The organism is Pseudomonas sp. NFIX10 (assembly GCF_900111955.1).
Classification (GTDB): domain Bacteria; phylum Pseudomonadota; class Gammaproteobacteria; order Pseudomonadales; family Pseudomonadaceae; genus Aquipseudomonas; species Aquipseudomonas fluorescens_AA.
On the sequence record NZ_FOKH01000027.1, the window covers coordinates 1 to 57214 of the forward strand.

A 57214-nucleotide genomic window follows, 5' to 3' on the forward strand; every position below is an offset into this window, starting at 1 on the left:
CGCCATGGATGTTGCGCTGGACGGTCAGGCGGTTGTCGTAGCGGTCGCTGAGGGCGATCAGGTGGCCGTCGCGAAAGTGCAGGAACGGGGCGTTTTCCCCAGACTGGGCGATGATCAGTTCGTCCGGCTCGGCCCCCAGGTAGATCGCCGCCCGGGCCAGGCTGTTGTGGATCGCCGGACGCTGGGTGGTAGGCAGTGGAAAGATCGTGCGGCGGTTTTCCTGGTCGACCCAGGTGACCTGCGCGTCCTTGAGCTCCAGGCGATGGGCCAGGGCATGGCTCCAGCCGCGCCCGAGGCCGACGTCCAGGGCGACGGCGCTGGTGCGGTACAAACGGGTGAAGACGAACGGCAAGCGCCCGTCGAGGGTGCCGTCGTCCAGGGTCAGCAGTTCTTCGCCGGTGACCATCGACACCGGGCAGCCGCTGGTCTGGGTCTGGGCCGCGGTGTCGGCGCTGTCGCCGTTGGGGTTTTTCGATTGGGCCGGGGCGTCGTCGTGGGGTTCGTGTTTGCTCAGGCGGGTAGAAGACTGGGACTTTTCCCGCGCCACGGCGGCCGGATTGCTCACAGACAATGGCGCAGAGTGTTCAGGGGTGATGTGCAAAGGTCCGACAGGCGTCGGCTTCAAGGGCGCGCGCTGGGCGCTGACCACCAACGGCTTCAGCACATCGGCATGCCGGTCGAGCCGGTCGGTGGAGCGTTGGGCCAGCCTGAGGCTTGATGCGGTTAACCACTCGCGAGCCCGCTCCGAGCGGAGCTGGCCAAGTACCTTGCCGCTCATCCGCATGCCCATGCCCAGGGCGCCGGTCAAGCGCATCAACAGGAAATTGATCAGCACCGAAGCGCGCATTTCACCTACGACTTCGGCCATGTACTGAGGCGGCAACATCCGCAGCCAACTGGTGAATGCGGCCACGTGAACGAAGAGCAACGGCTCGTCGCTCAACACCATCAGTCCTTTGGCGATGGCCTCGGATGACGTTTTCAGTAACTGCTCAAGTTCAACCTGGGTCAGATACTCCAGGAGCTTTTCGCTGTTGGCTTGCAGGTCGGCCAGCAGCTGGAAAACCTGTTTAACGTCATCCCATAGCTGCTGCAGGGCGTTTTCAAAACCGCGCCAATCGGCCTGCTGCAACAGGTCATAACGTTCGCGAAATCCGGCGTCGGAAAATTCCGCCCACAGGGGTTGAAACTCGTCCCACTCGGTCTTCAGCCAGCCCTCAAGTTCGTCCATCACCCCTTGGTAGGACACATACAGCGCCTTGACGTGATCGGCCGTCACATGGGGGAAAAAAGTGATGCGGTAGCGCCCGCCACGCCAGCACTCGGGGATTTCCAGGATGCCGCTGGGGCCAATGACGTGATGCACTGGCTCGCCAAACGTTTCCTTCCCGGGCTCGCCTCCGGTGACGGGCTCCAGCATCACCGGGGTATCGCCAATCGGCACGAAACGCGCCGCCTGGAACATGTGCACCAGCGTCAGCGGACCACTCGCCGGGCACGCGACCACCGTGGCACTGATGGGTTGATCGAGATTCTTCGGCGCCGCCAGGGACACCTCGTTGCCGACCTTGAATACCTGTTCAAGGTCCAGCGCCCAATCGGCCCAAAAGCTTTCAGCCCAGGCGTCGTAGTCGTTCAGGCAGTTTCGAAAGTCCTGGAAAACCGCCTCGACATCCGGCTGCTCGGGGTCCATGGCCGCCATCACCAAAGAACCGATGGTGTTGTTCAGGGCCAGGAGCTTGTCGGGGGCAAACATGCAGGAATCTCGCAGTGCGGGGACGAACGCGAGACTCTGCCGGGGATGACAGGGGAATTAAGTCAGTGGGAGGAGACAAGGGATGTAGGGCGATTCGCTAAATTTGAACGCTTGGCGTGCGAACCGCGCCGATGACCATAGATGCCACGATATGAGCATGCAGATGGCCAGCAGGCTGAAAGTCATTTGTTTGATGTGCCGCCATCGCGAGCAAGCTCGCTCCCACAGGGGACTTGTGGTGGGGTCGGGAATGCGTGGACTGCTGTTCTCACAGGCGCTGGTTAACTTAAGGCTGTATGAATCATTGTGGCGAGGGAGCTTGCTCCCGCTCGGCTGCGCAGCAGTCGTAAACCTGCCCGGCCACCGCGTTGAATGGCTTTGGGGCTGCTGCGCAGCCCAGCGGGAGCAAGCTCCCTCGCCACCGGTCTGTGTTTTTTCAATTTTCCGGAGTGTCTTGCGCAGATAAATGCGCGAATAGATGCCTACCCGCGCGCATTCTCGAGAAATACCCGCCAGCAACCCCTCAACCTATCGTAATCTCGCATCTGTATAAGCCCAGCCCCGCAACCGGCCGAGATCTTCCTCCGATGCCCTCCATCTACCAACTCAAGCCTGCCTTTCAAAACCTGCTGCGCCCCATGGTTCAACGCCTCTACAACAACGGTGTCACCGCCAACCAGGTCACCCTGCTCGCGGGTATCGTCTCGGTGTTGGTGGGGGCGGTGATTGCCTGGTTCGCCAGCCATCCGTGGATTTTCGTCCTGGTTCCGGTCTGGATGTTCCTGCGCATGGCGTTGAATGCGGTGGATGGCATGCTGGCGCGGGAGTTTGGCCAACAATCCCATCTGGGCGCCTACCTCAATGAGCTATGCGATATCATCGCCGACGTTGCCCTGATCCTGCCTTTTGCCTTGTTTGCCGATACCAGTCTTCTGCTCGTGTTGTTGGTCACGCTGTTGGCGTTGTTCAGCGAATACGCCGGCGTGCTGGGGCCGATGGTGGGGGCTTCGCGGCGGTATGACGGGCCGATGGGCAAGAGTGACCGGGCCTTTGTGTTTGGCGTGTTGGCGACCGGTATTGCCCTGGGTTGGCTCGGGGCGCTGTGGATAAATGGTGTGATGGCGGTGGTTGCCGCCCTGCTGGTTTATACCTTGGTCAATCGGGTGCGTCATGGCCTGGACCAGGTGAAGGAAAACGCTCCCTCAGCATAAAGGAACTTGCAATGCGCGAAGCCCAACACCGGACATTCACCACCCACGATGGCGTGGAACTGTTCTACCAACACTGGCCGGCTGTCGACGCGGCAGCGGGTGAACCCCGCCAGGCCGTGTTGTTGTTTCATCGTGGTCATGAACACTCCGGGCGCATCGCGCACCTGGTGGACGAGCTGGACCTGCCCGGGTTCGACTTCTTTGCCTGGGACGCCCGCGGCCATGGCCAGTCGCCGGGCGAACGGGGCGACAGCCCGAGCTTCGCCACCAGTGCGCGGGACGTGCAGACGTTCTGCGATCACATCGGCATGGCGCATCAGATCGATGAAGCGAACATCGCTGTGGTCGCACAAAGCGTCGGCGCGGTGATCGTGTCCACCTGGGTCCACGACTACGCGCCGCGCATTCGCTCGCTGGTGCTGGCGTCGCCGGCGTTCAAGGTCAAGCTCTACGTGCCGTTCGCCCGTCCGGGCCTGGCGCTGATGCGCAAGTTCCGCGGCAATTTCTTCGTCAACAGCTACGTCAAGGCGAAATTCCTCAGCCATGACCCGGAGCGGGTGGCGTCCTACGACAGCGATCCGTTGATCACCAAGGCCATTTCGGTGAACGTGCTGCTGGGCCTGTACGAAGCCGCCGACCGTGTGGTGGCCGATGCCCAGGCGATCCAGGTGCCGACGCAGTTGTTGATCTCCGGCTCGGATTTCGTGGTACACCGCAAACCCCAGGAGCAATTCTTCGAGCGCCTGGGCAGCCTGCACAAGGAAAAGCACATCCTGCCGGGCTTCTTCCACGACACCCTCGGCGAGAAGAACCGTGCGCCCGCCGTTGCCAGTGCGCGCCGCTTCATCCTGCAAAACTTCGCCCGACCGCTGGACCGCCCTTCCCTGCTGGACGCCGATCGCCTGGGCGCGACCTGCGCCGAAGCCGAAACCCTGGCCACGCCGCTGCCCCACAACTCGCTACGCGACCTCTACTGGCGTATGACCCGCGCCAGCATGCGCTTTGGCAGCAAATTGTCGGCCGGAGTGAAGCTGGGCTTCGACACCGGGTTCGACTCCGGCAGTACCCTGGATTACGTCTACCGCAACCGCCCCACCGGCACCTCGGCGCTGGGCAAGATGATCGACCAGAACTACCTGAACTCCATCGGCTGGCGCGGCATTCGCCAGCGCAAGTTGCATGTCGAGGAGCTGCTGCGCCTGGCGATGGCCGAGTTGCGCGCCCAGGACCGCGAGGTGCGCATCGTCGACATCGCCGCCGGCCACGGCCGCTACATTCTCGAAGCCCTGCAAGGCGTCAGCCCGTTACCTGAGTCGATCCTGCTGCGCGACTACAGCGACATCAACGTGCGCGATGGCAATGCGCTGATCGTTGAAAAAGGCTTGGGCGATATCGCTCGGTTCGTCAAAGGCGATGCCTTCGACCGCCAGGACCTGGCGGCGCTGGAACCCAAGCCGACCCTCGCCGTGGTATCGGGCCTGTACGAGCTGTTCGCCGACAACCAACTGGTCGGCGGCTCCCTCGCGGGCCTGGCCGAAGCCGTGGAGCCTGGCGGTTTCCTGGTGTACACCGGCCAGCCATGGCACCCGCAACTGGAACTGATCGCCCGTGCCCTCACCAGCCACCGTGCCGGTCAGGCCTGGGTAATGCGTCGACGCACCCAGGCGGAAATGGACCAATTGGTTGAGGCGGCGGGCTTCCGCAAGATCACCCTGCGGGTCGATGAATGGGGCATTTTCAGCGTTTCCCTGGCGCAGCGAGTGCAGTAATGAGCGCCGTCATCGCTCCGGCCCGCGAACCCGCACTGCTGAAACCGGCGGTGCTGTGGCTGCTGTTGCTGGCGCCGCTGTTCTTCACCACCTACGGCTTCGCCACCTGGGTCACCTCCCAGCGTGACGACGTTGGCACGCTGGTGTTCGCCTGGGAAAGCCACATGCCGTTCATGGCCTGGACCATCGTGCCTTACTGGTCGATCGATCTGTTGTACGGCCTGTCCTTGCTATTGCCCAGCAGCCGCGACGAACTCAAGCGTCATGCCTTGCGCCTGCTCACGGCCCAGGTGATTGCGGTCAGTTGCTTCCTGCTCTGGCCGTTGCGCTTCACCTTCCCCCGGCCAGAGATGGATGGCGTGTTCGGTTGGTTGTTCGAGGTGCTGGCGGGTTTCGACAAGCCGTTCAACCAGGCGCCATCGCTGCACATTGCCTTGCTGGTCATTCTTTGGGTCTGCTATCAGCGGCATTTGCAGGGTGTCTGGCGTTGGCTGATGCACGGTTGGTTCGCGTTGATCGGCGTGTCGGTGCTGACCACGTACCAACATCACTTCATTGACCTGCCCACGGGCGCGTTGGCCGGTTGGTTGTGCGTGTGGTTGTGGCCGCTGGATCGACCCAGCCCGCTGCTGAGTGCGCGTCTGGCGGCGGATCCTGCTCGCCGACGCTTGGCCTTGCGTTATGGCCTGGGCGCGGCGGCGCTGTTCGTTCCGGCGTTTGCCCTGGGCGGCGCGTGGCTCTGGCTGATCTGGCCGGCGGTCGCGGTGCTCCTGGTGGCGCTGAATTACCTGGTGTTCGGTGCCGACGGTTTCCAGAAGCGTGCCGATGGTCGCTTGAGTCCGGCAGCGCGCTGGTTGCTGGCGCCTTATCTGGTAGCGGCATGGATCAATTCTCGCTGTTGGACGCGCAAGCATCCGCAGCCGGACCAGGTTGCGGATAACGTCTGGCTCGGGCGAGTCCCCACGCCGATGGAATTGAAGGACAGTGCGTTTACCGGCGTGCTCGACCTCTGCGCGGAACTGTCCATGGACAGCACAGGCATCGCCTATCGCTCATTGCCGGTGCTCGACCTGACGGCACCGACCGCCGAACAATGCCTGAACGCGGCAGAAGCCATTGAAAGCCTGCGCCAGCACGGGCCGGTGCTGGTCTGCTGCGCCTTGGGTTATTCGCGCAGCGCCACGGCGGTGGTGGCCTGGCTGCTGCACAGCGGCCGCGCGGCGAACGTCGATGCGGCGATCGTGCAAATCCAGCGCGCCCGCCCGCGTATCGTTTTGCAGGCGGCGCACCGTCGGGCGCTGGAGCAATTATCCACAGCACAAGGGCACGTCCATGATCAGTGACATGGAGCTCCACACCGTGGCAAGCCTGTTGCGCCGGGGTCATTCGCTCGACCAGTTGTCCACCGGGCTGACGCTGCTGGGGGCGCTGCTGGGCTTGGGGCAGTGGCTGGTGGGCGTCATCGATCCGTGGTTGCTGCTGTTGAGTGCGGCGCTGCTGGTGCTCGGCGTGCTGGAAAAATACTGGGCGCTGCGCGTGGCGTTTGACGCCGATCTGTTCCAGCGCATGGCTGACAGCACCCAGTCCCTGGCCGAGCGCACCTACACGCTGGATCAAGCCCTCATCTCCCTGGGCCTGCAACCGGCCGCACGTGCCGGTCGCCTCTGGACCGAACGCCGGCATGGCGCATTGTTGCTGCTGCGTCGGCAGTCACGCTTATTGGCCGTACAAGTCGTCCTGGTGCTGGGCTTCATCCTGGCCAGTCCCTGGCTAGCCTTTTCAGGATAAGGAATCCTCATGTTCGAACCCGTGGTCGCCAACCTCATCACCTCCGCCGCCCGCATGGTCACGGGCGCGCGCAGCCTGTGGCTCGGCTGCGCGCCGACGCCGGTGCAACGGATCTACTTCGCCAACCACAGCAGCCACGGAGACTTCGTGTTGCTCTGGGCCTCGCTGCCCCCGGCGCTGCGCAAGCTCACCCGTCCCGTCGCAGGCGCCGATTACTGGCAAACCAGCCCAGTGCGCCGCTACATCATCAACCGCGTGTTCAACGGCGTGTTGGTGGACCGCGAGCGCAAGGATCCTTCGCACAGCCCGTTGCAACCGATGCTCGAAGCACTGGAGAACGGCGATTCGCTGATCATCTTCCCGGAAGGCACGCGCAATCCAGAGGAAGGCCTGTTGCCCTTCAAGAGCGGGATCTATCACTTGATGAAAAATCACCCCGAGGTCGAGGTGATCCCGGTGTGGATCGCCAACCTCAACCGCGTCATGCCCAAGGGCCGTGTCCTGCCGCTGCCGCTGTTGTGCACCACCAGTTTCGGCGCGCCGCTGTGCATCGAAGAAGGCGAAAGCAAAGAGCAATTCCTTGAACGCAGCCGCGCCGCGCTGCTGGCACTGGCCCCGGAGCACGTCTGACATGGATCGATATACCCTGATGTTGTTTGGCGGGATCGGCGCCATCCTGGTGCTGGCTTCGTTGATCGGTTTCATTCTCAGGCTGAAAACCCGCGGCGCGCCGAACTCGGTGATCGACAACCTCAACGCCCGGATCAATGCCTGGTGGATCATGGTGCTGGTGATCGGCGTGGCGTTCTGGCTCGGCAACGCGGCGGTCATCCTGCTGTTCTACGCCGTGTCGTTCTACGCCCTGCGGGAATTCCTGACCCTGACACCGACCCGGCGCAGTGACTACCCGGCCCTGGTGGCGGCGTTCTACCTGGCGCTGCCGCTGCAATACCTGTTGATCTACTACGACTGGTACGGGCTGTTTTCGATCTTCATCCCGGTGTATGTGTTCCTGCTGCTGCCGATCCTGGCGTCCCTGGGTGGCGATAGCACACACTTCCTCGAGCGTGCCTCGAAGGTCCAGTGGGGCTTGATGATCGCGGTGTTCTGCATCTCCTTCGTGCCCGCCCTGCTGACTCTGGACATCGCCGGTTTCGAAGGGCGCAACCTGTTGTTGATCGCCTACCTGGTGATCGTGGTGCAGCTGTCGGATGTGTTGCAGTACGTGTGCGGCAAGCTGTTCGGCAAACACAAGATCGCGCCCAACCTGTCGCCCTCGAAAACCGTCGAGGGCTTTGTCGGCGGTATTTTCCTGGCCTCGCTGATCGGTGGCGCGCTGTGGTGGATCACGCCGTTCAATCCGTGGCAGTCGTTCCTCATCGCCTTGCTGATCAACCTGCTGGGCTTTGCCGGCGGCATCGTCATGTCGGCGATCAAACGCGACCGCGGCGTCAAAGACTGGGGCCATATGATCGAAGGCCACGGCGGCATGCTCGACCGCCTGGACTCGGTCTGCTTCGCCGCGCCGATCTTCTTCCACCTGGTGCGGTACTGGTGGACGTGAAAAAGCCCGCGGCAAACACCTAAACCTGTGGGAGCGAGCTTGCTCGCGATGGCGTCAGGTCAGTCAACATCCATGTCGGCTGATCCACCGGTCATCGCGAGCAAGCTCGCTCCCACAGAGGGCGGTGCCTGATCCACTGGCACACAGCTCTGGACGACTTCACTCAAGGCAGACGATGGGATGCGTGGCTGAACACCTAAACCTGTGGGAGCGAGCTTGCTCGCGATAACGTCAGGTCAGTCAACATCCATGTCGGCTGATCCACCGTCATCGCGAGCAAGCTCGCTCCCACAGGGGGTTGGTGTGTAGGGCGGTCAGTCGAGGATCAGGTGCGGCAGGAACCGGCTGGAATCCTTGGTGATCAGGCTGTTGTCTTCCCGCACGCCAATGCCGGCCGCCTGGTCGCCGATGACCCAGGAGCCGATCAGGGTGTAGCTGTCGTCAAACTTCGGCAGCGGCGCGAATTCCTGGAGGATGAACGGCGCGTCGGTGTAGGGGCCGTCTTCTTTTACAATCAAGCCATCAGCGGTCTGCAGCTCGATGTTGGCGCCTTCCCGGGAAAAGAACGGCTTGCGCACCCAACCCTTGGGCACGGCTTTGCTGGTGTCGGTATCCAGGTGGGCCGCGAGCAGGTTCGGGTGGCCTTTGTTGAATTCCCACAGCAGCGGCAGAATGCCTTTGTTGGAGATAATCGACTTCCAGGCCGGCTCGAAAAACTGCGTATCGCATTGGGCAATCGCCGCACCAAAGGGCTCGTGAAAGATGAACTCCCAGGCATGCAGCTTGAACAGGTGCGGAATCCAGCGCTCTTCCAGGTCGACGAAACGCCCGTCACGGTTGAGGCCGATGTCTTCGATATCGATGTGCCGCGATTCAATGCCGACTTTTTCCGCGATCAGGCGCAGGTAGTCCGTGGTGCCCTTGTCTTCCACCGAGCCTTTCATCGAGGCGAAATAGAACGGCTGGGTGAGCTGCAACTGAGCGAAGGCCTGGTGCAGCTTGGTGTCGATGCTGTTGAACTGGTCGGCATGGGCCGGCAGCATGCCGCGCTCGATGCATTGCTCCAACCAACCCCACTGGAACGCCGCCGCTTCGTAGAGGCTGGTCGGCGTGTCGTAGTTGAGTTCCAACAGCTTGGCCGGGCCGCTGCCGTTGTAGGAGAAATCCATGCGCCCATACAGGTGCGGGTGGCCTTCAAGCCACGAAGTGCGCACCAGGTCGAAGAACGGCGCGGGAATGCTCAGGCGCTCCAGCAACTCTTCGCTCTGGACCACCCGGGCCACCAGGTCCATGCACATGTCATGGATCTCGGTGGTCGGGTCTTCCAGGTCGTCCTCGATCTGCTTGAGGGTGAACTGGTAGTACGCGCTTTCGTCCCAATAGGGTTCGTCGTCGATGGTGTGGAACAGAAAGCCGAGCCGCTCGGCGGTCTGCTTCCAGTCAGGACGCTCTGCGCAATGGATCTTCTTCATGGCGCTGGTTCCTCAACCGCCGGAGCTGCTCGAACCGCCCCAACCGCTGCGGGCACTGGACTTGCTGCCGAAGCCGCCACGGGAGGTGGTTGAGGCAACGGACATCGGCTTGCTGGTGGACTTGATAGAGTCGGTGTAGCTGCCGTATCGCGCCTGATTGGACTTGGTGAATGTCGAGCCTGTCGACACCCGCTGGCTGAGCGTGGAGGAGCCGAAGCTGCCACGGTCATCGCGGTAGCGGTAGACCGGCTCGGAGAAATAGCTGTTGCGGTTGCTGCTGAGCATGTTGCCGATCAGCAGTCCAGTCAGCAGGTTGCTGAAACCTCCACCGGTATTCATCGCTTCCGAGGCCGGCAATTGAGCCTTGGCAGCGTCCACTTCCGATTGCGTAACCTCACCCTCGGCACTCAGTTCGAAACCACCCAGCTTGGGGATGAACTTGCCGGCGGAATCCTGCTGACACCAATCGGGGACAAAGTCGGCATCGCAATCGGCCTGGTTGTCGTACACCGGCGCAATGCGGCGATGCTCCGTCATGGCGGTCATGTAGGCGTCAGCGCAAATGTCTACCGGCAGCTTTTCATCGACGCATTGCTGCACGGACTGGAAGTTGTACTTCTTTTTCAACTCGTAGGTTTTTTCCGTCGGACCGCAACCGGATATCGCCATGGCGACCGACGCGGCCAGCGAAAGCTGGACGTACTTGCTTCGTTTCATCGGGTTCTCCGTGGCGCAATCAGTTCGTGGAAGGCGTCATGCACGCGGCGTTCAACAGGCCGACGCTGATGGCCACGGCGGCGATGTAGATACCGGCGGCGATTTCACCCTGCTTGATGCGCGCGGAAGCGCCCTTGAGCACCAAGCTGGTCACCAGGAACGCCAGCAACTGAACGACAGCGGCGATCACCGTCCAGACGACGAAATCCAGCATGCTGATCGAGTAGGCAATCACGTTGCTGGCCGGGATGGCGAAACCGATGAGGGCACCGCTCAAGGCGATCGCCGCCGCCACGTTGCCCGAGCGGATCAGTTCGAACTCTTTATGCGGCGTGACATGGATGTAGATGAACTGAAACAGCGCGAACAGCACGGCGGCGCCAAGGATGTACAGGGCGAAGCCGAACACGGCGGCCTTGTTCAGGGAAATGGAGAGCGCTTCAAGCATGGACTTCTTCCTTATTCAAAGAGTGTTCAGGTCAGTGGTGTACAGCGAAATACCCAGCGAAGTGCTCAGGCTGACAGTGCCTTCGGCGTCCTCTTCGACGGAGAACAACAGAAACTCCCGGCGATCGGTCAGGCCGGTGTCGCGGGCGTACAGCATCGAACGGTGCTCGACGCTGTAGGACTCATCCGGATTGCTCACGCGCTCGCTCAACGTCACCAACTCTGTCTGGCCCGCCTCGGTGCCCCATTCGCGGCTGTACTCGACGCCGTCGTGGGTGTAGGTCGGCAGGCCGATCAGGCTTTCAGGGCCGGCCAGGCGACGCAACTCCGCTTCGCTGTTGATCGTGACGTAGCTGAGGTAGTTGAACAGGATCACCGACTCGACCTGCCCGGCGATGTCGCCGCTGGTGTGCACTTGCAGCCAGTAGTCTTCGTCGTTCATGTAGCAGCGCGACAACCAGTTCGATTGCCCGAGGTCGACGATGCCCAGGCTCCAGATCTGCTGGGAACCCGGGATGACCACGGTGCTGTTGCCGTCGAGCAACAACTTGAGCGTGGTATCGAACATGACCTGCTTGCCAGAGGCCAGGCCCAACGGCCCGGTGACGGGCGCGCCATGGCTGGCTGTCGTGTTCGCGTTCGGGGCCTCGAGCCCCATCAACTGTTTAAACCACCCCATGGGAAATTTCCTTGAGTCGCGTGGAGGCGATGTAGAAGAGTTCTCCGCCCACGACACGCGTGGTGCCGGGCGGGTTTATCGATGGGTGTCGGGCGCCCTGGGCGCGGTAGCCGATCAGCGTAGCGTTGTGCTGCTCTTTCATCCGGGTGTAGAGCTCGCCGAACGTCGCTTCAAACGCCTCGGGCAGTTTCATCAGGTACTGGGTGGCGCCTTCGCCCACACAGAGCAATTCATTGATGACCACTGACGAGCCCGGGTCCTGGGAGGCCCGCACCAGCATTTCGATGGCCATGCTGGAGGTACATTCCAGGCTCGGGGCATAGGCGCTGGCGAGGGCCGCGATTTCGCTGTCATTGAAATGGGCGACCACATGCCCGGCAGGCCCCAGTTGATTGACCGCCAGCACGGTGGCCAGGGTCAGGTCGTCGGAATGGGTGCGCACCAGCACGCGTTCGGCACCCGGCACGCCAGCGCGCTGCAGCAGTGCGACGGAGGACAGGCTGTCACCCTTGATGAATGACGTCTTGCCGGGCATGGGGTTTTCTTCGAGATCGCAATCGCAGATGACGATCAGGTTGTCATTGGAGGTTTCGTCCTGCAGCAGCAGTTCGATGACCCGTTCGCTGGACGCGCCCTCCCAGCCGATGAGAACCGTGTGGCCGACCTTGCCGGTGAAATCGCCTTTGCCCTTCATGCCTTTTCTCCAAACATCGATGACACTGCTGGTGGTTTTGCCGATGGCTGCCGTCAGCAGCGCGATGCCCCCGAGCATGATCCAGATAGCCACGAAAATTCGCCCGGCGGATGTCTGTGGCAACAGGTCGCCATAGCCGACGGTAAGCGTGGTGGTGAGATAGAAGTAGATAAACGTGGCGGCGGCGATGAGGTGTTGCTCGCCCAGCAGCACCAGGCCGATCCAGGCCGTGGACAGGTGCACGCCCAACGCAATGGCCAGGCCCGCCCAGCCGAACCGATGGAAGAAGGACGATGCGTACGAGCGCAACAAAAGGAAAATCGACATTTCGTCCCTGACTCCGTGGGGCTTCGTTCCTGGCGGGATCATCGCTCTGGCGTGTGAATGCCGAACTTAGTGACCGGACAGCATTAAACCTGTTGCCGGGCTTGGATAAAAGTACCTGCGTCACAATTAAATCCAGGAACGCCGGACAATATTGTGGCGAGGGCGCTTGCTCCCGCTGGGGCGCGAAGCGGTCCCAAGGAATGGGACTGCTGCGCAGTCCAGCGGGAGCAAGCTCCCTCGCCACAGGTTTGTGCTCGGCCTGCCTGAATTGATCAGCCCAAACGGATTATTCAGCCGATTTTTTCTTCAGGCGTTCCAGGATCGCATTGGCGCTGCCTTCGTTCGGCGTGATGCCGGCATCGCGCAGCTTGCGTTCCAGGTCGGAGCCGGTCGAAGCTTCGGCCAGTTCGTCCTGGGCTTGCAGTTCAGCGGCACGTTGCTGTTGCTTGGCCTGCAGGCGGTTGAGCGTACCGACGGCGGTTTCCAGCTTGCCATTGGCGCCACCGCTGGCGATGGAGGCACTGACCTGGGCCTTCTGCACGCTTTCGCGGGCCTTGGCCATGTCCACTTGCTGACGCAGGCTCTTGATGCGGCTTTCGGCCTTGGTGATGTCCTTGCGCATGTTGTCCGCGTAGCCGCCGAACTCGGTGGCGTGCTTTTGCTCGGCGTCCAGTTCGTTGGTCAGGGTCGAAATGGCTTCGGCCACTTCCAGCGCCAGGTCTTCGCGGTTGGCCTGGATCGCGGCCAGGGCCTTGGCTTCCAGGTCCTTGATCTTGGCGTTGTATTCGCCGACGCGATCGGTCGCCAGCTTGTGCTTGGCCATGATGGTGACCAGCTCACGCTTGGCATTGGCCAGCGCGCTGTCGGCATCGCGGATTTCCTGGTCGAGGATGCGCAGGGCCTGTTGGTCGACGATCGATTCGCCGACTTCGCTGGCACCGCCACGCAGTGCGGTGAACAACTTGCTCCAGATGGACTGAGTCATTGGATGGTTCCTATTCGGCGAATTAGATGAAGAAGCGTTCGAACGCTTCGCTGGCGCGCTGGACGTTGTCGACGAGGGTTTTGACCTCGGTGACGACGTTGGTCAGGCTGGAGTCGGAGCTCAGCGCGCCGAACATGTTGTAGACGACCTGTCCGTTGGGCATGGTCTCGATGCCGATGGACGACAGCGGGAACATTTCCCGGCTGCGCAACACGGCGTCGTTGAAGGCCGCCACGTCGCTGATCGACTCGACATCCACCAGGACGGTATCGACGATGATCTGGTCGCCCACGACTGCGATGTAGATCGGCAAGCCACCAAAGTCATTCATTTCCAGCTTGATGCTGGACTCGGAGCCTTGGACGAGGGAGAGAGTGATGTCGTTCGCGACCACTTCGTCCAGGGCCTGAAGGGCGCTGTAGAGGCGGTCGATGTTCCAGTTGTTACCTGCGCTCATGTAATTCTCCGACATGAATGAGCCAGCCAGAATCGGTTGGCGTAGCTGTTTCTCCATCTGCTTGAGCAGGCTTCGGTTTTCGGGAAGCACCCAAGTCTCGTGTTTCACATACCCGGCGGCACTCAGGCCCGCGCGCATCTGCTTCATGTAGAAGCTCGACGGTTTTTTCGCGGAGGGTTTGGCGCGCTCTCCCGTGTGGCTCACTGAATCGGTCACAGACCCGTCAGGCGGATCTGCTGGAGAGCTACTTTGCATGGTGCTGAACCCCACTGTGAAAAACTCACGCGTGAGAAACACTACAGGTAGTTTCGAAAGCCCACAATAGCTCACGCGTGAGATTTTTATTTGTCACAAATGGCTGATAAACCTGTGGGAGCGAGCTTGCTCGCGATAGCGGCATATCAGTTTGCAGAGAGGCTGGATTTACCGACGCCATCGCGAGCAAGCTCGCTCCCACCGTTTTTTTGAGCGTTCACAGATCAGGCGTCCACCATCGATCCTCTGTGGAAGCTGATGGCGGCTTACGGATAGCTGAAGCTCTTGACCAGCGTCAGCTCGCCCACCGCCCGCATCGGCACCACGAAAGTTTCCATCTTCTCGTTCGGTGTGCCTTCCTCCGTGATCACGGTGACCTGTGCGGTGGTCAGGGCTTGTTGCGCTTGCGCCCCACCGCCCTCACCCTCTTCGCCGTCCGCCTCACTGCGATAACCGCCGCCGTAGTAGTTCACATACACCAGGTACTGGCCTTTGATCGGCGCGGGCATGGCGAAGATTTCCGGGCCGTAGCCGGTGGTGACGTCGACGTCGAGGGCGGCGCCGTTGGCAGCGATGCGGTCGCCGTACCAGATGTGGGCACCGTCGGGGGTGACCAGGTGCAGGTCCAGGTCGGTGCCGTCGCTGTCCCAGGTCAGCAACACCCGCAGCTTGGCCGGCGTGGCACCGCCGCTGGTGTTGAGAAACTGCGTGCGGTGGCGCTGCTGGCCATCGGCGCTGCGCACTTCCACGCTGTTGCTGCCGTTGGGGAACGAGAACGGCCGGTCGAAGCGCCCCTCCTCATCCAGCTTCAGCGGCAGGCTGACGCCGTTGACGATCAACTGGCCCGGCGCATTGCTGTCCTTGGGCGCGCCTTTGATCTGCCCGGTAATGCGGGCGGTGTTGGCCTGGCCTGGAGGCGTGTTGACCGACGAGGCCGGGTAGTTGACCGTCTGGCTGAAGCTTTCGCCTTCACCGCCCGGCGCCCCGCTGCGCCAGCCGCCAACGGGGGTGTCGAGCTTGATGGCGTCAGCGGCCATGGCCGGTGGCAACGCGGTCAGGGCGCAGAGCAACAGCAAGACCTGTGGATAACGGAGTGTCATGGTCTATTCCAGCAAGAGGTGACGGGCGAGCCCTTCGATATAGGTTTCGTCCTGGCCGTTGGGGTGAGCTTCGAAGGCCAGGTGCAAATATTCATGGGTCAGGTCGAGACGGTCTTGCAGCGACAGCACGCCGCGCACATAGATGCGCTGGCGTTCGCGGTCGACATAAGGCCGGCCAAAGGCAACGCGGCAGACGGCGAAAGTGCTGATTTCGTTGTAGCCCACTTCACCTTCCAGCCGCTCACGCCAGCCCCGGCGCTGCTTGAGCAGCCAGTCCTGGGCGGCGGGCAGCGCCTCGCAGGACGCCACCGGATTGTCCCAGCGGCTGAGGCTGGCACGCGGGTAGGCGTGCAGCAGGATGGCGTCGTAGCGTTGGCCGGCGTTGGCTTGTTCCACGGCTTGCGCCCAGGACAGTTTGTCCGGGCCGGGCTGGTCGGAGTGGTAGGTGACGTCGGTACCGGCCAGGACCAGGTCGCTGGTCCAGGCGGCAATGGCACGGGTTTCAGGCGCCGCCGGGCGTGGCGCGACGCGCTGGCGATGGCTGCTGTCGTCGATGCTCAAGCAATCACCGCTGCGTTGGGCGTTCTGCAGCAGATAGGTACGGATCGCCACGGCCAGTGCCTTGGCGGCTTCGGCGGGCTCGGCCTTGGCTTCGCGCTGCAGGACCCGGGCGACGTATTCCTCCCGGTCCAGGCGCGCCACCAGCTTGCCGGGCATCAGGAACAGCTCGCCATCGCTGTGGATGTCCAATTGGTTGCCGTTGGTGAATTCGACGCGGTAATCACCGCGCAATTGACCCGGCGCGGCAGTCCGGTCACCGGCCATCACCCGCTGCCAGGGATAGCGGGCAAACAGGCCGACTTCCACGCAACGCCCGGTTTCCGCCGGCCAGCGGGACGGCAATGCCGCCGCCAAACCTTCGCCGTAGACTTTCAAGACTTGCTGGCTGGTGCCACGGCCCCCGGCCCACACCGGGGTGCCGTCGGCCAGCCAACCGGCGAAACCGCCTTGTCGGGAGGAAGGCCCCTGATCACCCAGCCAGCTCCAGGTCTTGACCCGCAGGCGACTGCCTAACTCGCCAACCAGCCTCCCGTCCGCCGCGCCGAGCACCACATCCAGCAGCACCCGACGGGCCTGGTCCTGGGCCGGCAACATGGCCAGGGCCTTGAGCAGTTCCGCGACCGGCACCTGCGTCTGGGGCTGCAAGGCCGGCAGGTCCAACAACCAGGCCGGCGCCTGGCGGGCCTGCCAGTAATCGCGCCAGTTCGAAGCCGACAACCCGAGCCGCTGCGGCTCGAAATACAAGCCACAGGATTTCACCAGCGCCTGATCTCGACCGATGCTCTGCCCGGCATTGCAGCAATAGACCTCCTCCTTCGACTCGCCGCGGCACTCATAGACCGGCTCGCGAGCGTCGGTGTCCACCAACCAGGCATAGACAAACAGTTTCCACAGACTGCCCAGTGGCGCCTGCAAGGAAGCGGGCAACGGCTGGCGATCCAGCACCTGGGCCTGGCTCACTCGCAGCAATTGACCGTCGAAGGCCAGGCGCAACGGCTCGTCCTGCGCCGTTGCCAGCGCAGGGATCAAGCACAACAACCACCCAACCCACCGCCTGCGCATGTCAGTTGACCGTGACCTGACCAAGCGCCGGTTTCTGTTCACGAGCCTGATTCTGCGGCGCGTAGACCTGGGTGAAGCGCACCGGTGGCAAGGTGAACTGGCCCTTCTGGGAGAAACGCACCAAATGCCGCAGGCGCAGCTCGCCACTGAGGGCGTCCAACGGTACCGCGTACGCCATCTGGCCAGGCTCGAAGCGGGCCTTTTCCAGGGACGTCGGTTCGCTGTCGGCCTTGCCCATCAACTGGATGCCCCACGTGGTGCGCTCCACATCGGCGCCCGGCGGCAGCGGCACTTCGAGCATGCCGTAGCGCAGTGGCGTCGAGGCCTTGCTGTTGATGATCACTTCATCCAGATAGAGGCTGTCGCTGGACAACGGTTTGTTGCCCACGGCTTCGAGCTTGAAGGTGAAGGCCTCGTCCCCCGGCACCAGGCGCGACAGGCGCCGGGTGATGGACACCGCCATTGGCGCTACCGGCGGTTGCTGGCTCTGGAAGCTCAGTGCCGCTTGCAATGGGCGCTCCTGGGCACCGGTCAGGGTCAGTGTCGTTGGAAGCTGCGCGCCCTGCCACTGCCAGTAGGTTTCACCGGTCGCGCCCTGCTTGGCGGCCCAGCCTTCGCCCGGTGCCAAGGCCACGGCCGGCGCTGCCTGTTCGATGCTGCGCTGCAACCAGGTCAGGGCCAGGGCCCGTTCCAGGGTGGACTGCTGCGGCAACACGCGCTCCAGCAGCGCGGTGGCGCGGGCCTGGTCGAAGCTCTGCAACGACAGCACCAGGGCCTCGACGAACGGCTGGGAGCTGAGTTCCAGTTGCTGTTGCGCCGCATCGGCTTGACGACTGAAGGCCGCCGGCAACGGCACCTTGGCCTGTTTCGCCAGGGACGCGGTCAGGACACGGGCACTGGCCAAGCCAAGGGCCGAGTCCGGCGCGTACATGACCAGGCTGTCTTCACCGCTGTCCAGCACGCTCTCGGTGCTGTCTTCACTGGCCTTCGCCAGATCGTCCATCAGGCCGCTGAGCAAGGTGTTCACCGGCAGTTGCATCTGCTTGGCGAACGACAGGATCAACGCCCGTTGCAGCAGCGGCGTATCACCGGCCTGCTTGGCATAGACCTCCAGCACCCGCTGCCAGTGTTCCGGCGGCAGGCTCAGGGCCAGGGCCTGGCTGGCGTGCCAGTCGGCGTAATAGGCATAGGCGGTGAGGAAGGCATCCGGCTCACCGTCCTGGCCCCACCAGGTGAAGCTCGCCGACGGTCCGGCCATCTGCACCAGGCGCAAGCGGCTGTTTTGCATGATCAACCGCAAGCGGTCACGGATCTGCGGGTTCGACGCCAGGGTCGGATAGGCGATGCTCAACGGCAACAGACGGCTGGCGGTCTGCTCGACGCCTCCGTACGGGTAGCTCAGCAGGTCGTCCAGGGCCGAACGGAACAACGCTTGCGGGCTGTCATCCAGGCGCAGGCGAATATCGCTGGCGTCGGCCGGCAGGGTCAGCGGGGTGTCGGCGCCCGCCACGTCAACGCGCTGGCTCTGGGTGACTTGCCAGCCGTTGCCACTGGCGTTCAGGTGCATGGCCAGGGCGTCCTGGGTTTCGCCGTTCAACTGCAACTGCACGCTCAAGTCGCCACTGCTCAGTTCCATGGCCGGCAGCGCCACGTAGTTGATGCCGTTTTTCAGCTCCGCCGCCACACGCTGTTCAGCGCCGGCGTAGCGGATCAGCAGTTCGGCCTTCAGCGGTTTTTCCGCTTGGCTGAACGCGAACAGGCCCAGTTGCGGCTTGTCGCCCGTGCGGAAACGGGTCGGGCCGCTCCACTTCAGGTACAGCGGTTTTTCCGAGGCGATGAACTGCTTCTTCTGCCCCACCTGGCCGTCGTCCGCGATCGCCTTGGCCGTGATGCGCCAGCGGGTCAGGGAGTCCGGCATCTTGAAGGTGAAGCGGGCCTTGCCGTTGGCGTCGGTGACCAGCTCCGGCTGCCACGCGGCGGTGTCGACGTCTTCACGCCGCGGCCGCTCCAGCACCTTGACCCCGCGTTCGCTGCGGTTGGCCTTGCCCGGCGCGCCGGGGCTGCCTGGCAGCGCCACGTCGTAGCTGATGAACGACAGGCTGGCACTGGTGCGCACATTGTTGCGACGCGGGTGATAGAAGAACTGATCGATGGTCGGCGCGACTTCCGGTTGCAGGGCGTAGACCATTTCGTCCACCACGCTGACCGTCAGGTGCGCCGGGATCGCCTTGCCGGCGAACTGGGTGCTCAGGTCCACGGTCACCGTGTCGCCAGGGCGGTAAGTCGCCTTGTCGGTGACGACGGCAACGTCGATCTGCGGCGTGACCACCTTGATGCCGGCGTTCTGGAAGCTGTACTGGCCGCCCTTGGTGTACAGCACCGAGAAGGTCAGGTTCGGCGCGAAGGCGTCCTTCACCGGAATGCGCGCGCGGTATTGGGTGTCGCTGAGTTTTTCCATCTTCAGCCAGTCGCCGCCCTTGGACAGCAGCGCCGTGGCCTCGACCTTGTCCCGCTCCAGCGACAGCAACGCATCGCTGACCGGCTCCGGGAAGGTGATCAGCGCCAGCGCTTCGTCACCGGTCTTGTATTCAGGTTTGTCGAAAACGATCTCGACCGTGCCCGGCACGGCCTTGATGCCTTCACCGGTCACCGCATGGGCGGCGGCGCCGATGACCCGGCCATGGTCGTCCTTGAGCGTCAGGTTGTAGGTACCCGGACGTTCGAAGGTCAGGCTGAAGCCCTTGTCCTTGGCCGCCAGCTTACCTTCGCCGGTGCTCTGGTCTTCCAGGCGCACCCAGGCGTAGCTGCCGGGTGTCACGGCCTTGGCTTGCTCGTTGCCGCCTTCGTTGGCGTAGCTGAACGCCACTTTCTGGCCGACGGCGCTGAACCGCTGGGGAGCACTCAGGCGGAAGTTCGCCGCGCCACGGTCGATGAGGATTTCCTTGGTGGTCTTGACCCGATACGCCGCCCCATCGCTGGCGAACACGGTGAGGGTGTAGCGGCTCGGCTTGTCGGCGGCCGGCAGGTCGAGGGTCGCGTTGCCCTTGCCATCGGTGGTTACTTCGCTGCTGGTCAGTTCCACCGGGAATTGCCCCAGGTATTGCAGCTCGTTATCCACCATCGACAGTTGCTGGGCCCGCAGGCTCAGGCTCACCTTGGCATTCACCACGGGCTTGCCGTCCGGGTACAGCAGCACCAGATTGCCCTTGACCGGCTCGCCGGTACGGTAATCCTGCTTGGCCAGGTTCAGGGCGATCTCGAAGTGCGGCTTGATGTATTCGGCCACGCGGAAGGCGCTGCTGTAGAGCTGGTCCTTGTAGCTGAAGCGCAGTTCATAGCCGCCGGCCACGGCGTTTTCCGGCAGTTGGAAACGGCCTTGGGTGCCGGCCTTGGAGTCCAGCTTCAGGGCCAGGGTTTGCAGCGCGGTGCCGGTGGCGTCCAGCACGCTGACATTCACGTCGGCGGCGGTCGGTTGTACCGAATCACGGGCGTTCTTGAACTCACGGCCAACGATTTTCAGCGACACCCAATCCCCCGGCCGGTACAGCGGTCGGTCGGTGAAGGCATAGAGCTTGGTGTCATAGATTTCGCTGTCGTAGTAGAAGTTTTCCGAGACGAATACCCCGCCCTCCTCGTCTTCACCAATGACGAACGAACGTTCCGGGCTGACGTGCTTGAGGCGCAGCAGGCCGTCTTCATCGGTGGCACCGCTGCTCATCACGCCCAGGCCGTCGGTCCACAGCACATTGACCTTGGGCACCGAACGCCCTTCATGCTTGCGTGCGGCCCAGACCAGCAATTCGTCGCCGGCAATCTTGCTCACGGCCACGGTGTTGGAGACGAAGACCATGGTGGTCGCGCGGTATTTGCCGATCAGCGCTTCCACCAGGTACAGGCCCGGCTTCAACTGGCCCAGCGGCACATAGACGTTGCCCGGCGCGACGCTGACGAACTCACTGGAGGAACCGGCCAGGTTGACCCCGGCTGGCGGCTGGATCGGCTTGGCCTGCCACAGTGGATAACGGAACTGGCTGACCACCGGCAAGCCCGGGATCAAGGCGAATTGTGCCGGCGCTTCATACGGCGTCGGCGCGACCAGGGCGTCGCCAATCTTCAATTCCGGCACTTCTTCGGTGACTTGCTGGCGGGACTCGTAGGAGAACGCCCGCTGCATCACCCGACGGGACTTGCGGTACCAGTTGTCCCACAGGTACGCGAGGGTGTTCGACAGGCCTTCGCCCTTGAACTGGCCGTCGCTGACCACGCGGTGCAGGTTCTTCTGGCGCTTGAGGAAGTCCAGCGGCTTGTCGATGCGATAGACGCGGATGTCGGCGCCGCCGTAGGGCTCCATGCGGAACCGACGGTAGTCGCGGCCCGGCGCTTCGAGGCGAACCATGGCCTGTTCGTCGCTGGCGAAGCTGCTGTCGGCCAGCAGGAAGAAACTTTCACCGGCCACCGGCGTGTAGCCGCTGGGCTCCACCGTGTCTTCGGCATTCACGACAGGTGCCAGCAACAAGGCGAACAGCAGGGGCAATTTTGAACACAAGCGCAGCATGCGGGCACCGGTCATTGGGAGAGAAAGTTGAGTCGATAGACGCCGATGAAGTTGGGGTTGGCTGCGTCGGGTATCCATCGGGTGTCCTTCCAGTTCATGAGTTGTTGCAGGCTTGCGGAGCGCATGCCGTTGTCGGTAGGGGTTGTGGTGCCGGTGTGATAGGCGATGTAGCGGCCCATCCAGATCATCAGGTGCTGGTCGTCGCCCTGGTCGAAGAACATCAGGTCGCCGGGCCGGGCCTGGGCGACATCGCGGCCCACCAGGCGACTGTTGAACTGGATCAGCTTGATGGCGTTGACGTAGGGCCCGACCTTGCCGCCGCCCTGCTGCCATTGCTGGGCGAGGCGCCGTTGTGCATCGCTGAGCGGCAGTTCCGGCGGCAGGTAGCGATTGGACAGGCCATTGCTGCGCAGCCATTTTTCATCGTGGACCTTGAGCGCTTCGTTGGCGGCAAAGCGCACCAGCCCGGCGCAATCCTGCTGGTACCAGCGCGGGCTCGGGCCTCTGCTCAGCTGTTCCTGGGCAATGCGCACGAACCAGGCGCGAAAGACCTGGGATTGCTGCACATCCAGCGCCGGCGCCTCGACGGCAAGCGCCGGCCCGCCGAGCAGCAACGCCAGCAGCAACGTCAACGCGGGGTTGCGGATCCGTGCTGTCACAGCGCTTTCCATTCCAGCGGCAGCCATTGCCAGTGACCATCCGGTTCGCTGCCCGCAGGCAAGGTCAGCGCGTATTTGCCATAGCCGCCGAGGGTGCGCAGTTTCGGGATCAGGTAGGTTTGCGCGGCGTTGTAGAACACCGGTTCCATGTCCTGGGGCAAGCTGTCGAGGGTTTCACGCTGCATCAGTTGCGCCATGGAATCCGGGCCGAAGTAGACCGGCATCAGCAGGTCCTTGGGCACGACGTCGGCCATGGGCGGGAAGCGTTTGTCGAGGGTGCCGAGGGCCTTGTCCACGAGTTTGTCATCGAGGGAGAACAGCAAGGTCGAACCGTGGCGTGCCAGGCTGACCCGCAGGAACGCCTTGCCGGTAATCGCCTCGGGCTGCTCCGCTTCCTTGGCCAGGTAAGGGCCGAAACTGGAGCTGACCTGACGCAGCCACTGGTGCGTCGAGCCTTGTTGTTTCTCGACGACCGGGAAGGCATGTTCGGCGACATTGTTTTCATAGGCACCGACCATCGAACCGAACAGGTTGCCCAGGTCGGCATCGAGCTTGCCATCGTCTTCATTCAGGCTCGCCACCAACAGTGGCGTGTACAGGCGCGAATCGGCGTACCAGCACAGGCCTGCGGCGCCGGCCACATGGTCGACCATGGCCTGGGCGGCTTTTTCGTCGGCGCCGAGTTTGACCAGCAACGGTTTCTGTTGCTCGGCGGCCAGGGGCAAGGCCACGCAGGCGCTGGCGCCCATGGGCATGGCTTGCCAGATCGGCTTGAAGTCGAAGTCCGGCTGGTTTTCCAGCTCGTCCATGGCCAGGAAGCTGTGCCAGCCCTTGTCGTCCATGTCGAAACGCAAACCGGCGAAGTTCGGGATGAAACGCTGGTAGCCCATGGCGAGCACGCTGGCGTTGACCGAGATGCGTTGCTTGACCTCCGGCGCCTTGGGCGGCAGGCCGAAGGCTTCGGGGAACAGTTTGTCGCCGTTGAGCAAGGCGGCCAGGGCGGTCGTCGACACGCTGCCCGGTTCAACCGCGGAGCCGCTGGCCGGGTCGTACAACTTGGTCGGGTTGGACAACACCACCAGCTTGTCGCCATGGGAGGCGAAGAGCAGGGATTTACTGGCGTTGTAGCTGAGCTGGTAGAGCGCAACGTCGTCACCGCCGACCTTCAGGTCGCTGAGCTTGCTCAGTTGCGCGTCATCCAGTGCGACTTTCGCCAACGGCTCCAGCACCTTCGCCAGGCCGCCGCGATCCATCACCAGCAGGAAATCCTTGAGGCGACCGTCCGCACCGCGCCACAACGCGACATCGGCCGGCTGGTCGAAAAGTTCTTCGATCAGGCTGTCCTGGAGCTTGAGGTCATGCTCGTAGATGATTCGGCGCAGGCTGCCGATCAGCCCGAGGCGGTCGGCGTGGGCCTCGTAATAGAAGACGAAGTCCTCGGTGAGCGTGGCCTTGAGGAACGGCACCGCCAGCAGGTCCTTGGGCAACTGGCTCAGGGAATGCGCCTCGAGCAAGCCGTCGGGGCGGCTCAGGCCGAGTTTTTCCAACGCCAACTCCATGGGCGGCGCCTTGGGCTTGGTCATGAACCAGCCCAACCCGGCGGCCACACCCGCTACCAGGCACAGCCCGATCAGTATCGCCGGCCAGCGGCGCACAGGTTTGGCGACAGGGGTCGGCGTGGTCGGGGAAGCAGTGTTGTCGCTCATATTCACAAGGGCCTGTTCATCCGTGGAGCGGATACTTAGTAGTTGAAAGTCTTGACCAGCAACAGATCGCCAATGGCGCGCAGGGGTACGACAAAGGTCTCGCGTTTTTCATTGACGGTGTTTTCGTTGAGCACCAGGTTGATCTGCGAGGTGATCACCTCGTTCTGGTTGCTGGCCTCATCAAAGTTGTAGCCTTCGCTGCCGTAGTTGCCCCAATAGTTCACGTAGACCAGGTAGGTGCCGTGCATCGGCGCGGTCATGGTGAACATTTCAGGGCCGGGGCCGTCGACGCCATCCGGGTCGAGACCGCCGCCGTTGCTCAGCGCCGGCTGGCCGAAGAACGCATGTTGGCCGTCGGGTGTGACGATATGCAGATCGAGTTCGGCCTTGGGATCGTCCCAGCCCAGCACCACGCGGATCTGTGCCGGGGTGCGCAGGTTGTTGGCTTCATAGAATTGCACGCGCTTGAGGGAGCGGCCCTCGGAGCTGCGCACCTCGACGCTGTTGGAACCGGCGCCGAACGCATACGGCCGGGCGAACCGGCCCTCGTCGTCGGTATAGAGATTCAGTGGATTGCCGTTGACCGCCAGGCTATGGGGCTGGCGAGCCGTGCCCATGTCCTTGATCCGGCCCTCGATCATCGTGCGGTTGCGCTGCACGCCCCGGTCGATGGGCGGGGTGGGATAAGCGACCTGGGGGTTTTCCGTGCGATCGAGCAGGCCACTGTAGCGCCAGCCCCCGACCGGTTCCGACAGCTCGGCCGAAGGCTCTGCCCACGCCAACGGCGCACCGAGCAACACGATCAATAAAGAAAGAAAACGCACGTATGCCTCCTGCCATGCACGACGCAACCCGGCGCCCTTCCCCGGGCGCTGTTTGTCATTATTCGGGTTTCGTCTGGAGGCCCCGCTACAAGGGGCCGTAGATGGCGCGAAGAGTAGCTATTCGGCGGATTTTCCACAATCGGGGAACACTCGATTCTGTGTGGGAAATCACGTACTGAGAGGTGCGTGAGCCGAATAGAGCCGCTATTCGGCTCACCAAATGAGCCGAATACGAAAACTGACGTTTATTTCGGAGGCAAACCCGTGGCGAGGGCGCTTGCTCCCGCTGGGCTGCGAAGCGGCCCCAACCTGCCGGGGTTGAACCGGATTGCGACTGCTGCGCAGTCGAGCGGGAGCAAGCTCCCTCGCCACAAAAGCAGGTCGGTGCACGCCCGTTGTCCCGCTTCGATCCCCCTGCCCTGATTTGCCCCAAAACCCCATGTCTGCTAGTGTCGCGCCGGTTTAACAGTCAACCGGAATAGCCGCCATGGCCCGCAAAAAAGCTGCACTGGATTTCGAACAATCTCTGGCCGACCTGCAAACGCTGGTGGAACGGCTGGAGAACGGCGAATTGTCGCTGGAAGACTCGCTGACCGCCTTCGAGCAGGGTATCGGCTTGACTCGCGACTGCCAGGCGGCGCTGGCCCAGGCCGAGCAGAAGGTGCAATTGCTGCTCGAGCGCGATGGTGAGCTGACCGAAGAGCCTTTCGACGCGGAACAACCTGAATGATCGGTGCCTATCAGGCCAGCAGCCAGGCCCGGGTCAATGCTGCACTGGATACGTTGTTCAGCGCCCCGAGCCCGGAACTGGCGCGCCTGTACGAAGCCATGCGCTACAGCGTGATGAACGGCGGCAAGCGTGTGCGGCCGCTGTTGGCCTATGCCGCGTGCGAAGCCTTGGGCGGCCAGGCTGAACAGGCCAACGGCGCGGCCTGCGCGGTGGAGCTGATCCACGCGTATTCGCTGGTGCACGACGACTTGCCAGCCATGGACGATGATGACCTGCGCCGCGGCCAGCCGACCACCCACAAGCAATTCGACGAAGCCTGCGCGATCCTGGCCGGCGACGGTTTGCAGAGCCTGGCGTTCAGCGCCCTGCTGGACCCGGCCCTGAGCGACTGCCCGGCGCAGATTCGCCTGGAGATGGTCAGCGCCCTGGCGTTGGCGGCGGGCCCCGCCGGAATGGTCGGCGGCCAGGCCATCGACTTGGGTTCGGTGGGCCTGAAGCTGGACCAGAACGCCCTGGAATACATGCACCGGCACAAGACCGGCGCGCTGATCGAGGCGAGCGTGCGCCTCGGCGCGCTGGCCAGCGGTCGGTCCACCCCCGAGCAGTTGCAAGCCTTGCAGACCTACGCCCGGGCCATCGGCCTGGCGTTCCAGGTGCAGGACGACATCCTCGACGTGGAAAGCGATACCCAGACCCTCGGCAAACGCCAGGGCGCCGATATCGCCCGGGACAAGCCGACCTACCCGGCCTTGCTCGGCCTCGATGCGGCCAAGGACTACGCCCTGGAGTTGCGCGACCAGGCCTTGGCCGCGCTGCGACCCTTTGACGCGGCGGCCGAGCCGTTGCGCGACTTGGCGCGATATATCGTCGAACGACGCAGCTGATACAGGGTCAACCCATTCATAAGTGCGTATCGGCCAAGTTCCGGCCTACGCGTGGGCAGCTTGCGATGCATAAGGTAAACTGCCGCCTCTTTCTATACCTATAACGATTCGCCTGATGCCCACGACGTTTCAAGAGATTCCCCGCAAGCGCCCGACCACGCCCCTGCTGGACCGCGCCAACACGCCGGACGGCCTGCGTCGCCTGGGTGAAGCCGAGCTGGAAACCCTGGCCGATGAGTTGCGCCTGGAACTGCTCTACACAGTCGGCCAGACCGGTGGGCACTTCGGTGCCGGCCTGGGCGTCATCGAGCTGACGATCGCGCTGCACTACGTGTTCGACACCCCAGACGACCGGCTGGTGTGGGACGTCGGACACCAGGCCTACCCGCACAAGATCCTCACCGGTCGTCGCGAGCGCATGGGCACGCTGCGCCAGAAGGACGGCATCGCCGCCTTCCCACGTCGCTCCGAGAGTGAGTACGACACCTTTGGCGTCGGCCATTCCAGCACCTCCATCAGCGCCGCCCTGGGCATGGCGATTGCCGCCCGCCTGCAAAACAGCGAGCGCAAGGCCATTGCCGTGATCGGCGACGGCGCACTGACCGCGGGCATGGCTTTCGAGGCGCTGAACCATGCGCCGGAAGTCAACGCCAACATGCTGGTGATCCTCAACGACAACGACATGTCGATCTCGCGCAATGTCGGCGGGTTGTCCAACTACCTGGCGAAGATCCTCTCCAGCCGCACCTACGCCAGCATGCGCGAAGGCAGCAAGAAGGTGTTGTCGCGCCTGCCCGGTGCCTGGGAAATCGCCCGCCGCACCGAAGAATACGCCAAGGGCATGCTGGTGCCCGGCACGCTGTTCGAAGAACTGGGCTGGAACTACATCGGCCCCATCGACGGCCACGACCTGCCCACCCTGATCGCCACCCTGCGCAACATGCGCGACCTCAAGGGCCCGCAGTTCCTGCACGTGGTCACCAAGAAAGGCAAAGGCTTCGCCCCGGCGGAAGTCGACCCGATCGGCTACCACGCCATCACTAAGCTCGAACCCCTGGACGCCCCGGCCGCCGCGCCGAAAAAGCCCAGTGGACCGAAGTATTCCAGTGTCTTCGGCCAATGGCTGTGCGACATGGCCGCCGCCGATCCACGCTTGGTGGGCATTACCCCGGCGATGAAGGAAGGCTCGGACCTGGTGGCGTTCAGCGAACGCTACCCGCAACGCTATTTCGACGTGGCGATTGCCGAGCAGCACGCCGTGACCCTCGCCGCCGGCATGGCCTGCGAAGGCGCCAAGCCGGTGGTGGCGATCTATTCGACCTTCCTGCAACGGGCCTACGACCAGTTGATCCATGACGTGGCGGTGCAGAACCTCGACGTGCTGTTCGCCATCGACCGCGCCGGCCTGGTGGGCGAAGACGGCCCGACCCACGCCGGCAGCTTCGACCTGTCGTTCCTGCGCTGCATCCCCGGCATGCTGGTGATGACCCCGAGCGATGAAAACGAGCTGCGCAAGATGCTCACCACCGGCCACCTGTTCAATGGCCCGGCGGCGGTGCGCTACCCTCGTGGCACCGGCCCGAACGCGACCCTCTCGACCGATCTCGAACCCATTGAAATCGGCAAGGGCGTGATCCGCCGCCAGGGCAAGCAAACCGCCCTGCTGGTATTCGGCGTGCAACTGGCCGAGGCCTTGAAAGTCGCCGACACCTTGGACGCTACCGTGGTGGACATGCGTTTCGTCAAACCCCTGGACGAAGCCCTGGTGCGCGAGATGGCCGGCAGCCATGACCTGCTGGTGACCATCGAGGAAAACGCCATCATGGGCGGTGCCGGCGCGGCGGTCAGCGAGTTCCTGGCCCGGGAAAACATCCTCAAGTCGGTGCTGCACCTGGGCCTGCCGGACAGTTACGTTGAACACGCCAAGCCGGCGCAGATGCTCGCCGAATGCGGGCTGGACGAAGCGGGGATCGAAGCGGCGGTGCGTCAGCGGTTGCAGCTGTTGGGCCTGTAAGTTCAGCCAACACAAACTCCCTGTGGGAGCGAGCTTGCTCGCGATAGCGGTGTGTCAGCAATGAATGACTTGACTGATCCTCCGCCATCGCGAGCAAGCTCGCTCCCACAGGGGTTTGTGCAGATCAGAAATGTCCGGAACACCCATGAAACTGCGCCTCGCCCTCACACTTTCCCTACTGCCAACCCCGGAACTGCTGGCCGACGCCTTCGAACGCGACCAGGCCTTGAAGCTGCCCGACATCGTGATCAGCGCCAACCGCCAAGTCGAGGCCCGCAACGACAGCAGTGCCGCCAACACCGTGTTCACCCGCGACGACATCGAGCGCTTGCAACCGGCCAGTGTCACGGACTTGCTCAGCCGCGTGCCGGGGGTGCAAGTGGCGCCGCTGGGTGGGCGCGGCAGCCTGCCGGGGATTTACATTCGCGGGACCAAATCGGCCCAGAGCCTGGTGCTGGTGGACGGCCAGCGCATCGGCAACGCCACCTCCGGCGACAGCAACCTGCAACGCCTGAACATCAACCAGATCGAGCGCGTGGAAGTGCTGCGCGGTTCGCGTTCGGTGATCTACGGCGCCGACGCGGTGGGCGGGGTGATCCAGATTTTCACCCGTCGCGGCAACACCCAGGGCCTGCAACCGCGCCTGCATATGGGGGTCGGCAGCCACCAGACCTGGGAGCGCAGCCTAGGCCTGTCCGGCGGCGACGAGCAGACCCGTTTCAACCTCGGCGCCAGCCTCGACGACAGCGCTGGTAGCAACCGGACCCACGAGTCCTACGCCAGCGACCGCGACGAAGATGCCAACCGCAATCAGTCCTTCAGCCTGAGCCTGAGCCATGCAGCCAGCGATGACCTGGAAGTTGGCCTGAACCTGCTGGATAACCGCGGCAAAAGCGAATACGACAACCCATTCGGCCGCTTCGACCCGAACACTTTCGAGTCCCTGCCCCAGCAACCCTACAGCGAGTTCGCGGTGAGCAGCTTCAGCACCTATGTGGACGGGCGCATCAACGACACCTGGAAATCCCGCCTGGAACTGGGCCACAGCGAGAACCGCGAAAAAACCTTCGACAAGCTCAGCGATGTCCGCGAAGTCTTCAACACCTACCGCGATTCGGTGACCTGGCAGAACGATGTGACGCTGGACGAGCGCAACAGCCTGATCGTCGGCGGCGATTGGTATCAGGACCGGGTCAACAGCAGCACGCCGTTCGACGAAGACAGCCGCTGGAACCGTGCAGCGTTCATCCAGCACCGCTTCCAGGCCGAAACGTTCTCGACTGAACTGGGCCTGCGTCGCGACCAGAATCAACAGTTTGGCGGCCAGAACAGTTGGAGCGGCACCCTCACCGTGCCGGTCAATCCGCACAACGACCTGTTGCTGACCTACAGCGAGAGCTTCCGCGCACCGACCTTCAACGACCTGTACTACCCGGACTTCAGCAACCCCGACCTGAAGCCCGAGACGGCCAAGAGCTACGAGCTGCAATGGCGCAGCCAACTGAGCGACAGCGCCCGCCTGGAAACCTCGCTGTACCGCACCGACCTGGAAGACGCGATCATTTTTGGCCGCGACTCACGCCCGCAGAACGTCGCCTCGGCGCGGATCAACGGCTTTGAAATGGCCTATCTGCAGGATGTCTTCGGCTGGCAGGGCAATCTGGCCCTGGCCATCATCGACCCGCGCGACCGTGACAGCGGTCACACCCTGGCCCGCCGCGCCCGACGGACCTTGAGCCTGGACCTGGACCGGCAATTCGACCGCCTCGGCCTGGGCGTCACCTGGCAAGCGGTGAGCGGCAGCTACGACGATGAAGACAACCGCAACGCCCTGGGCGGCTATGCCCTGCTCGGGTTGCGCGGCAGTTGGGCGCTGACCCGGGAGGTGAAGCTGGAGATGAAGGTGGATAACCTGCTGGACAAGGGCTACAGCCGGGCGCTGTATAGCCATGATGGGGGGCAGTATGGGTATCGGGAGGAAGGTCGGGCGTGGTTGTTTGGGGTGACCTGGACCCCGGAATTCTGATCAAGGATCTGTGGTGTCTGGGCTGGCCTCATCGCGAGCAAGCTTCGCTCCCACAGTTAACCTGTGGTGAATCCCTGTGGGAGCGAGCTTGCTCGCGATTGCAGGCGCCGCGGTCTATCGGTCTGGCGCAATCAGCTCACATAGCCGCGCCGTCGCCTCGATCATCTGCCCACTGGGCCGTTCCAGGCCTTTGTCATTGACCAACAACAACCGCCCCTGCGCCACCGGCCAGGTTTTCCAGGCATCGAGCTGCGTCTGTTCCGTGGCCAGGATGACGTGCGGATTACGTTGCAGCACCGCTTCCACACTCACCTGCGGCGCTGGCACGCTCAGGTCGGCAAAAACGTTGTGGGCACCGCACACGCTCAGCGCATCACTGATGATCTGCCCACCACCAACGGTGTACAGCGGCCGATCCCAGACCTGGTAGAACACTGGCAACGGCGGGTCCCGTCGATAGCGCTGGCGTAGCGCCTCGAGACGCACGCGCAGCTGCGCCGCCCGTTGCACGCCCCGCTCCGGGCGGCCGAGCTGCTGGGCGATGGCTTCGATTTGCGTGATGAGTTGGTCGAGGCTGCGGGGCTCGGCGACATGGATGGGGATGCCCAGGCCCTTGAGCTGCTCGCGCTGGGCCGGGCCGACACTGCCAGGCCAGAGCAGGAGCAGATCGGGCTTGAGGCTGAGCAAGCGCTCCATGTCCAGTTGCCCGTACCGGCCTACCGAGGGCACTTCCCTGAGCGCCGGCGGGCGATCCCCGCCATCCAGCACGCCCACCAACAGGTCGGCGGAGCCCAGTTCAACGACGATTTCCGACAGCGACGGCGCCAGGCTGACGACCCGCGAGGCGGCCATCGTCGAGGCACTGACGGCCAGCAGCAAGACCGCCAGCCAGCGGCTCATCAGCCGAGTTGACGCGGGATGCGGTACAGGTAGAACAACACGGCGGTCGACAAGGCCAGCAGCATCAACGGCACGGCTTCCAGGCCCACGAACACCGCCAGGGCGCCGATCCAGGCCGGCAGCCCGGCCACCAGGAAGGCGGCGCGACGACGGGCCGCCAGGTCGATCCAGGCCTGGGGCTCTTCGGGTGTGTCGAGGGCTTTCTGGGTAGCGACCAGGGCCTGTTTATACGGCCCGAAGAATCGCAGGCTGACAAACATCGACGCCAGGCCGGCAATGAACAACGGCATCGCCAGCACCGGCAGAATCGCTTCGCCCTGGCCGAACACCGCATTGATCACGAACAGTGGCAGCAAGGCCAGGGCCAGGTATTTCCACCAACTGATCGACAGCCGCCGCCGAACCTGACCGCGCGTCACGCCCGGTCAACCTCGCCTTGGTGCTCGTTGCCCATCATGTGGTCGAGCTTGCTGGCCTTGGTTGCCAGGTAGAGTTTGTTGTGGGGATTGTGACCGGTGTGCAGCGGCACACGCTCGGCCACCACGATGCCCATATCGGTCAACGCCTTGACCTTGCGTGGGTTGTTGGTCATCAAGCGCAGCGACTTCACGCCCAGATGCTCCAGCATCGGCAGGCAGATGCTGTAGTCACGCAGGTCGGCGGCAAAGCCCAGGCGTTCGTTGGCTTCCACGGTATCGGCGCCGCCATCTTGCAGTTCATAGGCGCGGATCTTGTTCAACAGGCCAATGCCACGGCCTTCCTGGCGCAGGTACAGCAACACGCCACGGCCTTCGCGGGCGATGGCCTGCAGCGCGGCCTCGAGTTGCGAGCCGCAATCGCAGCGCTGGCTGAACAGGGCATCGCCGGTCAGGCATTCGGAATGCAGGCGGCCCAGCACCGCAGATCCGTCGGCGAAATCACCCAGGCTGAGCACGACATGCTCGCGGCCGGTGGCTTCATCGAGAAAACCATGCATGGTGAATTGCGCAAAGGGCGTTGGCAGCTTGGAAGCGGCAACAAAAACGACAGGCACCGGTGTGCTCCTGATCTAGTACTGGAGTTTCGCAGAGGCGGGCATTGTAACAGCACGTCCCGACCGACGCTTAGGCTGAATTGTCGGCCATAACCATCGAAAAGTTTGATTACGGCTTCGGTGGCTTGCCATTCTCGTCGAAAGGATAAGGTTGCTTCCAATGTTCGAAAATCGGCTTGAGCTGGCCGGTTTTCACCAGCACTTCCATCCGCCGGTCGAACAGCTCGCTCAATGCTCGTCCATTGGCGTTGTTGGCAAAGCCCAGGTAGAGGGGCAAGTTGATCAGGGGCGAGCGTTTGAACTGCTTCGGGTTATCGGCCTTGGCGAGCACTTCTTCGATTTCCATCGACGCATCGATGTAAAAATCCGCTCGCTCATGGATCAGCATCGGCAAGATACCCACCGCCCGGTGGATCTCATTGAAACGCCGGATGTTGGGCAGGTAGTTGTTGTATTCGTACCCGCGCATCCATACCAGCCGATAGTTGCCAATCGTCGCCAGGGTGGGCGTCGGCTTGGAGGCCAACCCCAAGGCATAGATGTGATCGACGTCGTAGTGCCACTTCGGGTAAAGCACGCCTTCGGATTCATCCCGATAGGCGCCGACCTGCACGTCGACCTCGCCGCGCTGCACCAGCCCGATCGACCGGGTGTAGGGCACGCTGCGGATTTCCAGCTTGACGCCTTCAGGTTCGAACACCGCGCGCAAGATGTCCCAGCCCATGCCCTGGCCATCGGCCTGGGTGTAATCGGCCCACTCCTCGCTGGCCGCGCGGACCTTGTCAGGCAGCGGTGCCGACTCGGCCACCCTCACACCCGCACAGGCTCCCAGACACAGCAACAGCAGTAGTGCGCGGCTTACGCCCATGCCTGGCTCCTTCAGGTGAAACACCACACCAATCCTTGCATTGCCAGCCAGGCGAAAACCCCGGCCAATACATCGTCGAGCATGATCCCGACACCTCCGTGCACATGTCGGTCGATCCAGCGGATCGGCCACGGCTTGAGGATATCGAAGAAACGGAACACCAGAAATCCCGTCAGCAACCAATACCAGCCTTCCGGCACCAGCCACAAGGTGATCCACATGCCGACCATTTCGTCCCAGACGATGCCTTCATGGTCGTGCACCCGCAGGTCGTCCGCCACCTTGCCACACAGCCAGAAGCCAAACAGCATGGTGATGCCGAGCATCAACCAGTAGCCCCAGTCCGGCAACATCTGCCACAACGGAATGAAAGGTAGCGCAACCAGCGAGCCCCAAGTGCCCGGCGCTTTAGGTAAAGTGCCCGAACCAAAGCCAAATGCCAGGAAATGCCAGGGATTGCGCCAGACCGAAGGCGGAACGAACTCTGCCGGGACCTGGTTGGGATGATCTGTCACGGTGTCTCCCGAAAATGTTGATAGCCCCGTACATGCGGGGTGATGTCATGCCCGTCGCTGTCGACCAGCGTGACGCCTTGCCCGGCCAGCACGCTGCCGATCACATGGATCGGCCAGCCTTCGGCCTGCAACGCCGACAATCGGCTCGGCGGCAGGGCGAACAGCAGCACGTAATCGTCACCGCCACTCAGGGCGGCCTGCGCGGCATCGGCCGCGCCAAGAAACGCTACCAGAGCGTTGGACAGCGGCAGTCGGTCCCGTTCGACCTGCAAGGCTACCCCGGACGCCAGGGCGATATGCCCGCAATCGGCCAGCAGGCCATCGGAAATATCCATCGCCGCGCTGGCCTTTGCGCGCAACGCCAGGCCCAAGTCGATCTGCGGTCGGGGCGACCAATAATGAGCCAGCAGTGGCTCGGCAATCCCGGGCTCGGCGCGACGCTGGCCGAGCACCAATGGCAAGGCGCCGGCGGCATTGCCCAGTTCGCCGCCGACACACAGCAGGTCGCCGGGCTGCGCGCCGCTGCGGGTCAGGGCCTGGCCGGACGGCACGTGGCCGAACACGGTCATGGTCAGGCTCAACGGCCCACGCGTGGTGTCCCCTCCCACCAGCGCCACGCCACAGGCCTGGGCCATCTGGTTCAAACCGCGGGCATAGGCTTGCAGCCAATCGGCGGTCACCGTCGGCAAGGTCAGGGCCAGGGTAAAGGCCAAGGGCTTGGCGCCCATGGCAGCCAGGTCGCTGACCGCCACGGCCAGCGAGCGCTGGCCGAGCAGGAATGGGTCGCAAGGGTCTGGAAAATGCACACCGGCCACGAGCGTGTCGGTGGAGACCGCCAGCTGTTCTCCGGGAGGAGCTGCCAGCAAGGCGCAGTCGTCGCCGATCCCCAGCGCAACGCCCTCGCCGCCCTGCGCGCAAGGCGCGGCGGCGAAGTAGTTACGGATCAGCTCAAACTCACCCATTAAGTGTCCTGTCTCACCAATGCTGTTCATATTTTGTCGGCGTCTATTGGCGCCATACCGCGTTGCCGCTCCTCGCCATAGCGGGCTATGACTCGTCGCGGCGCCTTGTCTGGCACCAACAGCCACTCGACAAAAAATGAACGCATTGGCAAGACAGGACACGTTCAAGCGCCAATCAGCGCTTGAACGCCTTCACTTCAGCTTCACGCAGGCGCGGGGCGAGCTTGTCGAGCACACCGTTGACGAACTTGTGGCCATCGGTGGAGCCGAAGACTTTCGCCAGTTCGATCCCTTCGTTGATCACCACGCGGTACGGCACGTCGACGCGCTTGAGCAGTTCCCAGGTGGACAGGCGCAGAACCGCCAGCTCAACCGGATCCAGCTCTTCGATGGTCAGGTCCAGGCAAGGCGTGAGGGCGGTGTCGATTTCGGTCTTGAACTGCGGGACCCCGTGCAGGATCTCGCGGAAATAAGCACCGTCGACATCACTGAAATCGTTATCGACCCGGAACTGCGCTTCGATCTCGTTCAGCGATTGCTTGGCCATGTGCCATTGATACAGCGCCTGGGTCGCGAGCTGACGGGCTTCGCGACGCTTGACGCTTTTCGATGGCTTGCCGGCGTCCGCAGGCTTTGGATCGCGCGGGTTGAAACGATCGCTTTCGTCGCTAATCACTTGGCCTCCAACTGCGCCAGCAGGCTGACCATTTCCAGGGCGGACAGGGCAGCTTCGGCACCTTTGTTACCGGCCTTGGTGCCGGAACGTTCGATGGCTTGTTCGATGGAATCAACGGTCAGCACGCCAAAAGCGACCGGCACGCCGAACTCCATGGACACCTGGGCCAGGCCCTTGGTGCATTCGCCAGCCACGTATTCGAAGTGCGGCGTACCACCACGAATGACCGCGCCCAGGGCGATGATCGCCGCATATTCGCCCTTTTGAGCGACTTTCTGCGCAACCAGCGGAATTTCGAAGGCGCCAGGGGCACGGATGATGGTGATGTCGCTTTCGCTCACGCCATGGCGAACCAGGGCATCGACCGCACCGCCAACCAGGCTCTCGACCACGAAACTGTTGAAACGGCCCACTACCAGAGCGTAGCGGCCTTTAGGGGCGATGAAGGTACCTTCGATGGTCTTCAGGGTCATTCGTCAGATCTCTTAAAGAGCCAGAGCGCGTTCTATACGCGCTCCTTCAGTGATATTAGCCACGAATTACAGCACTCGCAGATCCCGCATTGCCGCTCACTTGCGCTTCTTTGTGGCGAGGGGATTTATCCCCGCTGGGCTGCGAAGCGGCCCCTTTTTTGGGACTGCTGCGCAGTCCAGCGGGGATAAATCCCCTCGCCACAATAATCTAACAAGCCTGAACAATAATGCCGGAATCCGCAGGCCATTATTCGGAGGGCACGTATTCTACAACTTCCAGATCGAAACCGGATATCGCATTAAATTTCATCGGTGCGCTCATCAGGCGCATTTTACGCACGCCCAGGTCACGAAGGATCTGCGAACCGGCACCGACGATGCTGTAGGTGGTCGGTTTTTTCACTGCAGTTTGATCCGCGGTTTCGCGAATGTGCGCCAGCAGCACGTCGCCATCGAGCGGGTGGCCGAGCAGCAACACCACGCCGCTGCCAGCCTCGGCCACCGCGGCCATGGCGGCCCGCAGGCTCCAGCGGCCGGGTTGCTTGACCATCAGCAAATCGCGCAGCGGGTCCATGTTGTGCACGCGCACCAGGGTCGGCTCTTCGGCGCATACGGTGCCCAGAGTCAGCGCCATGTGCACGTCGCCTTCCACCGAGTCGCGGTAGGTCACCAGGTTGAACTGGCCCAGTTCGCTGTCCAGCGGCTGCTCGGCAATCCGCTGAACGGTACGTTCGTGGATCATCCGGTAGTGGATCAGGTCGGCGATGGTGCCGATCTTGATGTTGTGTTCGGCGGCGAAGGCTTCCAGTTCCGCGCGACGGGACATGGTGCCGTCGTCGTTCATCACTTCGCAGATCACGCCGCTGGGTTCGAAGCCGGCCATGCGCGCCAGGTCGCATGCCGCTTCGGTGTGGCCGGCGCGGGCCAGGGTGCCACCGGCCTGGGCCATCAGCGGGAAGATGTGGCCGGGGCTGACGATGTCTTCGGCCTTGGCGTCCCGGGCGGCGGCAGCCTGTACGGTGCGCGCGCGATCAGCGGCGGAGATCCCGGTGGTCACGCCTTCGGCGGCCTCGATGGACACGGTGAACTTGGTGCCGAAGCCCGAACCGTTGCGTGGCGCCATCAGCGGCAGCTTGAGCAGTTCGCAGCGCTCGCGGGTCATCGGCATGCAGATCAGGCCACGGGCGTGCTTGGCCATGAAGTTGATGTGTTCGGCCTTGCAGCACTCGGCGGCCATGATCAGGTCGCCTTCGTTCTCGCGGTCTTCGTCATCCATGAGGATGACCATCTTGCCTTGGCGGATGTCTTCTACCAGTTCTTCGATGCTATTGAGCGCCACACGGCACCCCCTTGGGTCAGGATTTGAGGTAGCCGTTGGCGGCCAGAAAACTTTCGGTGATGTTACCCGCAGCAGGCTCTGCGGCCTTGTCACCCAACAGCAGGCGCTCCAGGTAACGGGCCAGCAAGTCGACTTCCAGGTTGACCCGGCGACCTGGCCGGTACGAAGCCATGATGGTCTCGCTCAACGTGTGGGGAATGATCGTCAGCAGGAATTCGGCGCCATCCACCGCGTTGACCGTCAGGCTGGTGCCGTCGACGGTGATCGAGCCTTTATGGGCGATGTACTTGGCCAGTTCCTTCGGGGCGCGGATGCGAAACTCCACGGCCCGGGCATTATCCGTGCGCGAGACCACTTCACCGACGCCGTCCACGTGGCCGCTGACCAAGTGCCCGCCCAGGCGAGTGGTGGGGGTCAGGGCTTTTTCCAGGTTGACCGGGCTGCCGCTCTTGAGGTCGTTCATGGCCGTGCAGTCGAGGGTTTCGCGGCTGACGTCCGCCAGGAAGCCATTGCCTGGCAGCTCAACGGCGGTCAGGCACACGCCGTTGACCGCGATGCTGTCGCCCAGCTTGACGTCGCTCAGGTCGAGCTTGCCGGTTTCGACATGGACCCGCACATCGCCGCCCTTGGGGGTGAGTGCACGGATGCTGCCGATGGATTCGATGATGCCGGTAAACATGGAGTCCTCCTCGAGAACGGGCCGCCGCGTGAGCGAAAGCCGGGAATTATACGCTGGCCGGTGGAACGGGAACGGCGATGACTCGCCAGTCATCGCCCACGGCGCGGATTTCGGTGATTTTCAGCTGGGGAGCGTCCTTCATCTGCGCCAGCGGCCAGTCCAGCAGTGGGCGCGCCGAAGAACCGAGGAACTTGCCGGCGATGAAGATCTGGAACTCGTCCACCAGCCCCAGTCGGGCGAAAGCCCCCGCCAGGCGCGGACCGGCTTCCACCAGCACTTCATTGACATCCCGGGCAGCCAGCGCCACCAGCAGCCGACGCAGATCGACCTGGCCGTCATCGCCCGCCACGATCATGCATTCGGGACCGTTGGCGTACTGTTCTTCCACCGCCATGCAGGTAGCGACCAGCGCCGGGCCGGCCTTGAAAAACACCGCATCCAGGGGCACCCGCAGGCGTCCGTCCACCAGTACCCGCAGCGGCGGACGGCTCATGACCAACGCCGTCTGCTCGGCATCCAGCCCCAGTTCATCGGCGCGCACGGTCAGCCGGGCGTTGTCCGCCAGCACCGTATCGGCACCGGTCAGCACCACACTGGCCTGGGCGCGCAAGCGTTGGACCGACGAACGTGCGGCCGGGCCGGTGATCCACTGGCTTTCGCCGCTTTCCATGGCCGTGCGGCCGTCCAGGCTCATGGCCAGCTTGACCCGCACGTACGGCAAGCCGTGCTCCATGCGCTTGAGGAACCCCTGGTTGAGCAGGCGCGCCTCGCCTTCCAGCACGCCACTTTCGGTAGCGATGCCGGCCTGGGCCAGGCGTTGCAGGCCGCGCCCGGCGACTGCCGGGTTAGGGTCCTGCATCGCTGCCACCACCCGCGCCACGCCGGCACTGACCAGCGCATCGGCACAAGGCGGGGTACGCCCGTGATGACTGCAAGGCTCGAGGGTCACGTAGGCCGTGGCGCCCCGGGCTTTGTCCCCGGCGGCGCGCAGGGCATGGACTTCGGCATGGGGCTCGCCAGCGCGGATGTGCCAGCCTTCGCCGACAATCTGCCCGTCACGCACGATCACGCAACCGACCCGGGGGTTGGGGTGGGTGGTGTAGTGACCGCGCCGCGCCAACTCCAAGGCACGAGCCATGTAGTGGGCGTCGAGGACGGCCTGCTGCGCCGGGACGGTCATTCTTTCACCGGTTCGCGGGCCAGGCGGTCGATTTCTTCACGGAACTCGTTCAGGTCCTGGAAGCGCCGGTATACCGAGGCGAAACGGATGTAGGCGACTTCGTCGAGCTTCTGCAGCTCGGCCATCACCAGCTCTCCGACCACCAGGGACTTGACCTCGCGCTCGCCGGTGGCCCGCAGCTTGTGCTTGATGTGCACCAGCGCCGCTTCCAGACGCTCGACGCTCACCGGGCGCTTTTCCAGGGCGCGCTGCATGCCGGCGCGCAGTTTTTCTTCGTCGAACGGCTGGCGGCTGCCGTCGGTTTTGATCAGGCGCGGCAACACCAGTTCAGCGGTCTCGAACGTCGTGAAACGCTCGCCGCAAGCCAGGCATTCGCGGCGGCGGCGGACTTGTTCGCCCTCGGCGACCAGTCGCGAGTCGATGACTTTGGTGTCGTTGGCACCGCAGAAGGGACAGTGCATGGTGGCAGGCAACAAAAAAAGGGAGGGCCATGGTAGCGCATCCCACTGGCAAGACAAGCCATAGGGTTTACGGTATACAGACGGGCCTACCGTCAGATCCATGGAATTCACCTTGCTGGAGCCACACATGCCGCTACGATCGCTCGTTTTGCTCAGTTTTTTCAGCCTGCTGATGGCGTGCAGCAGCGATGCCCCCAAGCCCGCCGCTCCCGCTCCGGCCCCCGCACCGAAACAGGCCCAGGAAAAGGCCCGCCAGGCGGCCGAGCTGGGGCCATTGCCGGCGTACCAGCGTGAAATCAGCGGCACCTTGCAAGGCGTTCCGGCCGGGGCCGAGGTCGAATTGGCGCTACTGGTGATCGACGACAAGGACCGTCCACAACAATTGCTCGCCAGTTCCAGCCTGATCGGCACCAACCAGGCCCTGCCCTTCCGTTTGCGCTTCAACCCGGAAGCCTTCCCGGTAGGCGCCCGCGTGGAACTGCGTGGCCGCGCCAGCCAGTCCGGCCAGTTGATCCTGCACTTGCCGGAACAACGCATCAGCCAACCGACCACCCAGGCATTGGGCACCCTGCAATTCGTCAAAGCGCCATGAGTGCACCGCAAGACCTGCAGCGGGCGTTGAGTGAATTGCTTGGCGACGCGCGTCTGGTGGCTTGTCCGCTACCCGGCGCTGACTTGACGTTGTGGCTGATCGACGGCGACAACATGGACCGTGCCTTCAGCCCGGAAGAAACCCGGCGCATCCTCCACGAGCCGCCCTATTGGAGCTTCTGCTGGGCCAGCGGCCTGGCGATGGCCCGCCACCTCGCCGAGCAGCCGCAGTGGGTCGAAGGCAAGCGGGTGCTGGATTTTGGTGCCGGTTCCGGCGTGGCGGGCATTGCGGCGGTCAAGGCCGGAGCCCTGGAGGTGGTGGCCTGCGACCTCGACCCGCTGGCGATCGCGGCGTGCCAGGCCAATGCCGCGCTCAATGACGTGGAGCTGGGTTATTCGACGGACTTTTTCGCCGAAGCCGATCGTTTCGACCTGATCCTGGTCGCCGATGTGCTCTACGACCGAGCCAACCTGCCGCTGCTCGACCAGTTCCTCAGCCGTGGTCGCGAGGCATTGGTGGCCGATTCCCGGGTGCGGGATTTCCAGCATCCGCTGTACCGGCGCATCGAAATGCTCCAGGCCATGACCCTGCCGGACCTGGCCGAGCCTGAAGAGTTTCGGCATGTGAGCCTGTATCACGCGCGGCGCGCCTGAAAAGCTTCGCGAGCAAGCCCGCTCCCACAGGGGATCTAGAGTGAACGCGAATGTTGTATCCACTGAAGATCAACTGTGGGAGCGGGCTTGCCCGCGAAGGCGTCCTGTCAGGCACCACAGGGCGAAAGGCCACCCCGCTTTCAGCCACCCCCACCAAGCCGTATAGTTGCCCCATTCAAGCGCTCTACGAGATTGCCCATGACTCAGGAAACGCCCTACATCTTCGACGCTACCACCGCCGATTTCGACCAATCGGTGATCGCGAACTCCTTCCACAAACCGGTGCTGGTGGATTTCTGGGCCGAGTGGTGTGCGCCGTGCAAGGCTCTGATGCCAATGCTGCAAACCATTGCCGAGAGCTATCAAGGCGAATTGCTGCTGGCCAAGGTCAACTGCGACATCGAGCAGGACATTGTCGCCCGCTTCGGCATTCGCAGCCTGCCGACGGTGGTGTTGTTCAAGGACGGTCAGCCCGTCGACGGCTTTGCCGGTGCCCAGCCGGAATCGGCGGTACGCACGATGCTCGAACCCCATGTGCAGATGCCACCGCCGGCCGCCGCCGACCCGTTCGAACAGGCCCAGGCGCTGTTCGACGACGGTCGTTTCGCCGACGCCGAAGCCGTGCTCACGGTGTTGCTGGGTGAAGACAACACCAACGCCAAGGCGCTGATCCTGTATGCCCGCTGCCTGACCGAGCGCGGCGAGCTGGACGAAGCGCAGACCGTGCTCGACGCGGTGAAAAGCGATGAGCACAAGGCCGCCCTCGCCGGTGCCAAGGCGCAGATCCAGTTCCTCGGCCTGGCCAAGCACCTGCCGGACGCCGCCGACCTCAAGGCGCGCCTGGCGAAAGACCCGCAAGACGATGAAGCGGTGTACCAACTGGCGATCCAGCAACTGGCGCGCCAACAGTACGAAGCGGCCCTCGATGCGCTGCTCAAGCTGTTCGTGCGTAACCGCGGCTACAGCGAAGGCCTGCCCCACAAGACCTTGTTGCAGGTATTCGAACTGCTGGGCAACGACCATCCGCTGGTGACGACCTATCGCCGCAAGTTGTTCGCCGCGTTGTATTAAGCCCCACTCCAGCTATAGAGCGGCGTATCGCCGCCGCTCAACACCTTGACCTCAGCGCAGTGGCGCAAGCGCACCAACAGGCGCTTGCCCGCCGAGGCGCTGCCGGTCAGGCCTTCGAGCTGTTCCAGCAGGTCCGGACCGCTCAGTTGGCCGGCCTTGCGCAGCAGTTCCTTGGCGATCTGCCATTGGGCATCGTCCTGGTTCGTCGGTTTGGCCGCCGGTGCCGCCGTGCCTTCGGATTTGGCCACTTGCAACTGCGCGCCGAGCTGCGCCCAGTCGCCATCATCCATTTCGATCGTCAAGTCCACCGGCCATTCGCCGACGGTTCCGCGTATCCTCAACATTACCGTGCTCCTGAATATTTCATGTACGCATGCTCCCATGGCCCTTGCGCGACGCCAAGCAGACGGTCAAACTCTCCGCACTTTCGTTATAAGATTACATAACCTTTTCGGAGACTCGTCATGCGTCGTCTGCTTCTCGCCCTGCCGTTCGCCCTGTTGCCCTTGGCTGTCGCTCATGCGGCGGTGGAGCATGACCACGATCATGATCACGAACATGGCAGCCTCGGCGCCCATGAACACGGCGTTGCTCGGCTGAACGCTGCCCTGGATGGCCAGACCCTGGAGCTGGAGCTGGAAAGCCCGGCGATGAACCTGGTGGGCTTCGAACACGCCGCCACCAGCGATGCCGACAAGGCCAAGGTCGCCGCGGTACGGGCGCAGTTGGACAAGCCGCTGGCGTTGTTCAACCTGCCGGCCGCCGCCAAGTGCACCGTGGCCCAACAGGAACTGGAAAGCCCGTTGTTCGGCGATGAACCGGACCACGAAGACCATGACGAAGACGCCGATGGCGACCAACACCACGAGCACAGTGAGATCCATGCCCACTACCAGTTCACCTGCGCCGCCGCTGGTGCATTGAAGAACCTGGACCTGGCGACACTGTTCAAAACCTTCCCGGCCACCCAGAAAATTCAGGTACAACTGATCAGCCCGAGTGGCCAACAAGGCGTGGAAGTGACGGCCAAGGCGCCAACCCTGAAATTCTGATTCACTGCCAACCCCAATGTGGGAGCGAGCTTGCTCGCGATGAGGTCGGCACATCCAATACAGATGGAGCCTGACACACCGCCATCGCGAGCAAGCTCGCTCCCACAGGGGGTCACCTTGATCTGACCGGTTTCATATGACCCAAGCACTCATCGAACTGTCCGACCTGGGCTTCAGTTGGCCCGGGCATCCGCCCTTGCTGGATATCCCGGCGTTTCGCCTGGAAGCGGGTGAAACCTTGTTCCTCAAGGGCCCGAGTGGCAGCGGCAAGACCACGCTGCTGGGGCTGTTGGGCGGGGTGCAAACGCCGGATCGCGGCAGCATCCGCCTGCTCGGCCAGGAACTCAGCGAACTGGCCGCCGGCCGCCGCGACCGCTTTCGCGTGGACCACACCGGCTACATTTTCCAGCAGTTCAACCTGCTGCCGTTTCTCTCGGTGCGGGAGAACGTCGAACTGCCCTGCCACTTCTCGAAACTGCGCGCGCAGCGGGCCACCCAGCGCCATGGCAGTGTCGATCAAGCGGCCGCCACGCTGCTGGCCCACCTGGGCTTGACCGATCCGAACCTGTTGGAGCGTCGCGCCGACTCGTTGTCCATCGGCCAGCAACAACGGGTCGCCGCCGCCCGGGCCTTGATCGGTCAACCGGAACTGGTGATTGCCGACGAACCGACTTCAGCCCTGGACTACGACGCCCGGGAAAACTTCCTGCGGCTGTTGTTCGCCGAATGCCGCGAGGCCGGGTCGAGCCTGTTGTTCGTCAGTCACGACCAGAGCCTGGCGTCGCTGTTCGACCGCCACCTCTCGCTGGCCGATCTCAATCGCGCCGCCACGCCACTCGAGGTCTGAGATGTATTTGTTCCGTCTAGCCATGGCCAGCCTGGCGAACCGCCGCTTCACCGCGATCCTCACCGCGTTTGCCATCGCCCTCTCGGTCTGTCTGTTACTGGCGGTGGAGCGAGTGCGCACCGAGGCGCGAGCCAGTTTCGCCAGCACCATCAGCGGCACCGACCTGATCGTCGGCGCCCGCTCCGGCTCGGTGAACCTGCTGCTGTATTCGGTGTTTCGCATCGGCAATGCCACCAACAACATCCGCTGGGACAGCTTCGAACAGTTCGCCAAGAACCCGAAAGTAAAGTGGGCGATCCCCATGTCCCTGGGCGATTCCCATCGCGGCTACCGGGTGATGGGCACCACCGAGGCCTACTTCGAGCATTACCAGTACGGCCGCCAGCAACACCTGGAACTGGCCGATGGCCGGGCCTTCGCCACCGATCCGTTCGAAGTGGTGCTCGGCGCCGAAGTCGCCGAGGCGCTGCACTACAAGCTCGGTGACAAACTGGTGCTGGCCCACGGCGTGGCGGCGATCAGCCTGGTCAAGCATGACGACAAGCCCTTCACCGTGGTCGGGATTCTCAAGCGCACCGGCACCCCGGTGGACCGCACGCTGCACATCAGTCTCGGCGGCATGGAGGCGATCCACATCGACTGGAAGAACGGCGTGCCGGCCCAGGGCAATGGGCGCATCAGCGCCGACCAGGCCCGCAACATGGACCTCACACCCCAAGCGATCACCGCGTTCATGCTCGGCCTCAACAGCAAGATTTCGACCTTTGCCTTGCAGCGCGAGATCAATGAGTTCCGTGGCGAACCGCTGCTGGCCATCCTCCCCGGCGTGGCACTGCAGGAGTTGTGGAGCCTGATGGGCACGGCGGAAAAGGCCTTGTTCGTGATTTCGCTGTTCGTGGTCCTGACCGGGTTGATCGGCATGCTCACGGCGATCCTCACCAGCCTCAACGAGCGCCGCCGGGAAATGGCGATCCTGCGTTCGGTGGGCGCGAGGCCGTGGCACATCGCGACGCTGCTGGTGTTCGAAGCCTTTGCCCTGGCGCTGGCCGGGGTCATCGCCGGGCTGGCGTTGCTGTACATCGGCATCGCCGCCGCCCAGGGTTACGTGCAGTCGGCCTACGGTTTGTACTTGCCTCTGGGCTGGCCGAGCGAATATGAATGGACGCTGCTGGCGGGCATCCTGGTCGCCGCCCTGCTGATGGGCAGCGTGCCGGCCTGGCGCGCCTATCGCCAATCGTTGGCCGACGGCCTGTCGATCCGTTTATGAGGACCTTGAAGATGCCCCGCGCCCTGCTAGCGCTGTTGATGATGGTCGCCCTGCCGCTGTGGGCGGCCGAGCCGAGGGACCTGGCCTGGTCGGAAATGATCCCGCCGGATGCACCGCCGGAAGTGCCGAACATGACGCCCCTGCACGACCTGTCGAAGATGAGCGACGCCCTGGCCGCCGAGTCCGCTCCAGCCGCCAAGCAGGATTTGCCCAACGCGCCGGTGGTCAAGGCCCTCGATGGCCAGCAGATTCGCTTGCCGGGCTACATCGTGCCGCTGGAAGTCAGCGAGGAAGGTCGCACCACGGACTTCCTGCTGGTGCCGTATTTCGGCGCCTGCATCCACGTGCCGCCACCGCCGTCGAACCAGATCGTGCATGTGAAAAGCGAGGTCGGCGTGAAGCTCGACGAGTTGTACCAGCCGTACTGGGTCGAGGGGCCGATGCAGGTCAAGCCGTCTACCAGTGAACTGGCCGATGCGGGATATCAGATGGAGGCGCAGAAGATTTATGTGTATGAACTGCCGGAGTGAATCGGGTGGTGATGGGCAGTCAGTCAGATAGCTATCGCGAGCAAGCTCGCTCCCACAGTTGATCGAGTTTCTTCGCAATGTGGGAGCGAGCTTGCTCGCGATAGGGCACTCAAAGATTTGCTCATCATCATTTCATTGAGCTGAGTCAAAAGACCGGCCCAGGCGGCTCCGTACCATGGGACATCCATTTTGAAATGTCCTCTGGAGCCCCCATGCACAAGTCTTTGCTCAGCGCTTCCCTCGTTGCCCTCGCGCTCGCTGCCCCGCTCGCCCAGGCCCATACGGCCGGTGACATCATCGTTCGCGCCGGCGCTATCACCGTCAATCCAGAGGCCGACAGCTCCAGCGTCAAGGTCGACCGTGGCCCGCTGGCCGGCGCCGACCTGGGTGGCAAGGCGACCATGAGCAGCGATACGCAACTGGGCCTGAACTTCGCCTACATGCTGACCAACAATTGGGGTATCGAACTGCTGGCGGCCTCGCCGTTCGAGCACGACGTGAAAATCAAAGGCACCGCCCTCGGCGCGGCCAACGGCAAGCTCGGCACCCTCAAGCACCTGCCGCCCACACTGAGCCTGGTCTACTACCCGCTCGACGCCAAGTCGGCGTTCCAGCCCTATGTCGGCGCCGGTATCAACTACACCTGGATCTACGACGAACACGTGGGCAGCGAAGCCAGCGCCAATGGCTTCAGCAACTTCCGGGCGAAAAACAGCTGGGGCATGGCCTGGCAAGTCGGTGCCGACTACATGCTGACCGACAACATCATGATCAATGGCCAGATCCGCTACATCGACATCGACACCACCGCCTATGTGGACAACAACGCCGTCGCCGGCGGTACCCGGGCCAAGGTGAATGTCGATGTGGATCCGTTCATCTACATGGTGGGGTTGGGCTACAAGTTCTAAACCGAACTTAAAGGTACGAACACCCCTGTGGGAGCGAGCTTGCTCGCGATGACGGTGGATCAGCCAGCAATGATGTTGACTGACCCAGCGCTATCGCGAGCAAGCTCGCTCCCACAGTTTTTAGCGCCCCAGCAACCGCGCCAACCCCACACTCATCGGTGTTTGCGGGGGAAAGCTGAAGCGCTCCAACAACCGATGGTTGTCAGCCCGGGAATGGCGAATGTCGCCGGAACGCGCCGGGCCGTAGCTGATCGGTGGCAGGTCGCCCACCACGGCGGCCAGGGCCTGGAGCATCTGTTTGAGGGTCGTGGCCTGGTTCCAGCCGACGTTCACCGCGCCCACTTCCACCTCGGGCTTCTCGATGGCCTGCACCAGCAAGTCCACCAAGTCTTCGACATAGACAAAGTCCCGGGTCTGCTCGCCGTCGCCGAATACAGTGATCGGCAGGCCCTTCTGTGCCCGTTCGCTGAAGATGCTGATGACCCCCGAATACGGCGAGGACGGATCCTGGCGCGGGCCATAGATGTTGAAGAAGCGGAACACCACCGGCTCCAGGTTGTGCTGGCGGCGATAGAAATCGAAGTAGAACTCGCTGGCCAGCTTGTCCGAGGCATAGGGCGTGAGCGGGGCCTTGGGGGTTTCTTCGTCGATGGACTCGCCTTCGCCGTTGTTGCCGTAGACCGCTGCGCTGGAAGCGAACAGCACCCGCTTCACCCCGCTCTGGCGCATGGCTTCGCAGACATTCAGGGTGCCGATGAAATTGCTCTGGTGGGTGCGCACGGGGTCGTCCACCGAGGCTTGCACCGAGGCCACCGCCGCCAGGTGCGCCACGGCGCTGCAACCGGCCATGGCCCGAGCCACCAGGGCGGCATCGGCGACGTCTCCTTCGATCAGCTCTACAGCAGGGTTGTCCAGCGGCAGGTTGCTGCGCTTGCCGGTAGACAGGTCATCGAGGATGCGCACCGCATGCCCCTTGGCGAGCAAGGCGTCGGTCAGGTGCGAACCAATGAAACCCGCGCCGCCGGTGATTAAAACAGGGCCTTCAGCCATGGCGATAAAACCTATCCAGTAAGCCCGGGAGTGCGGCGCGCCAGGCGCGGGGCTTGATCCCGAAAGTGTGCAGAATTTTCTTGCAGGCCAGCACCGCGTGCTGCGGTTCTTCCGCGGCGTCCGGCCGTGCGGCATGGGCCTGGGGCGTGGGCGACTCGATGGCCAGCGGATGCAGGGCGCGGGCTTCGGTGAGGATCGCCTGGCCCAGCGCCAGTGGCGTGGTCGCCTCATGCCCGGCGTAATGATAGGTGCCCCACAGCGGCGCCGCGCAGTCGAGTTGCTTGAGCACCGAAATGATCACCCGCGCGGCATCGTCCACGGGCGTCGGATTGCCCCGGCGGTCGTCAGCCAGCAACAGCTCTTCGGGTTGCTCGGCCCGGGCCAGGAAACGGCCGAGGGTGCCATCGGCGCTGTCGTCCAGCAGCCAGCCGAAACGCAGCAACACATGCTGCGGGCAGGTGGCGCGCACGCTTTGCTCGATCCGCCACAGCGCCTGGCCGCGCACACCCAGGGGCACGGGCTCGTCCTTCTCGCTGTAGGCCGTGGCACGGGAACCGTCGAACACCCGATAGCTCGACGGTTGCAGCAAGATGATGTTGTGATGCTGGCACAGCCCGGCCAGACGCTCGACAGCGCGCTCCTGGCTGGCCAGGCGCTGCTCGCTGACGGCCTCGGCCTGGAACCAGTCGAAGTAGTACGCCAGGTTGATCAAGGCGTCCGGACGGGTGTCGTCGAGCAGTTGCGTCAGGCTCGCGGCATCCCAGCCGTCTTCGGGCGGGCGGGGGGCAAGAAAACCGATGTCTTCTTCTGCACCGAGGCGAATCAGCGCCTGCCCAAGGGCATTTCCGCCGCCCAGTAACATAAGGCGCATTCGCATAAAGTCAGCAGGCCCACTCTATTGGCACAAAAATTGGGTCGACAACGCCCGCAGGCGTTGCCGGAATCGTTGCATTTTGCGGGTTTAGTGCGCAACCGTCACCCGTAAAGTGTGGATCCGGCCTTTGTGTGCGCCTTGAGGCCGCTATCGCGAGCAAGCTCGGCTCCCACAGGGATCGCATAGGCACCGATATCTCCTGTGGGAGCGAGCTTGCTCGCGATGAGGCCCTGACAGGCGATGGAGATCTCAGCCGGTACTTGCATCTCCCCCGCTCCACCCGCATAAACTGCCTTATGAATCTGCCCCTTGCAGCCGACCACGCCATGGCAGGCTTTCACCCCGCCGTTCGCGCCTGGTTCAGCCAGACCTTCCCGGCGGTCACGGCCGCCCAGGCCCGGGCGTGGCCGTTGATCGGCCAGCGGCGCTCGGTGCTGGTCGCGGCGCCTACCGGCTCGGGCAAGACCTTGACCGCGTTTCTCGCGGTGCTCGATGACCTGGTGCACCGCGGCCTGGAACAGGGAGGCCTGCCGGACCAGACCCTGGTGGTGTACGTCTCGCCGCTCAAGGCCCTGAGCAACGATATCCAGATCAACCTGCAGAATCCCCTGGCCGGCATCACCGAGCAGTTGCAACGAATGGGCTTGCCACCCTTGCCGATCACCACCGCCGTGCGCACCGGCGACACGCCGCAAAAAGACCGCTCGGCGATGCGCAAGACCGCGCCGCACATCCTGGTCACCACGCCCGAATCGCTCTACGTGCTGCTCGGTTCCGACTCCGGCCGGCAGATGCTCGCCAGCACCCGCACGGTGATCGTCGATGAAATCCACGCCATCGCCGCCAGCAAGCGCGGCAGCCACCTGGCCTTGAGCCTGGAGCGCCTGCAAGCCCTGTGCGCCGACCCCCTGATGCGCATCGGCCTGTCGGCCACGCAAAAGCCCATCGAAGCAGTGTCACGCTTTCTCGTCGGTGAAGGACGCGCCTGTGAAATCGTCGACATCGGCCACGCCCGTCCCCGGGACCTGGACATCGAGGTGCCACCGGTGCCGCTGTCGGCGGTGATGGCCAATGACGTGTGGGAGCTGGTCTACAACCGCCTCGCCGAGCTGGCCCGAGAGCATCGCACCACCCTGGTATTCGTCAATACGCGGCGCCTGGCCGAACGCCTCAGCCGTCATTTGAGCGAGCGCCTGGGCAAGGACGCCGTGGCCGCCCACCACGGCAGCCTGGCGAAGGAGTTTCGCCTCGACGCCGAACAACGCCTCAAGCGCGGCGAACTGCAGGTACTGATCGCCACTGCCTCCCTGGAGCTGGGCATCGATATCGGCGATGTCGACCTGGTCTGCCAGATTGCCTCGCCCCGTTCGATCTCGGCGTTCCTGCAAAGAGTGGGACGCTCGGGCCACCAGGTCGGCGGCACGCCCAAGGGCCGCCTGTTCGCCACCACCCGCGACGACTTGATCGAATGTGCCGCCCTGCTCGATTGCGTGCGCCGTGGCGAACTCGACATCCTGCACATCCCCAAGGCGCCGCTGGATGTGCTGGCCCAGCAGATCGTCGCCGAAGTCAGTTGCCAGGAATGGCCGGAACAGGCGCTGTTGGAAACCTTCCGCCGCGCCTCGCCCTACGCCGAGCTGGACGAAGGGCATTACCAGGCGCTGTTGCAGATGCTCGCCGAAGGCCTCAATGGCCGCCAGGGCGTGCGCAGCGCCTACCTGCACCGCGACGCCGTGACCCGGACCCTGCGCGGGCGCCGGGGCAGCAAACTGACGGCAGTGACCAGCGGCGGCACCATTCCGGACAACGCCGACTACAGCGTGCTGCTCGAACCCCAGGGCTTGAACATCGGCAGCGTCAACGAAGACTTCGCGGTGGAGAGCATTGCCGGCGATGTGTTCCAACTGGGCAATACGTCCTACCGCATCATCCGCGTCGAGACCGGTCGTGTGCGGGTCGAGGACGCCCAGGGCCAACCGCCGACCATTCCGTTCTGGCTCGGCGAAGCCCCGGGGCGCAGCGACGAATTGTCTTTGGCCTTGGCGCGCCTGCAAGCCCAGCTTGATCACCTGCTCGGCGCCACGCCGGGCAACCTGCAACCGGCCCTCGACTGGCTGACCGGCACGTTACGCCTGAACCTCGCCAGCGCCGAACAATTGGTCGATTACCTGGCCCCGGCGCGCCGGGCCTTCGGCGCCCTGCCGTCCCAGGACACGCTGCTGATGGAGCGGTTTTTCGACGAGTCCGGCGGCACGCAACTGATCATCCACACGCCCTTCGGCAGCCGTATCAACCGCGCCTGGGGCCTGGCCTTGCGCAAGCGCTTCTGCCGCACCTTCAACTTCGAATTGCAGGCCGCCGCCAGTGAAGACGCCATCGTGCTCTCGCTGTCCACCAGCCACAGCTTCGAATTGGACGAAGTCTGGCGCTACCTGAACAGCCACAGCGCCGAACAGATCCTGGTCCAGGCCGTGCTGGATGCACCGCTGTTCGGCGTGCGCTGGCGCTGGAACGCTGGCGTGGCCCTGGCCCTGCCGCGCTACACCGGCGGGCGCAAAGTCGCCCCGCAGATCCAGCGGATGAAAAGCGAAGACCTGATCGCCAGTGTGTTTCCGGACCAGATCGCCTGCCTGGAAAACCTCGCTGGCGAGCGGGAGATCCCCGATCACCCGCTGGTGGAACAGACCCTCGACGATTGCCTGCACGAAGCCATGGACAGCGAAGGTTGGCTGGCGCTGTTGCGGCGCATGGAAGCGGGCCAGATTCGCCTGATCAGCCGCGACCTGCCGGCGCCCTCGCCGCTGGCGGCAGAAATCCTCAGCGCCCGTCCCTACACCTTTCTCGACGACGCGCCGCTGGAAGAACGGCGGACCCAGGCGGTGATCAACCGGCGCTGGAGCGATCCACAATCCACCGACGACCTTGGCGCGCTGGACGCCGAAGCCATCCAGTCGGTCCGGGATGAGGCCTGGCCGACGCCGGCCAATCTCGATGAGATGCACGAAGCCTTGATGAGCCTGGCCTGCATCGCCGACAGCGAAGCCGACGCCCACCCATCGTGGCTGGACTGGCTGCGGGCACTGGCCGCGAGTGGCCGCGCCAGCCACATACAGATCAGCGCCGAGCGGGGACTGTGGGTGCCGCTGGAACGCCTGAGCTGCTTGCAAGCCCTTTATCCACAGGCTCGCTGGGAACCGGCGCTGACCCCGCTGGCCGATTTCGATGAAGCCTGGAACGTTGACGAAGCCCTGGTGGAAGTGCTCCGCGCCCGGCTCAGTGCCTTCGGGCCGCTGCCGTTGAAGGCCATCGCCTACCCGCTGGGGTTGTCGACCCCGCAGGTCACCCAGGCCCTGGCGCAGCTCGAGCAGCAAGGCTACGTGCTGCGTGGAAGATTCACGCCGGGCATCGGGCAGGAGGAATGGTGCGAACGGCATTTGCTGGCGCGGATCCATCGCTACACGGTCAAGCGCCTGCGCCGGGAAATCGAGCCGGTGATGTTGCAGGACTTCATGCGCTTCCTGTTCGACTGGCAGCACCTGTCGGCGTCCACCCAGGGCCGGGGCAATGCCGTGCTGCCGTCGATCCTCGGCCAGTTGGAAGGCTATCCGGCCGCCGCCTCGGCCTGGGACAGCGACCTGTTGCCCGGGCGGATCAAGGACTATTCGCCCAGTTGGCTCGATGAGTTTTGCCGCAGCGGCAAGTGGGTATGGACGCGCCTGAGCGTGCGCCAGAAGCCGTCCGCCAGTGCCCTGCGCAGTACGCCGGTGGTGTTGCTGCCGCGCAGCCAGGTGGCGTTGTGGAGCAGCCTGGCCGGACAAACGTCCCTTGATGAGTTGTCGCCCAAGACACAGAAAGTCCATCAGGCCCTGAGCGAGCACGGCGCGCTGTTTTTCGATGAGCTGGCCCATGAAGCCCACCTGCTGCGCAGCGAACTGGAAATCGCCTTGCAGGAACTGGTGGGCGCCGGGTTGGTGAATGCCGACAGCTTTGCCGGCTTGCGCGCACTGATCACCCCCGCCAGCAAACGCCAGGCCCGCAGCAGCCGGCGCGGGCGCGGCGCGTTTGTCGGCGGCATGGACGACGCCGGGCGCTGGGCCTTGTTGCGCCGCAGCCAACCCGCCCCCGTGGAAGGCAACCGCCCGGCGCCCACTGCGCCGGAGACCCTGGAACACATCGCCATGACCCTGCTGCGTCGTTACGGCGTGGTGTTCTGGCGCTTGCTGGAGCGGGAGGCCGAGTGGCTGCCGAGTTGGCGCGAGCTATTGCGCACTTTCCATCGCCTGGAGGCGCGGGGCGAGATTCGCGGCGGGCGTTTTGTCAGCGGCCTGGCGGGCGAACAATTCGCCCTGCCCGAAGCGATTCCGTTGCTGCGCGAAACCCGCCGCCGCCCCACCGATGGCAGCTTGGTGGCGGTGTGCGGCGTCGACCCGCTGAACCTGGCCGGCACCTTGCTGCCGGGGGCGAAAGTGCCGGCGCTGGCGAGCAATCGGCTGGTGTATCGGGACGGGTTGCCGGTGGCGGCGCAGATTGCCGGCAAGCAGCATCTTTGGATCGAGTTGGATGCTCAAGGGATGGCTGAGGTCCGGAACAAGCTTGTTCAGAAAGGTTGAGGGTGTCTGGGCGGGCCCTATCGCGAGCAAGCTCGCTCCCACAGGGGTTGTACATTCACCACAAACCTACTGTGGGAGCGAGCTTGCTCGCGATGGGGCCGGCAGCCCCACCACAAACCTCACTCACTACCGAGGTTGATCAGGCACCTCCTCCCCCTCTTTCTTCTCCTCAACCAACCGCTTGGGCAACATCACCTGCTGTGGATAAGTCTGCGCAAAGTGCACCGCCGGGTGGTTATCCACAAGCTTCTTCAACTGCTGGTTGAACGCTCGGCTCACCGCATATTGCCCACCCGACACGGTGCGGAACTGCGCCGTGAGCACCACGCCGTTGAGGTCCATCTTGTCCACGCCGAATACATCCAGCGGCCCTTGCAGGTTGAATTTGAGAAACGGGTCTTCGGCGATCGAACGCCCGGCTTCGCGGATCAGCTCGATGGCCTGGTCGACATCGGTGTCGTAAGTGAATTGCACGGAGAAAAACGCAAAGGCGAATTGCCGGGACTGGTTGGTCACCGCCTTGATCTGGCCGAATGGCACCGAGTGCACGAAACCCTTGCCGTCGCGCAGGCGCAGGGTGCGGATGGTCAAGCCCTCGACGGTACCGGCGTGGCCGGAGTCGAGCACCACCCAGTCGCCGATGGATAGCGTGTCTTCGATGATGATGAACAGCCCGGTGATCACGTCCTGCACCAGTTGCTGCGAACCGAAACCAATCGCCAAGCCCACCACCCCGGCACCGGCCAGCAACGGCGCGACGTTGATACCCAGGTTGGCCATGGTGGTGATCGCGCAAATCACCACCAGGATGATTTTCGCCGCGTTGCGCAACAGCGGCAGGATGGTCTTGACCCGGGTGCTGGGCTGGCGGGCGCCGCGTTTGTTCAGTGGCGGCTTCAAGGCTTCCTGGATTGCCGTGTCGAGCACCACCCACGTGAGCCAGGTCATCAGGAAAATCAGGCCGATGCGGCTCAAGGAGTCACTGATCGCCCGCCCCACGGCATTGCGCGAGGCGAACTCGAACAGGGAAATGCCCCAGATCCGCCCGAGGATTTCAATGAATGCCACCGCCATGACGATCCGCAACAACGCATGCAGCAAGCTCAACAGCCGGCCCTTGTAGGCGCTGTTGCGTTGGATGGCCTCGGCCTTGGGCGACTTGAAGATGTGCTGGAACACCGTGCTGAGGAACACCATCGCAATCAGCAGGATCGTGGTGAACAACGCGCAACGCAGGGCTTTCTGGTTGTCCTCGCCGACACCGATCAGGCTCACCGCCGACACCAGCACCATCAACAGGATCGGCCAATACCAGAGCCCGGAGAAAATCCGCAGCGACTCCTGCAAGGCCGGTTGTTTCAAGCGCTGGGCCAGAGGGCGGTTGCGGATCAGGTGCGCCACCGGGCGGCGCATGCGAATCACCAGCCAGCCAAAGATCATCGACGCCGACAACCCGGTGAACACTGCGATGCTGCTGGTGATGTTACCGCCCAGTTGCCGGGCAATCTGCGGGCTGGTCAGGGCATCGCTGAGGGCGGCGAGAAAGCCGATCAGGAACAACGGTCGGGGGCTGAAACGCCGGATCATCGCCACCGCCCGGCGTTTGTGGCCGGCGTTGAACATCACGATCACGCACAGCAACACCGAAGTGGAGAAAATACCGCTGCTGGTGGCGTAGGCGAAGCACAACGCCAGGGCGCGACCGACCGAGACTTGCAGAAAGTGACTGACGTAGAGGGTCAACGGCAGGCAAATCAATGCCGCAGCGGTGTACGGCAGCAGATAACCGAGCAGGTCGCGCACGCGCCGGCGGGTGCGCAGCCAGCGCCGGTGGCCCAGATGTCGCAACAACAACCGCGCCGCGGACCAGATCAGCGCAAACGCGCCGATCCAGACGCTCGACAGCAACAGGAAATCCCCCGCCACGCGCCAGGACGAACGGGACGTCTGGTCCACCAGCCGGTCCACCTCGTCCGCCGCCCGGTCCGCCCGCAGGCGCCAGGCATCCACCAGGCTTTGGTTGAGGTCGAGTTTGTCCTGGACGTCGTCGATGCTCGAACTGATGGCCCCCAATAAACCGCCCTGCACCAGCGGCGCAGGTTCGGCGGGCGGTTCATCGGGCTTGGTGGTGCCAGGGACAGCGGCGGTCCCGTAGGCGCTGGTGCCGGTCAGCACCAGCAAGAACAGCAGCAATACAGTGCTCAATCGAGACAAAACGCGAGGCTCCTTCACACGGGATCGGTAAGGAACTGATCAATATTGGGCCGGCAAGTTCGCTCGCAAGGCCAATACAAAACCTTTTGGTTCTCTGCCGCCGGGCATCCCATCGAAACTTTCCAGGCCGCGCGACAGTCATCAAAAGACACAGGCGGTACGAGGTCATTGGCACGGGAGGGATACATGACGGCGATCCACATTGGCATTTCCGGCTGGCGCTACACGCCTTGGCGGGGGGATTTCTACCCCAAGGGGCTGACCCAGAAACGGGAACTGCAATTTGCCTCGCGAGCGGTCAACAGTATCGAAATCAATGGATCGTTCTACGCCCTGCAACGCCCCGAACGGTATGCCCAGTGGTATGCCGAGACGCCGCCCGGCTTCGTGTTCAGCGTCAAGGCCCCGCGCTTCATCACCCACATCAAGCGCCTGCGAGACATCCACAAGCCTTTGGCCAACTTCTTCGCCTCCGGCGTGCTGGAGCTCAAGGAGAAATTGGGGGCGATCCTCTGGCAGTTTCCACCCAGTTTCAAGTTCGACCCCGAGCTGTTCGAAGACTTCCTCAAGCAATTGCCCCACGACACCGAAGGCGCCGCCGCCCTGGCCCGGGAGCATGAGCCGCGCCTGGACGGCCACGCCAGCACCGAGACCGATAAAAAGCGGCCGCTGCGCCATGCCGTGGAAATCCGTCACGAGAGTTTTATCGACCCCCACTTCATCACGTTGCTCAAGCGCTACGACGTGGCCCTGGTGATCGCCGACACAGCCGGCAAATGGCCCTATCGCGAAGACGTCACCAGCGATTTCGTCTACCTGCGCCTGCACGGCGCCGAGGAGTTGTACGCCAGCGGTTACACCGACGAGGCGTTGAAGCGCTGGGGCGACCGGATCGAGGCCTGGAGCCACGGCAAGCAGCCGAGCGACGCGCACCTGATCGACCCGGACAAGAAACCCCGGGCACGCAAGAGCCGGGAAGTGTTCTGCTATTTCGACAACGACATCAAAGTCCGCGCGCCCTACGACGCACGCCATTTGCTGGAGCGTTTCCATCTGGACAAGGACCTCGCTACCGCGCCCGGCCAGCGACCGGCCGAAGGGGTGTTGCCATGAACCGTCCGCAAACCAGCGAAGCGACCTGCGAGCCGACCCGACAAGGAGCTCAGGATCTCGACCGGGTCAGCCGTTTCACCGTGCTGACCGTCAACACCCACAAGGGCTTCACCGCCCTGAATCGGCGCTTCATCCTGCCGGAACTGCGCGAAGCGGTGCGCAGTGTGTCCGCCGACGTGGTGTTCCTGCAGGAAGTCCACGGCACCCACGAACACCATCCCCAGCGCTACAGCAACTGGCCGAGCATGCCGCAATACGAATTCCTCGCCGATACCCTCTGGCCACAGTTCGCCTATGGGCGCAACGCGGTGTACCCGGCGGGCGACCATGGCAATGCGTTGTTGTCGAAATTCCAGATCATCCGCCACGACAACCTGGACGTGTCCATCAGCGGCCATGAAAACCGCGGCATGCTCCACAGCGTGCTGCGCCTGCCGGGCGATGGGCAGGATGTGCATGCCATCTGCGTCCACTTGGGGCTGCGCGAAGGTCATCGTGTCGAGCAACTCAAGCTGCTTTGCCAACGCTTGAGCGAACTGCCGCCCGATGCACCGGTGATCGTTGCCGGCGACTTCAACGATTGGCGCGGCAAAGCCAGTGAACTGCTCGAACCCTGCGGCCTGCGGGAAGTGTTCGCCGAACAGTGGGGCAAGCCTGCCCGCAGTTTTCCGGCGCGCCTGCCGATCCTGCGCCTGGACCGCATCTACGTGCGCAACCTCAAGGCCCATCATCCCAAGGTGTTGAACGTACGACCCTGGTCGCACCTTTCCGACCATGCACCGCTGTCGGTGGAGATCGAATTATGAGCGCGATGATGGACAAGGCGACAGTGGAACAGGTCGACACGACGCCCACCGAACGCAACCCGGCGCTGGCCGATATCGAATACGGCTGGCACGGCAACAATCGCGTCACGCTGCTGGAAAACGGCGAAGAGTACTTCCCCAGGGTCTTCGAGGCCATTCGCCGGGCCGAAACAGAAATCCTGCTTGAGACCTTCATTCTGTTCGAAGACAAGGTCGGCTACGAACTGCGGGACCTGCTGGTGGAAGCCGCCCAGCGTGGCGTGCGCATCACCGTCAGCCTCGATGGCTTCGGCTGC

General features: G+C 63.5%; 52 protein-coding genes (1 of these 52 cut by a window edge). 22 read left to right on the forward strand and 30 right to left on the reverse strand.

The window, feature by feature from the left end; genetic code table 11:
- A partial coding sequence (locus tag BM321_RS21790; protein ID WP_256575019.1) for a DUF6531 domain-containing protein occupies positions 1-1756 on the reverse strand: 1756 nt, incomplete at its 3' end.
- A gap of 587 nt (positions 1757-2343) precedes the next feature.
- Between BM321_RS21790 and BM321_RS21795 the strand changes: the two genes are divergently transcribed.
- From BM321_RS21795 to BM321_RS21820, 6 genes are read left to right on the forward strand one after another with little or no spacing between them, the layout of a single operon-like run.
- Positions 2344-2967: a CDP-alcohol phosphatidyltransferase family protein gene (locus BM321_RS21795; protein WP_092444716.1), complete on the forward strand. Its 624-nt coding sequence runs from the start codon at positions 2344-2346 to the stop codon at positions 2965-2967.
- Positions 2968-2978: 11 nt separating this feature from the next.
- On the forward strand, positions 2979-4736 hold the full coding sequence (locus BM321_RS21800) for a bifunctional alpha/beta hydrolase/class I SAM-dependent methyltransferase (protein WP_092444718.1): 1758 nt from the start codon (positions 2979-2981) through the stop codon (positions 4734-4736).
- Positions 4736-6079 (forward strand): phosphatase PAP2/dual specificity phosphatase family protein, encoded by a 1344-nt coding sequence (locus tag BM321_RS21805; protein ID WP_092444720.1) that lies wholly within the window; start codon positions 4736-4738, stop codon positions 6077-6079. Before BM321_RS21800 ends, BM321_RS21805 begins: the two co-directional genes overlap by 1 nt.
- Complete coding sequence (locus tag BM321_RS21810; protein WP_092444722.1) at positions 6069-6524, forward strand: hypothetical protein; 456 nt, start codon at positions 6069-6071, stop codon at positions 6522-6524. The genes BM321_RS21805 and BM321_RS21810 overlap by 11 nt, the downstream gene beginning before the upstream one ends.
- Before the next feature lie 9 nt (positions 6525-6533).
- Entirely contained in the window at positions 6534-7154 is a 621-nt protein-coding gene (locus BM321_RS21815; RefSeq protein ID WP_092444724.1) for a lysophospholipid acyltransferase family protein, read from the forward strand.
- 1 nt (position 7155) lies between these two features.
- Complete coding sequence (locus BM321_RS21820) at positions 7156-8088, forward strand: phosphatidate cytidylyltransferase (protein WP_060740439.1); 933 nt, start codon at positions 7156-7158, stop codon at positions 8086-8088.
- Between the two features lie 314 nt (positions 8089-8402).
- Here the strand turns inward: BM321_RS21820 and BM321_RS21825 are convergent, their stop codons facing one another.
- The 13 genes from BM321_RS21825 to BM321_RS21885 all read right to left on the reverse strand — a co-directional run bounded on the left by BM321_RS21825 (position 8403) and on the right by BM321_RS21885 (position 24588).
- A complete protein-coding gene (locus BM321_RS21825) occupies positions 8403-9560 on the reverse strand; it encodes a glutathionylspermidine synthase family protein (protein WP_092444726.1) in 1158 nt (385 codons plus the stop codon).
- Between the two features lie 12 nt (positions 9561-9572).
- Positions 9573-10277 (reverse strand): DUF1190 domain-containing protein, encoded by a 705-nt coding sequence (locus BM321_RS21830; RefSeq protein ID WP_092444729.1) that lies wholly within the window; start codon positions 10275-10277, stop codon positions 9573-9575.
- A gap of 19 nt (positions 10278-10296) precedes the next feature.
- Positions 10297-10725 (reverse strand): DUF350 domain-containing protein, encoded by a 429-nt coding sequence (locus BM321_RS21835; protein WP_060740436.1) that lies wholly within the window; start codon positions 10723-10725, stop codon positions 10297-10299.
- A gap of 15 nt (positions 10726-10740) precedes the next feature.
- Positions 10741-11403: a DUF2491 family protein gene (locus BM321_RS21840; RefSeq protein WP_092444731.1), complete on the reverse strand. Its 663-nt coding sequence runs from the start codon at positions 11401-11403 to the stop codon at positions 10741-10743.
- On the reverse strand, positions 11390-12424 hold the full coding sequence (locus tag BM321_RS21845; protein ID WP_092444733.1) for an ion channel: 1035 nt from the start codon (positions 12422-12424) through the stop codon (positions 11390-11392). Before BM321_RS21845 ends, BM321_RS21840 begins: the two co-directional genes overlap by 14 nt.
- Positions 12425-12710: 286 nt before the next feature.
- Positions 12711-13409, reverse strand: coding sequence for a PspA/IM30 family protein (locus tag BM321_RS21850; RefSeq protein WP_003205987.1), 699 nt, complete (start codon positions 13407-13409; stop codon positions 12711-12713).
- Positions 13410-13431: 22 nt separating this feature from the next.
- A complete protein-coding gene (locus BM321_RS21855; RefSeq protein WP_092258175.1) occupies positions 13432-14013 on the reverse strand; it encodes a YjfI family protein in 582 nt (193 codons plus the stop codon).
- Between the two features lie 374 nt (positions 14014-14387).
- Entirely contained in the window at positions 14388-15221 is an 834-nt protein-coding gene (locus BM321_RS21860; RefSeq protein WP_092444735.1) for a YfaP family protein, read from the reverse strand.
- Positions 15222-15224: 3 nt separating this feature from the next.
- Entirely contained in the window at positions 15225-16844 is a 1620-nt protein-coding gene (locus tag BM321_RS21865) for a DUF2300 domain-containing protein (RefSeq protein WP_092444737.1), read from the reverse strand.
- Position 16845: 1 nt separating this feature from the next.
- Positions 16846-21414: an alpha-2-macroglobulin family protein gene (locus BM321_RS21870; protein WP_092444740.1), complete on the reverse strand. Its 4569-nt coding sequence runs from the start codon at positions 21412-21414 to the stop codon at positions 16846-16848.
- Complete coding sequence (locus tag BM321_RS21875) at positions 21411-22070, reverse strand: DUF1175 domain-containing protein (RefSeq protein WP_092444742.1); 660 nt, start codon at positions 22068-22070, stop codon at positions 21411-21413. The genes BM321_RS21870 and BM321_RS21875 overlap by 4 nt, the downstream gene beginning before the upstream one ends.
- Positions 22055-23764 (reverse strand): DUF2138 domain-containing protein, encoded by a 1710-nt coding sequence (locus BM321_RS21880; protein ID WP_092444744.1) that lies wholly within the window; start codon positions 23762-23764, stop codon positions 22055-22057. Before BM321_RS21880 ends, BM321_RS21875 begins: the two co-directional genes overlap by 16 nt.
- Before the next feature lie 35 nt (positions 23765-23799).
- Entirely contained in the window at positions 23800-24588 is a 789-nt protein-coding gene (locus BM321_RS21885) for a YfaP family protein (RefSeq protein ID WP_092444746.1), read from the reverse strand.
- Positions 24589-25075: 487 nt separating this feature from the next.
- Between BM321_RS21885 and BM321_RS21895 the strand changes: the two genes are divergently transcribed.
- From BM321_RS21895 to BM321_RS21910, 4 genes are all read left to right on the forward strand, one after another.
- Positions 25076-25318 carry an exodeoxyribonuclease VII small subunit gene (locus tag BM321_RS21895; protein ID WP_003185917.1) on the forward strand — a complete coding sequence of 81 codons (243 nt, stop codon included), beginning with the start codon at positions 25076-25078 and terminating at the stop codon, positions 25316-25318.
- Positions 25315-26202 (forward strand): (2E,6E)-farnesyl diphosphate synthase, encoded by an 888-nt coding sequence (gene ispA / locus BM321_RS21900; RefSeq protein ID WP_092444750.1) that lies wholly within the window; start codon positions 25315-25317, stop codon positions 26200-26202. Before BM321_RS21895 ends, ispA begins: the two co-directional genes overlap by 4 nt.
- A gap of 115 nt (positions 26203-26317) precedes the next feature.
- A complete protein-coding gene (gene dxs / locus BM321_RS21905; protein ID WP_092444752.1) occupies positions 26318-28216 on the forward strand; it encodes a 1-deoxy-D-xylulose-5-phosphate synthase in 1899 nt (632 codons plus the stop codon).
- A gap of 145 nt (positions 28217-28361) precedes the next feature.
- A complete protein-coding gene (locus BM321_RS21910; RefSeq protein WP_092444754.1) occupies positions 28362-30242 on the forward strand; it encodes a TonB-dependent receptor domain-containing protein in 1881 nt (626 codons plus the stop codon).
- Between the two features lie 114 nt (positions 30243-30356).
- Here the strand turns inward: BM321_RS21910 and BM321_RS21915 are convergent, their stop codons facing one another.
- From BM321_RS21915 to nrdR, 12 genes are all read right to left on the reverse strand, one after another.
- Entirely contained in the window at positions 30357-31142 is a 786-nt protein-coding gene (locus BM321_RS21915; protein WP_092444756.1) for a cobalamin-binding protein, read from the reverse strand.
- Complete coding sequence (locus tag BM321_RS21920; RefSeq protein ID WP_092332186.1) at positions 31142-31561, reverse strand: MFS transporter; 420 nt, start codon at positions 31559-31561, stop codon at positions 31142-31144. Before BM321_RS21920 ends, BM321_RS21915 begins: the two co-directional genes overlap by 1 nt.
- Positions 31558-32175 carry a GTP cyclohydrolase II gene (gene ribA / locus BM321_RS21925; RefSeq protein ID WP_092204490.1) on the reverse strand — a complete coding sequence of 206 codons (618 nt, stop codon included), beginning with the start codon at positions 32173-32175 and terminating at the stop codon, positions 31558-31560. The genes BM321_RS21920 and ribA overlap by 4 nt, the downstream gene beginning before the upstream one ends.
- 109 nt (positions 32176-32284) lie before the next feature.
- Positions 32285-33043 carry a substrate-binding periplasmic protein gene (locus tag BM321_RS21930; protein WP_092172798.1) on the reverse strand — a complete coding sequence of 253 codons (759 nt, stop codon included), beginning with the start codon at positions 33041-33043 and terminating at the stop codon, positions 32285-32287.
- Between the two features lie 11 nt (positions 33044-33054).
- Positions 33055-33558, reverse strand: coding sequence for a phosphatidylglycerophosphatase A family protein (locus tag BM321_RS21935; RefSeq protein ID WP_053125805.1), 504 nt, complete (start codon positions 33556-33558; stop codon positions 33055-33057).
- Complete coding sequence (thiL, locus tag BM321_RS21940) at positions 33555-34520, reverse strand: thiamine-phosphate kinase (protein WP_092444758.1); 966 nt, start codon at positions 34518-34520, stop codon at positions 33555-33557. The genes BM321_RS21935 and thiL overlap by 4 nt, the downstream gene beginning before the upstream one ends.
- A gap of 175 nt (positions 34521-34695) precedes the next feature.
- A complete protein-coding gene (gene nusB, locus BM321_RS21945) occupies positions 34696-35196 on the reverse strand; it encodes a transcription antitermination factor NusB (RefSeq protein WP_003185935.1) in 501 nt (166 codons plus the stop codon).
- A complete protein-coding gene (gene ribE, locus BM321_RS21950) occupies positions 35193-35669 on the reverse strand; it encodes a 6,7-dimethyl-8-ribityllumazine synthase (protein WP_003206025.1) in 477 nt (158 codons plus the stop codon). The genes nusB and ribE overlap by 4 nt, the downstream gene beginning before the upstream one ends.
- A 247-nt stretch (positions 35670-35916) precedes the next feature.
- Positions 35917-37008, reverse strand: a complete 1092-nt coding sequence (gene ribBA, locus BM321_RS21955) for a bifunctional 3,4-dihydroxy-2-butanone-4-phosphate synthase/GTP cyclohydrolase II (RefSeq protein ID WP_092332197.1) — start codon at positions 37006-37008, stop codon at positions 35917-35919.
- Between the two features lie 16 nt (positions 37009-37024).
- Positions 37025-37687, reverse strand: coding sequence for a riboflavin synthase (locus BM321_RS21960; RefSeq protein ID WP_092204487.1), 663 nt, complete (start codon positions 37685-37687; stop codon positions 37025-37027).
- 46 nt (positions 37688-37733) lie between these two features.
- Positions 37734-38867, reverse strand: coding sequence for a bifunctional diaminohydroxyphosphoribosylaminopyrimidine deaminase/5-amino-6-(5-phosphoribosylamino)uracil reductase RibD (gene ribD, locus BM321_RS21965; RefSeq protein WP_092444760.1), 1134 nt, complete (start codon positions 38865-38867; stop codon positions 37734-37736).
- Complete coding sequence (nrdR, locus tag BM321_RS21970; protein ID WP_013694316.1) at positions 38864-39328, reverse strand: transcriptional regulator NrdR; 465 nt, start codon at positions 39326-39328, stop codon at positions 38864-38866. The genes ribD and nrdR overlap by 4 nt, the downstream gene beginning before the upstream one ends.
- A gap of 127 nt (positions 39329-39455) precedes the next feature.
- Between nrdR and BM321_RS21975 the strand changes: the two genes are divergently transcribed.
- The 3 genes from BM321_RS21975 to trxA all read left to right on the forward strand — a co-directional run bounded on the left by BM321_RS21975 (position 39456) and on the right by trxA (position 41644).
- Positions 39456-39920, forward strand: coding sequence for a YbaY family lipoprotein (locus BM321_RS21975; RefSeq protein WP_092204485.1), 465 nt, complete (start codon positions 39456-39458; stop codon positions 39918-39920).
- Positions 39917-40573 carry a class I SAM-dependent methyltransferase gene (locus BM321_RS21980; protein WP_092444762.1) on the forward strand — a complete coding sequence of 219 codons (657 nt, stop codon included), beginning with the start codon at positions 39917-39919 and terminating at the stop codon, positions 40571-40573. Before BM321_RS21975 ends, BM321_RS21980 begins: the two co-directional genes overlap by 4 nt.
- A 198-nt stretch (positions 40574-40771) precedes the next feature.
- Positions 40772-41644 carry a thioredoxin gene (gene trxA / locus BM321_RS21985; protein WP_092172783.1) on the forward strand — a complete coding sequence of 291 codons (873 nt, stop codon included), beginning with the start codon at positions 40772-40774 and terminating at the stop codon, positions 41642-41644.
- On the opposite strand, the gene BM321_RS21990 is transcribed toward trxA, so the two are convergent.
- The gene (locus tag BM321_RS21990; RefSeq protein ID WP_092444764.1) at positions 41641-41988 is read right to left on the reverse strand and encodes a hypothetical protein; all 348 of its coding nucleotides are present in this window, start codon (positions 41986-41988) and stop codon (positions 41641-41643) included. The two genes, trxA and BM321_RS21990, sit on opposite strands and share 4 nt — an antisense overlap.
- 120 nt (positions 41989-42108) lie before the next feature.
- Here BM321_RS21990 and BM321_RS21995 point away from each other — a divergent pair, with 120 nt between their 5' ends.
- From BM321_RS21995 to BM321_RS22015, 5 genes are all read left to right on the forward strand, one after another.
- Positions 42109-42696 (forward strand): DUF2796 domain-containing protein, encoded by a 588-nt coding sequence (locus BM321_RS21995; protein ID WP_092444766.1) that lies wholly within the window; start codon positions 42109-42111, stop codon positions 42694-42696.
- 136 nt (positions 42697-42832) lie between these two features.
- Positions 42833-43543: an ABC transporter ATP-binding protein gene (locus tag BM321_RS22000; protein ID WP_092444768.1), complete on the forward strand. Its 711-nt coding sequence runs from the start codon at positions 42833-42835 to the stop codon at positions 43541-43543.
- Position 43544: 1 nt separating this feature from the next.
- Positions 43545-44810: an ABC transporter permease gene (locus BM321_RS22005; RefSeq protein WP_092444770.1), complete on the forward strand. Its 1266-nt coding sequence runs from the start codon at positions 43545-43547 to the stop codon at positions 44808-44810.
- Positions 44811-44821: 11 nt separating this feature from the next.
- On the forward strand, positions 44822-45340 hold the full coding sequence (locus tag BM321_RS22010; protein ID WP_025215734.1) for a DUF3299 domain-containing protein: 519 nt from the start codon (positions 44822-44824) through the stop codon (positions 45338-45340).
- A gap of 212 nt (positions 45341-45552) precedes the next feature.
- Positions 45553-46251, forward strand: coding sequence for an OmpW/AlkL family protein (locus BM321_RS22015; RefSeq protein ID WP_092444772.1), 699 nt, complete (start codon positions 45553-45555; stop codon positions 46249-46251).
- Positions 46252-46371: 120 nt separating this feature from the next.
- Here BM321_RS22015 and BM321_RS22020 read toward each other — a convergent pair whose 3' ends face one another.
- Positions 46372-47301 carry an NAD-dependent epimerase/dehydratase family protein gene (locus BM321_RS22020; protein WP_092332212.1) on the reverse strand — a complete coding sequence of 310 codons (930 nt, stop codon included), beginning with the start codon at positions 47299-47301 and terminating at the stop codon, positions 46372-46374.
- Positions 47294-48178 (reverse strand): sugar nucleotide-binding protein, encoded by an 885-nt coding sequence (locus tag BM321_RS22025; RefSeq protein ID WP_060740408.1) that lies wholly within the window; start codon positions 48176-48178, stop codon positions 47294-47296. The genes BM321_RS22020 and BM321_RS22025 overlap by 8 nt, the downstream gene beginning before the upstream one ends.
- 293 nt (positions 48179-48471) lie before the next feature.
- On the opposite strand from BM321_RS22025, the gene BM321_RS22030 reads away from it, so the two are divergent.
- A complete protein-coding gene (locus BM321_RS22030) occupies positions 48472-52785 on the forward strand; it encodes a DEAD/DEAH box helicase (RefSeq protein WP_092444774.1) in 4314 nt (1437 codons plus the stop codon).
- A gap of 126 nt (positions 52786-52911) precedes the next feature.
- Here the strand turns inward: BM321_RS22030 and BM321_RS22035 are convergent, their stop codons facing one another.
- Positions 52912-54999 carry a mechanosensitive ion channel family protein gene (locus tag BM321_RS22035; protein ID WP_092332217.1) on the reverse strand — a complete coding sequence of 696 codons (2088 nt, stop codon included), beginning with the start codon at positions 54997-54999 and terminating at the stop codon, positions 52912-52914.
- Positions 55000-55185: 186 nt separating this feature from the next.
- On the opposite strand from BM321_RS22035, the gene BM321_RS22040 reads away from it, so the two are divergent.
- The 3 genes in view from BM321_RS22040 to clsB are tightly spaced (each overlapping or abutting the next) and all read left to right on the forward strand, a layout consistent with a single transcriptional unit that may run on beyond the window.
- Positions 55186-56112 (forward strand): DUF72 domain-containing protein, encoded by a 927-nt coding sequence (locus tag BM321_RS22040; RefSeq protein ID WP_092444776.1) that lies wholly within the window; start codon positions 55186-55188, stop codon positions 56110-56112.
- Positions 56109-56918, forward strand: coding sequence for an endonuclease/exonuclease/phosphatase family protein (locus tag BM321_RS22045; RefSeq protein ID WP_092444778.1), 810 nt, complete (start codon positions 56109-56111; stop codon positions 56916-56918). The genes BM321_RS22040 and BM321_RS22045 overlap by 4 nt, the downstream gene beginning before the upstream one ends.
- On the forward strand, positions 56915-57214 hold the 5' end (the start) of the coding sequence (gene clsB, locus BM321_RS22050) for a cardiolipin synthase ClsB (protein ID WP_092332225.1). 999 nt of this gene lie beyond the right edge of the window; 300 of the gene's 1299 nt are visible here — the first part of the coding sequence; its start codon is at positions 56915-56917; its stop codon lies beyond the right edge, outside the window. The genes BM321_RS22045 and clsB overlap by 4 nt, the downstream gene beginning before the upstream one ends.

What these genes read in the sequence shown, in the direction of transcription:
- BM321_RS21795 (WP_092444716.1), top strand. Translation starts at nt 2,344, where the DNA reads ATGCCCTCCATCTACCAACTCAAGCCTGCCTTTCAAAACCTGCTGCGC.
- BM321_RS21800 (WP_092444718.1), top strand. Translation starts at nt 2,979, where the DNA reads ATGCGCGAAGCCCAACACCGGACATTCACCACCCACGATGGCGTGGAA.
- BM321_RS21805 (WP_092444720.1), top strand. Translation starts at nt 4,736, where the DNA reads ATGAGCGCCGTCATCGCTCCGGCCCGCGAACCCGCACTGCTGAAACCG.
- BM321_RS21810 (WP_092444722.1), top strand. Translation starts at nt 6,069, where the DNA reads ATGATCAGTGACATGGAGCTCCACACCGTGGCAAGCCTGTTGCGCCGG.
- BM321_RS21815 (WP_092444724.1), top strand. Translation starts at nt 6,534, where the DNA reads ATGTTCGAACCCGTGGTCGCCAACCTCATCACCTCCGCCGCCCGCATG.
- BM321_RS21820 (WP_060740439.1), top strand. Translation starts at nt 7,156, where the DNA reads ATGGATCGATATACCCTGATGTTGTTTGGCGGGATCGGCGCCATCCTG.
- BM321_RS21825 (WP_092444726.1), bottom strand. Translation starts at nt 9,560, where the DNA reads ATGAAGAAGATCCATTGCGCAGAGCGTCCTGACTGGAAGCAGACCGCC.
- BM321_RS21830 (WP_092444729.1), bottom strand. Translation starts at nt 10,277, where the DNA reads ATGAAACGAAGCAAGTACGTCCAGCTTTCGCTGGCCGCGTCGGTCGCC.
- BM321_RS21835 (WP_060740436.1), bottom strand. Translation starts at nt 10,725, where the DNA reads ATGCTTGAAGCGCTCTCCATTTCCCTGAACAAGGCCGCCGTGTTCGGC.
- BM321_RS21840 (WP_092444731.1), bottom strand. Translation starts at nt 11,403, where the DNA reads ATGGGGTGGTTTAAACAGTTGATGGGGCTCGAGGCCCCGAACGCGAAC.
- BM321_RS21845 (WP_092444733.1), bottom strand. Translation starts at nt 12,424, where the DNA reads ATGTCGATTTTCCTTTTGTTGCGCTCGTACGCATCGTCCTTCTTCCAT.
- BM321_RS21850 (WP_003205987.1), bottom strand. Translation starts at nt 13,409, where the DNA reads ATGACTCAGTCCATCTGGAGCAAGTTGTTCACCGCACTGCGTGGCGGT.
- BM321_RS21855 (WP_092258175.1), bottom strand. Translation starts at nt 14,013, where the DNA reads ATGAAGCAGATGCGCGCGGGCCTGAGTGCCGCCGGGTATGTGAAACAC.
- BM321_RS21860 (WP_092444735.1), bottom strand. Translation starts at nt 15,221, where the DNA reads ATGACACTCCGTTATCCACAGGTCTTGCTGTTGCTCTGCGCCCTGACC.
- BM321_RS21865 (WP_092444737.1), bottom strand. Translation starts at nt 16,844, where the DNA reads ATGCGCAGGCGGTGGGTTGGGTGGTTGTTGTGCTTGATCCCTGCGCTG.
- BM321_RS21870 (WP_092444740.1), bottom strand. Translation starts at nt 21,414, where the DNA reads ATGACCGGTGCCCGCATGCTGCGCTTGTGTTCAAAATTGCCCCTGCTG.
- BM321_RS21875 (WP_092444742.1), bottom strand. Translation starts at nt 22,070, where the DNA reads ATGGAAAGCGCTGTGACAGCACGGATCCGCAACCCCGCGTTGACGTTG.
- BM321_RS21880 (WP_092444744.1), bottom strand. Translation starts at nt 23,764, where the DNA reads ATGAGCGACAACACTGCTTCCCCGACCACGCCGACCCCTGTCGCCAAA.
- BM321_RS21895 (WP_003185917.1), top strand. Translation starts at nt 25,076, where the DNA reads ATGGCCCGCAAAAAAGCTGCACTGGATTTCGAACAATCTCTGGCCGAC.
- ispA (WP_092444750.1), top strand. Translation starts at nt 25,315, where the DNA reads ATGATCGGTGCCTATCAGGCCAGCAGCCAGGCCCGGGTCAATGCTGCA.
- dxs (WP_092444752.1), top strand. Translation starts at nt 26,318, where the DNA reads ATGCCCACGACGTTTCAAGAGATTCCCCGCAAGCGCCCGACCACGCCC.
- BM321_RS21910 (WP_092444754.1), top strand. Translation starts at nt 28,362, where the DNA reads ATGAAACTGCGCCTCGCCCTCACACTTTCCCTACTGCCAACCCCGGAA.
- BM321_RS21915 (WP_092444756.1), bottom strand. Translation starts at nt 31,142, where the DNA reads ATGAGCCGCTGGCTGGCGGTCTTGCTGCTGGCCGTCAGTGCCTCGACG.
- BM321_RS21930 (WP_092172798.1), bottom strand. Translation starts at nt 33,043, where the DNA reads ATGGGCGTAAGCCGCGCACTACTGCTGTTGCTGTGTCTGGGAGCCTGT.
- thiL (WP_092444758.1), bottom strand. Translation starts at nt 34,520, where the DNA reads ATGGGTGAGTTTGAGCTGATCCGTAACTACTTCGCCGCCGCGCCTTGC.
- ribE (WP_003206025.1), bottom strand. Translation starts at nt 35,669, where the DNA reads ATGACCCTGAAGACCATCGAAGGTACCTTCATCGCCCCTAAAGGCCGC.
- BM321_RS21960 (WP_092204487.1), bottom strand. Translation starts at nt 37,687, where the DNA reads ATGTTTACCGGCATCATCGAATCCATCGGCAGCATCCGTGCACTCACC.
- ribD (WP_092444760.1), bottom strand. Translation starts at nt 38,867, where the DNA reads ATGACCGTCCCGGCGCAGCAGGCCGTCCTCGACGCCCACTACATGGCT.
- nrdR (WP_013694316.1), bottom strand. Translation starts at nt 39,328, where the DNA reads ATGCACTGTCCCTTCTGCGGTGCCAACGACACCAAAGTCATCGACTCG.
- BM321_RS21975 (WP_092204485.1), top strand. Translation starts at nt 39,456, where the DNA reads ATGCCGCTACGATCGCTCGTTTTGCTCAGTTTTTTCAGCCTGCTGATG.
- BM321_RS21980 (WP_092444762.1), top strand. Translation starts at nt 39,917, where the DNA reads ATGAGTGCACCGCAAGACCTGCAGCGGGCGTTGAGTGAATTGCTTGGC.
- trxA (WP_092172783.1), top strand. Translation starts at nt 40,772, where the DNA reads ATGACTCAGGAAACGCCCTACATCTTCGACGCTACCACCGCCGATTTC.
- BM321_RS21990 (WP_092444764.1), bottom strand. Translation starts at nt 41,988, where the DNA reads ATGTTGAGGATACGCGGAACCGTCGGCGAATGGCCGGTGGACTTGACG.
- BM321_RS21995 (WP_092444766.1), top strand. Translation starts at nt 42,109, where the DNA reads ATGCGTCGTCTGCTTCTCGCCCTGCCGTTCGCCCTGTTGCCCTTGGCT.
- BM321_RS22000 (WP_092444768.1), top strand. Translation starts at nt 42,833, where the DNA reads ATGACCCAAGCACTCATCGAACTGTCCGACCTGGGCTTCAGTTGGCCC.
- BM321_RS22005 (WP_092444770.1), top strand. Translation starts at nt 43,545, where the DNA reads ATGTATTTGTTCCGTCTAGCCATGGCCAGCCTGGCGAACCGCCGCTTC.
- BM321_RS22010 (WP_025215734.1), top strand. Translation starts at nt 44,822, where the DNA reads ATGCCCCGCGCCCTGCTAGCGCTGTTGATGATGGTCGCCCTGCCGCTG.
- BM321_RS22015 (WP_092444772.1), top strand. Translation starts at nt 45,553, where the DNA reads ATGCACAAGTCTTTGCTCAGCGCTTCCCTCGTTGCCCTCGCGCTCGCT.
- BM321_RS22020 (WP_092332212.1), bottom strand. Translation starts at nt 47,301, where the DNA reads ATGGCTGAAGGCCCTGTTTTAATCACCGGCGGCGCGGGTTTCATTGGT.
- BM321_RS22025 (WP_060740408.1), bottom strand. Translation starts at nt 48,178, where the DNA reads ATGCGAATGCGCCTTATGTTACTGGGCGGCGGAAATGCCCTTGGGCAG.
- BM321_RS22030 (WP_092444774.1), top strand. Translation starts at nt 48,472, where the DNA reads ATGAATCTGCCCCTTGCAGCCGACCACGCCATGGCAGGCTTTCACCCC.
- BM321_RS22040 (WP_092444776.1), top strand. Translation starts at nt 55,186, where the DNA reads ATGACGGCGATCCACATTGGCATTTCCGGCTGGCGCTACACGCCTTGG.
- BM321_RS22045 (WP_092444778.1), top strand. Translation starts at nt 56,109, where the DNA reads ATGAACCGTCCGCAAACCAGCGAAGCGACCTGCGAGCCGACCCGACAA.